The organism is Streptomyces sp. NPDC059851, assembly GCF_042732005.1.
Lineage (GTDB): Bacteria > Actinomycetota > Actinomycetes > Streptomycetales > Streptomycetaceae > Streptomyces.
Genome location: NZ_JBHWJJ010000004.1, coordinates 54,683 through 110,633, shown reverse-complemented (window position 1 = coordinate 110,633; position 55,951 = coordinate 54,683). Strand labels below are relative to the sequence as shown.

General features: G+C 73.5%; 50 protein-coding genes. 28 read left to right on the top strand and 22 right to left on the bottom strand.

The features are described from left to right. Nucleotides 1–173: 173 nt before the first annotated feature. Complete coding sequence (locus ACFV7Q_RS02270) at nucleotides 174–3,002, top strand: LuxR C-terminal-related transcriptional regulator (RefSeq protein ID WP_385422658.1); 2,829 nt, start codon at nucleotides 174–176, stop codon at nucleotides 3,000–3,002. A 151-nt stretch (nucleotides 3,003–3,153) separates the two neighbouring features. Beyond that, nucleotides 3,154–3,351, top strand: a complete 198-nt coding sequence (locus ACFV7Q_RS02265; protein WP_385422656.1) for a hypothetical protein — start codon at nucleotides 3,154–3,156, stop codon at nucleotides 3,349–3,351. Between the two features lie 60 nt (nucleotides 3,352–3,411). Here the strand turns inward: ACFV7Q_RS02265 and ACFV7Q_RS02260 are convergent, their stop codons facing one another. The 5 genes from ACFV7Q_RS02260 to ACFV7Q_RS02240 all read right to left on the bottom strand — a co-directional run bounded on the left by ACFV7Q_RS02260 (nucleotide 3,412) and on the right by ACFV7Q_RS02240 (nucleotide 9,796). Beyond that, complete coding sequence (locus ACFV7Q_RS02260) at nucleotides 3,412–4,776, bottom strand: hypothetical protein (protein ID WP_385422654.1); 1,365 nt, start codon at nucleotides 4,774–4,776, stop codon at nucleotides 3,412–3,414. Nucleotides 4,777–4,857: 81 nt separating this feature from the next. Then, entirely contained in the window at nucleotides 4,858–7,203 is a 2,346-nt protein-coding gene (locus tag ACFV7Q_RS02255; protein WP_385422652.1) for a bifunctional polysaccharide deacetylase/glycosyltransferase family 2 protein, read from the bottom strand. A 68-nt stretch (nucleotides 7,204–7,271) separates the two neighbouring features. Beyond that, a complete protein-coding gene (locus tag ACFV7Q_RS02250) occupies nucleotides 7,272–7,838 on the bottom strand; it encodes a hypothetical protein (RefSeq protein ID WP_385422650.1) in 567 nt (188 codons plus the stop codon). Nucleotides 7,839–8,005: 167 nt separating this feature from the next. Next, nucleotides 8,006–8,749, bottom strand: coding sequence for a carbonic anhydrase (locus ACFV7Q_RS02245; RefSeq protein ID WP_385422648.1), 744 nt, complete (start codon nucleotides 8,747–8,749; stop codon nucleotides 8,006–8,008). A gap of 144 nt (nucleotides 8,750–8,893) precedes the next feature. Then, nucleotides 8,894–9,796, bottom strand: a complete 903-nt coding sequence (locus tag ACFV7Q_RS02240; RefSeq protein WP_385422646.1) for a PaaX family transcriptional regulator C-terminal domain-containing protein — start codon at nucleotides 9,794–9,796, stop codon at nucleotides 8,894–8,896. 245 nt (nucleotides 9,797–10,041) lie between these two features. Here ACFV7Q_RS02240 and ACFV7Q_RS02235 point away from each other — a divergent pair, with 245 nt between their 5' ends. Beyond that, nucleotides 10,042–11,271, top strand: a complete 1,230-nt coding sequence (locus ACFV7Q_RS02235; protein ID WP_385422644.1) for a DUF418 domain-containing protein — start codon at nucleotides 10,042–10,044, stop codon at nucleotides 11,269–11,271. Nucleotides 11,272–11,457: 186 nt separating this feature from the next. On the opposite strand, the gene ACFV7Q_RS02230 is transcribed toward ACFV7Q_RS02235, so the two are convergent. The 3 genes from ACFV7Q_RS02230 to ACFV7Q_RS02220 form a co-directional block, all read right to left on the bottom strand. Next, nucleotides 11,458–14,352, bottom strand: coding sequence for an ATP-binding protein (locus tag ACFV7Q_RS02230; protein ID WP_385422642.1), 2,895 nt, complete (start codon nucleotides 14,350–14,352; stop codon nucleotides 11,458–11,460). Between the two features lie 244 nt (nucleotides 14,353–14,596). After that, nucleotides 14,597–15,952 carry a cytochrome P450 gene (locus tag ACFV7Q_RS02225; RefSeq protein WP_385422640.1) on the bottom strand — a complete coding sequence of 452 codons (1,356 nt, stop codon included), beginning with the start codon at nucleotides 15,950–15,952 and terminating at the stop codon, nucleotides 14,597–14,599. Between the two features lie 15 nt (nucleotides 15,953–15,967). Then, a complete protein-coding gene (locus ACFV7Q_RS02220) occupies nucleotides 15,968–17,005 on the bottom strand; it encodes a terpene synthase family protein (protein ID WP_385422637.1) in 1,038 nt (345 codons plus the stop codon). A 423-nt stretch (nucleotides 17,006–17,428) separates the two neighbouring features. Here ACFV7Q_RS02220 and ACFV7Q_RS02215 point away from each other — a divergent pair, with 423 nt between their 5' ends. Next, complete coding sequence (locus ACFV7Q_RS02215; protein ID WP_385422635.1) at nucleotides 17,429–17,839, top strand: hypothetical protein; 411 nt, start codon at nucleotides 17,429–17,431, stop codon at nucleotides 17,837–17,839. A gap of 121 nt (nucleotides 17,840–17,960) precedes the next feature. Further along, complete coding sequence (locus ACFV7Q_RS02210; RefSeq protein ID WP_385422633.1) at nucleotides 17,961–19,019, top strand: M4 family metallopeptidase; 1,059 nt, start codon at nucleotides 17,961–17,963, stop codon at nucleotides 19,017–19,019. Between the two features lie 95 nt (nucleotides 19,020–19,114). On the opposite strand, the gene ACFV7Q_RS02205 is transcribed toward ACFV7Q_RS02210, so the two are convergent. Then, a complete protein-coding gene (locus tag ACFV7Q_RS02205) occupies nucleotides 19,115–20,392 on the bottom strand; it encodes an Nramp family divalent metal transporter (protein WP_385422631.1) in 1,278 nt (425 codons plus the stop codon). Nucleotides 20,393–20,487: 95 nt separating this feature from the next. Further along, nucleotides 20,488–20,937 carry a hypothetical protein gene (locus ACFV7Q_RS02200; RefSeq protein WP_385422629.1) on the bottom strand — a complete coding sequence of 150 codons (450 nt, stop codon included), beginning with the start codon at nucleotides 20,935–20,937 and terminating at the stop codon, nucleotides 20,488–20,490. A gap of 200 nt (nucleotides 20,938–21,137) precedes the next feature. Between ACFV7Q_RS02200 and ACFV7Q_RS02195 the strand changes: the two genes are divergently transcribed. After that, entirely contained in the window at nucleotides 21,138–22,112 is a 975-nt protein-coding gene (locus ACFV7Q_RS02195) for a GlxA family transcriptional regulator (protein ID WP_385422627.1), read from the top strand. A 115-nt stretch (nucleotides 22,113–22,227) separates the two neighbouring features. Next, nucleotides 22,228–22,908 (top strand): M15 family metallopeptidase, encoded by a 681-nt coding sequence (locus ACFV7Q_RS02190; protein ID WP_385422625.1) that lies wholly within the window; start codon nucleotides 22,228–22,230, stop codon nucleotides 22,906–22,908. A 69-nt stretch (nucleotides 22,909–22,977) separates the two neighbouring features. Here the strand turns inward: ACFV7Q_RS02190 and ACFV7Q_RS02185 are convergent, their stop codons facing one another. Beyond that, nucleotides 22,978–23,214, bottom strand: coding sequence for a hypothetical protein (locus tag ACFV7Q_RS02185; protein WP_385422623.1), 237 nt, complete (start codon nucleotides 23,212–23,214; stop codon nucleotides 22,978–22,980). A 311-nt stretch (nucleotides 23,215–23,525) separates the two neighbouring features. Here ACFV7Q_RS02185 and ACFV7Q_RS02180 point away from each other — a divergent pair, with 311 nt between their 5' ends. After that, on the top strand, nucleotides 23,526–24,686 hold the full coding sequence (locus ACFV7Q_RS02180) for an alkaline phosphatase PhoX (protein ID WP_385422621.1): 1,161 nt from the start codon (nucleotides 23,526–23,528) through the stop codon (nucleotides 24,684–24,686). 285 nt (nucleotides 24,687–24,971) lie between these two features. Beyond that, nucleotides 24,972–25,289, top strand: a complete 318-nt coding sequence (locus tag ACFV7Q_RS02175) for a PRC-barrel domain containing protein (protein ID WP_385422619.1) — start codon at nucleotides 24,972–24,974, stop codon at nucleotides 25,287–25,289. 43 nt (nucleotides 25,290–25,332) lie between these two features. Here ACFV7Q_RS02175 and ACFV7Q_RS02170 read toward each other — a convergent pair whose 3' ends face one another. After that, a complete protein-coding gene (locus tag ACFV7Q_RS02170; protein WP_385422617.1) occupies nucleotides 25,333–26,037 on the bottom strand; it encodes a DsbA family protein in 705 nt (234 codons plus the stop codon). Between the two features lie 91 nt (nucleotides 26,038–26,128). Continuing rightward, nucleotides 26,129–27,631 carry an FAD-dependent monooxygenase gene (locus tag ACFV7Q_RS02165; protein ID WP_385422615.1) on the bottom strand — a complete coding sequence of 501 codons (1,503 nt, stop codon included), beginning with the start codon at nucleotides 27,629–27,631 and terminating at the stop codon, nucleotides 26,129–26,131. A gap of 182 nt (nucleotides 27,632–27,813) precedes the next feature. Here ACFV7Q_RS02165 and ACFV7Q_RS02160 point away from each other — a divergent pair, with 182 nt between their 5' ends. Continuing rightward, entirely contained in the window at nucleotides 27,814–28,503 is a 690-nt protein-coding gene (locus tag ACFV7Q_RS02160; RefSeq protein WP_385422613.1) for a TetR/AcrR family transcriptional regulator C-terminal domain-containing protein, read from the top strand. A 396-nt stretch (nucleotides 28,504–28,899) separates the two neighbouring features. On the opposite strand, the gene ACFV7Q_RS02155 is transcribed toward ACFV7Q_RS02160, so the two are convergent. After that, complete coding sequence (locus ACFV7Q_RS02155) at nucleotides 28,900–31,548, bottom strand: SpoIIE family protein phosphatase (protein WP_385422678.1); 2,649 nt, start codon at nucleotides 31,546–31,548, stop codon at nucleotides 28,900–28,902. 151 nt (nucleotides 31,549–31,699) lie between these two features. Further along, nucleotides 31,700–32,101 (bottom strand): DUF1992 domain-containing protein, encoded by a 402-nt coding sequence (locus ACFV7Q_RS02150; protein WP_385422611.1) that lies wholly within the window; start codon nucleotides 32,099–32,101, stop codon nucleotides 31,700–31,702. A gap of 186 nt (nucleotides 32,102–32,287) precedes the next feature. Between ACFV7Q_RS02150 and ACFV7Q_RS02145 the strand changes: the two genes are divergently transcribed. Both ACFV7Q_RS02145 and ACFV7Q_RS02140 read left to right on the top strand, forming a co-directional pair. After that, on the top strand, nucleotides 32,288–33,634 hold the full coding sequence (locus tag ACFV7Q_RS02145) for an MFS transporter (protein WP_385422609.1): 1,347 nt from the start codon (nucleotides 32,288–32,290) through the stop codon (nucleotides 33,632–33,634). An 88-nt stretch (nucleotides 33,635–33,722) separates the two neighbouring features. Then, complete coding sequence (locus ACFV7Q_RS02140) at nucleotides 33,723–34,226, top strand: ATP-binding protein (protein WP_385422607.1); 504 nt, start codon at nucleotides 33,723–33,725, stop codon at nucleotides 34,224–34,226. A gap of 82 nt (nucleotides 34,227–34,308) precedes the next feature. Here the strand turns inward: ACFV7Q_RS02140 and ACFV7Q_RS02135 are convergent, their stop codons facing one another. Beyond that, complete coding sequence (locus ACFV7Q_RS02135; RefSeq protein WP_385422605.1) at nucleotides 34,309–35,130, bottom strand: SigB/SigF/SigG family RNA polymerase sigma factor; 822 nt, start codon at nucleotides 35,128–35,130, stop codon at nucleotides 34,309–34,311. Between the two features lie 206 nt (nucleotides 35,131–35,336). After that, complete coding sequence (locus ACFV7Q_RS02130) at nucleotides 35,337–36,395, bottom strand: AI-2E family transporter (RefSeq protein WP_385422603.1); 1,059 nt, start codon at nucleotides 36,393–36,395, stop codon at nucleotides 35,337–35,339. A 432-nt stretch (nucleotides 36,396–36,827) separates the two neighbouring features. On the opposite strand from ACFV7Q_RS02130, the gene ACFV7Q_RS02125 reads away from it, so the two are divergent. The 4 genes from ACFV7Q_RS02125 (at nucleotide 36,828) to ACFV7Q_RS02110 (ending at nucleotide 40,801) form a co-directional block, all read left to right on the top strand. Next, complete coding sequence (locus tag ACFV7Q_RS02125) at nucleotides 36,828–37,439, top strand: type 1 glutamine amidotransferase domain-containing protein (protein WP_385422601.1); 612 nt, start codon at nucleotides 36,828–36,830, stop codon at nucleotides 37,437–37,439. Beyond that, on the top strand, nucleotides 37,420–38,514 hold the full coding sequence (locus ACFV7Q_RS02120) for a glutamate--cysteine ligase (RefSeq protein ID WP_385422599.1): 1,095 nt from the start codon (nucleotides 37,420–37,422) through the stop codon (nucleotides 38,512–38,514). Before ACFV7Q_RS02125 ends, ACFV7Q_RS02120 begins: the two co-directional genes overlap by 20 nt. Before the next feature lie 213 nt (nucleotides 38,515–38,727). After that, nucleotides 38,728–40,422, top strand: a complete 1,695-nt coding sequence (ctaD, locus tag ACFV7Q_RS02115; protein WP_385422597.1) for a cytochrome c oxidase subunit I — start codon at nucleotides 38,728–38,730, stop codon at nucleotides 40,420–40,422. Next, nucleotides 40,412–40,801 carry a cytochrome c oxidase subunit 4 gene (locus ACFV7Q_RS02110; RefSeq protein ID WP_385422595.1) on the top strand — a complete coding sequence of 130 codons (390 nt, stop codon included), beginning with the start codon at nucleotides 40,412–40,414 and terminating at the stop codon, nucleotides 40,799–40,801. The genes ctaD and ACFV7Q_RS02110 overlap by 11 nt, the downstream gene beginning before the upstream one ends. A 45-nt stretch (nucleotides 40,802–40,846) precedes the next feature. Here the strand turns inward: ACFV7Q_RS02110 and ACFV7Q_RS02105 are convergent, their stop codons facing one another. Continuing rightward, complete coding sequence (locus tag ACFV7Q_RS02105; RefSeq protein WP_385422593.1) at nucleotides 40,847–42,544, bottom strand: cytochrome bc complex cytochrome b subunit; 1,698 nt, start codon at nucleotides 42,542–42,544, stop codon at nucleotides 40,847–40,849. A gap of 258 nt (nucleotides 42,545–42,802) precedes the next feature. Between ACFV7Q_RS02105 and ACFV7Q_RS02100 the strand changes: the two genes are divergently transcribed. Both ACFV7Q_RS02100 and ACFV7Q_RS02095 read left to right on the top strand, forming a co-directional pair. Beyond that, a complete protein-coding gene (locus ACFV7Q_RS02100; protein ID WP_385422591.1) occupies nucleotides 42,803–43,600 on the top strand; it encodes a VOC family protein in 798 nt (265 codons plus the stop codon). A gap of 55 nt (nucleotides 43,601–43,655) precedes the next feature. Then, complete coding sequence (locus ACFV7Q_RS02095; protein WP_385422590.1) at nucleotides 43,656–44,564, top strand: tellurite resistance/C4-dicarboxylate transporter family protein; 909 nt, start codon at nucleotides 43,656–43,658, stop codon at nucleotides 44,562–44,564. Here ACFV7Q_RS02095 and ACFV7Q_RS02090 read toward each other — a convergent pair. After that, entirely contained in the window at nucleotides 44,542–45,315 is a 774-nt protein-coding gene (locus ACFV7Q_RS02090; protein WP_385422588.1) for a YoaK family protein, read from the bottom strand. The two genes, ACFV7Q_RS02095 and ACFV7Q_RS02090, sit on opposite strands and share 23 nt — an antisense overlap. Here ACFV7Q_RS02090 and ACFV7Q_RS02085 point away from each other — a divergent pair. The 4 genes from ACFV7Q_RS02085 (at nucleotide 45,314) to ACFV7Q_RS02070 (ending at nucleotide 48,407) form a co-directional block, all read left to right on the top strand. Further along, nucleotides 45,314–45,748: a VOC family protein gene (locus ACFV7Q_RS02085; RefSeq protein WP_385422586.1), complete on the top strand. Its 435-nt coding sequence runs from the start codon at nucleotides 45,314–45,316 to the stop codon at nucleotides 45,746–45,748. The genes ACFV7Q_RS02090 and ACFV7Q_RS02085 overlap by 2 nt on opposite strands. A 118-nt stretch (nucleotides 45,749–45,866) precedes the next feature. Continuing rightward, on the top strand, nucleotides 45,867–47,081 hold the full coding sequence (locus ACFV7Q_RS02080) for an RNA ligase (RefSeq protein ID WP_385422584.1): 1,215 nt from the start codon (nucleotides 45,867–45,869) through the stop codon (nucleotides 47,079–47,081). A gap of 3 nt (nucleotides 47,082–47,084) precedes the next feature. After that, complete coding sequence (locus ACFV7Q_RS02075) at nucleotides 47,085–48,026, top strand: AAA family ATPase (protein ID WP_385422583.1); 942 nt, start codon at nucleotides 47,085–47,087, stop codon at nucleotides 48,024–48,026. A gap of 21 nt (nucleotides 48,027–48,047) precedes the next feature. Beyond that, a complete protein-coding gene (locus ACFV7Q_RS02070; protein ID WP_385422581.1) occupies nucleotides 48,048–48,407 on the top strand; it encodes an NTP pyrophosphohydrolase in 360 nt (119 codons plus the stop codon). Between the two features lie 24 nt (nucleotides 48,408–48,431). Here ACFV7Q_RS02070 and ACFV7Q_RS02065 read toward each other — a convergent pair whose 3' ends face one another. After that, a complete protein-coding gene (locus tag ACFV7Q_RS02065) occupies nucleotides 48,432–49,076 on the bottom strand; it encodes a hypothetical protein (protein ID WP_385422579.1) in 645 nt (214 codons plus the stop codon). Nucleotides 49,077–49,331: 255 nt separating this feature from the next. Between ACFV7Q_RS02065 and ACFV7Q_RS02060 the strand changes: the two genes are divergently transcribed. From ACFV7Q_RS02060 to ACFV7Q_RS02040, 5 genes are all read left to right on the top strand, one after another. Beyond that, nucleotides 49,332–49,706, top strand: coding sequence for a YbjQ family protein (locus ACFV7Q_RS02060; RefSeq protein WP_385422577.1), 375 nt, complete (start codon nucleotides 49,332–49,334; stop codon nucleotides 49,704–49,706). A 68-nt stretch (nucleotides 49,707–49,774) separates the two neighbouring features. Then, entirely contained in the window at nucleotides 49,775–51,361 is a 1,587-nt protein-coding gene (locus tag ACFV7Q_RS02055; protein WP_385422575.1) for a glycosyltransferase family 2 protein, read from the top strand. Between the two features lie 146 nt (nucleotides 51,362–51,507). Continuing rightward, nucleotides 51,508–51,981, top strand: coding sequence for an LAETG motif-containing sortase-dependent surface protein (locus ACFV7Q_RS02050; protein WP_385422573.1), 474 nt, complete (start codon nucleotides 51,508–51,510; stop codon nucleotides 51,979–51,981). A gap of 8 nt (nucleotides 51,982–51,989) precedes the next feature. Beyond that, nucleotides 51,990–52,709 carry an RNA polymerase sigma factor gene (locus ACFV7Q_RS02045; protein WP_385422571.1) on the top strand — a complete coding sequence of 240 codons (720 nt, stop codon included), beginning with the start codon at nucleotides 51,990–51,992 and terminating at the stop codon, nucleotides 52,707–52,709. Beyond that, nucleotides 52,706–53,257, top strand: coding sequence for a hypothetical protein (locus ACFV7Q_RS02040; protein WP_385422569.1), 552 nt, complete (start codon nucleotides 52,706–52,708; stop codon nucleotides 53,255–53,257). Before ACFV7Q_RS02045 ends, ACFV7Q_RS02040 begins: the two co-directional genes overlap by 4 nt. 25 nt (nucleotides 53,258–53,282) lie before the next feature. On the opposite strand, the gene ACFV7Q_RS02035 is transcribed toward ACFV7Q_RS02040, so the two are convergent. Further along, nucleotides 53,283–53,996 (bottom strand): ribonuclease H, encoded by a 714-nt coding sequence (locus ACFV7Q_RS02035; protein ID WP_385422567.1) that lies wholly within the window; start codon nucleotides 53,994–53,996, stop codon nucleotides 53,283–53,285. A 7-nt stretch (nucleotides 53,997–54,003) separates the two neighbouring features. Beyond that, on the bottom strand, nucleotides 54,004–54,483 hold the full coding sequence (locus tag ACFV7Q_RS02030; protein WP_385422565.1) for a MarR family winged helix-turn-helix transcriptional regulator: 480 nt from the start codon (nucleotides 54,481–54,483) through the stop codon (nucleotides 54,004–54,006). A gap of 198 nt (nucleotides 54,484–54,681) precedes the next feature. Between ACFV7Q_RS02030 and ACFV7Q_RS02025 the strand changes: the two genes are divergently transcribed. Further along, the gene (locus tag ACFV7Q_RS02025; RefSeq protein ID WP_385422563.1) at nucleotides 54,682–55,905 is read left to right on the top strand and encodes an MFS transporter; all 1,224 of its coding nucleotides are present in this window, start codon (nucleotides 54,682–54,684) and stop codon (nucleotides 55,903–55,905) included. Nucleotides 55,906–55,951: the final 46 nt, after the last annotated feature.

Sequence of the window (55,951 nt, the reverse complement as noted above, 5' to 3'; positions counted from 1 at the left end):
GGCCGCACGATCCCCGACTCCCACTGGACGTCGGGGTGCAGCCCGGCGAAGAGCGCGGCGGCCCGCGCACCACCCGGCGCAGGTGATCCGAAAGGTGCCCCGCCGACCTGCGACGTACGATCATGCCGAAAGGGATCCGCACGCGCGGCCGCCCCGTCCTCCTGGTGATAGGCATGGGTGAGACAGCAGCCTCCCGCTCCACCCCCCGCAAAACGGCAGCACGGGAGCCCCGTGGCACCCGCGCCTTCGGTGTACCGGTGCTGCCCACCCGCTTCGCGATCCCGTCCGTCCCGCACACCTTCGTCCGCAGGCCCCGCCTCACGCAGCGCCTGGCCGACGGCGTCGACCGCCCCCTCGTCCTGGTGAACGGCCCCGCCGGCGCGGGCAAGACCCTGCTGGTCGCCGACTGGCTCGCCCGGAAACCCCTCCCGTGGCCGGTCGCTTGGCTGACCACCGAGGCCGACGACAACGCCCCGGGCATGTTCTGGGCCTACGTCCTGGAGGCCCTGCGCCACCACGGGCTGCCCCTGCCCGACGAGGTCGGCACCCCGGCCCGCGCCGAGGAGGTCGACCACGCCCTGCTCGTACGCTTCGCCGCGTACCTGAGCGGGCTCCGCGACCCCGTCCTGCTCGTCCTGGACGAGTTCGACCGCGTCACCTCCCCGCTGGTCGCCGAGCAGGTCGAGTTCGTCCTCCAACACTCCCGACCCGCGCTGCGCCTGGTCCTCATCAGCCGTACGGAGCCGCTGCTGCCGCTGCACCGGTACCGGGCCGGCGACGAGATGACCGACATCCGCGGCGCGGACCTGGCCTTCGACCAGGACGAGACGGCCGCCCTCCTGGACCGCCACGGCCTGGACGGCGGCGCCGGGGCGGCACGGCTGCTGACCGAGCGCACGGAAGGCTGGGCCGCCGGGGTGCGGCTGTGCGCCCTGGCCATGCACGAGACCGACGACCCGGCCCGCTTCCTGAAGGAGTTCGAGGCCGGCCGCAGCACCATCGCCGACTACCTGCTCGGCGAGGTCCTGGCCACGCAACCCTTCGAAACCCAGGACCTGCTGCTGCGCACGTGCATCTTGGAACAGACCCACCCCGACCTGGCCGACGCCCTGACCGGCCGCGATGACGGCGCGGCCGTCCTGGCCTCGCTGGAGCGGGCGAACGCCTTCGTCACTGCCGTCGGCCACTCCTGGTACCGGCACCATCCCCTGTTCGCCGAGATCCTGCGGGTCCACCTGCGGTCCGGGCAGCCCGGGCTGGAGCGGGAGCTGCACCGTACGGCGGCCCGCTGGCTGTGTGGTGCCGGGCAGCTCGTGAACGCCCTGCCGCACGCCGCCGCGGCGGGCGACTGGGAGTTCGCCGCCTCGCAGTTCGTCGGCCGTCTCGCCCTCGGCGGGCTGTTCACCGGGCTCGACGCGGACCGGCTGGGTGAGGTGTTCTCCGGGATGGCCCCCGGCACGCCGGGCCCCGCCCCCGAACTGGTCCGCGCCGCACTCGCCTTCGCCCGGTACGACGTCACGGGTGGCCTGGCGCGGCTGCGCGCGGCCGAGGAACGGCCGGCACGGGACCCGAAGGACCCGGACAACACGCAGGAGTCACCCGCGGTGCGGCTGACCCGCGCGTTCCTGCGCGTGGTGGCGGGCAGGCTGCTCGGCTCGGCCGCCATGGCCGAGGCGGCCGCCGCGGACGCCGCGGAGGCGACCCCGGAGGTGCCGTCCGAGCACCTCGCACAACATCCCGAACTGTCCGCCCTGCTGCTGACCGGCCTCGGGTCCGCGCGGCTGTGGGCCGGGCACCTCGACACCGCGGCGGAGGCGCTGTCCGCCGCCGTCGAGGTCTCCGGAGGCCCGGAGCTGGCCTCCCCGCGGCACGAGGCCCTGGCCCGGCTCGCCCTGATCGACCTCCTGCACGGAAGGCTCGGCCGGGCCGGGGCCCGCGCCGGTGAGGCGGCCGCCGAGGCGACGCGGAACGGCCTGCTGCCGGCCCACTGCAGCGGGGCGGCCGACCTGGTGCCGGCCGCCGTCGCCATCGAGCAGGACGACCGGGCGGCCGCGGCCGCGGCTCTGCAGCGGGCCGCGGAGTCCGCCGGCGCCCGCGACGACCCCCTCGTCTCCGCCGGTCTCACCCTCTGGGGCGCCCGCCTGCTGCTGGCCGGGGGAGACCCGCCGGCAGCCCTGGACCTGCTGGCCGGAGCCGCCGCCCGCCGGACGGTGGCGGAGCGCTCCCCGTGGGTGGACGCCCACCTCGCCCTGGCCGCATCAGCCGCGCACCTGGCCCTGGGGGATCCGAAGGCCGCGTTGGAGGCCCTCGGGGATCCGTCCCGGTACCCCGTCGCTGCGGTCGCCGACGGTGATGCGGCCGGCGGGGCCGCCGACGCCCGGACCGGGGCCTTCTGGGCCCCGGAGTACGCCGTCGCCGCCGCCCGCGCCCGGATCGCGGGCGGCGAGGGCGCGCGGGCGATCGAGGTCCTGGACCCCCTCGCCACGGGCAACGCCGCCGGTCCCGCCGTGACCGTACGCGCCCTGCTGGCGCGCGCCGAGGCCGCGGACCGCCTGGGCGACACGACGGCGGCACGGCGCCTGGTCGTACGCGCCCTCGGCCTGGCCCGGCCCGAGCGGCTGCGCCGCCCGTTCCTCGACGCCGGACCGTGGCTGCGCCGGGCCCTGCACGCCCGCCCGGTTCCCGGCCACGACTGGCTCGGGCCCGGCTTCGCCGGCACCGGCGCCGGTGCGGGTGCCGGGTCTGGTGCCGGTGCCGGGTCCGGAGCCCCGTCCGCGGAGCCCGCCGCGGCGGAGGCGGTCCTCGTGGTCGAACCGCTCAGCGAACGCGAGCACGACGTCCTCGTCTGCGCCGCGCAGATGCTGTCCACGGAGGAGATCGCCACCGAGCTGAACCTCTCCGTCAACACGGTCAAGACCCACCTCAAGAGCATCTACCGCAAGCTCTCCGCGACCCGCCGCGGCGAAGCGGTCCGGCGGGCCCGCGAGCTGCAGCTGCTCTGAGCCCGGCCGCACCCCGCACCCCGCACCACGCACGCGCGCGCCGCGGACGCCGGGCGCCGGGCGTGCTCACCTCCCCCGGGTGATGCCCGTACGCCGCTGCGCGCCCAGCATGGAGGGAACGAGCCTGCCCGTTAGGGAGAAGAGTGCGCTCATGCGATACGAGATCCGCATCGACGGACAGATGTCGGAGACGCTCAGCGGGGCCTTTCCCGAGCTGAAGAACTTCGTCATCACCGACGAGACGGTCCTGTTCGGCCCCGTCACCGACGAGGCCCACCTGTACGGCCTGCTCGCCCGCTTCCAGGCCCTGGGCCTGCACGTGGTGGAGATGCGCCGGCTCCCGGAGTGACCGGGAACCCGCGGGCCGGCACCGCCCTTCCGCCCGGAGCGGGTGGTGCCGGCGAGCAGGTCACCCGCCGGGCGGGGGCGGCCCCGTCGGCCGATCAGCGGCCGCACCTGCGCCCGTGCCCGTCTCCCTGCCCCCGTTGACGCGGCCGCTCGCGGCGAACAGGGCGATCAGGGCGAGTAGCCCGAGCAGGATGAGCACCAGCAGCAGGATGGTCAGCACCGTCGGGTGGTTCCACAGCGCGAAGACCAGGACCACGACGAGCATGGCGCCCAGCGTGACCCAGCGGCGGTTGGTCTCGACCCAGGTCCCGGCCCTGCCCGTGCGGATCCGGTGCCGGTCCGCCCACACCGCGGCGGAGTCGGCCGTGCGGTCGGATCCGGCCCGCACGGCCTGCGGCAGCCGGCCGGGGCCGATCAGATAGGCGCCGAGGGCCACGACGACGCCCAGGGCGATCGTGGTGCGCAGGCTGACCCGCAGGAAGCGCACGATCGTGTCGAAGATCGCCGCGGCCGCGGCCGGGGACTGCACCTGCGCGGGCAGGTGGTCGAGGTAGTAGCGCCGGCCGACGACCAGGCCGATGGCCACGACCAGGCAGGCGAAGGCCGCGCCCAGCGCCGTCCACGCGAGTGCGCGGCGCCGGTGCCGGGCCAGGAGCACCCCGCCCGCGCCGAGCAGCACGGTGAAGACGGGCAGCCAGATCCCGAGTACGTCCAGCAGGCGGGCGGCATTGCGGATCTTGCCCAGTTCCTCTGAGTGGAACAGCACCATCTGCTTGTCCACTTCCGGGATCTTGCTCGCCGGGGACAGTCCGGCGTTCACGAGGGCTTCCTTGATCTGCTCCACCAGCGTGCCGATGTTCAGGGTGATCGTGCCGTCGGAGACGCCGACCGCGCCGCGTCCCTGGCCGGTGAGCGCGTGCACGACGGCCGCGTGCCCGACCCGGTTCGCGCCCGTCCAGACGTCGGCGAACTGGTCGCTCTCCACGAAGCGGGTGGCCACCTTGGTGACGGCCCCGTCGATGGCGGAGTCCACCTGCGGGGCCAACCCCCGTACCGCGTCGGCGGCCCGGGGCGGCAGGCCCTGCGACTCCAGCCAGTCGGCCACGTCGTCGGTGACCGCCCGGGCGTCGACGCGGACGGCGACGGCCTCGGTCGCCCGGTGGACCGCGGCGTCCTGGACGGCCTCGTTCTTGGCGAGGGGGGCCATCGTGGCCACGTACCGGTCGGTGTCGAGCACGACGTCGTGCACCCAGACGGTGAGCACCGAGACGGGCACCAGGATGCAGGTCAGGACGAGGACGATCGCTGACACCGTGCTCTGCACGATGCGGCCCGCCGGCGATCCGCGCGCCGCGCCGTTCGCCTCGCGCGCCGCACTCCCCGGGCGCGGCGGTTCCGGAACGGACGGTTCGTTCGGAGAGGACATGGCGGCTCCAGGGCAGAGGGGTGCTCTGCTCCCATTGGCGCCCGACCGGAAGCCCCCGGCACGCTGGTGCGTCCGTCCGGGTCAGCGGTGGGCGCCGCCCGGCCCGTCCGAGGGCCAAATGGGGTGCTGCGGCGTCTGCGCGTACGGGTGCGGGCCCCACGCGGGGTCCGTGTCCCAGCCGCCGTCCGGCCCGTACGCGTACGCCGGCCCCGGAGCCGGATGCGGTGCGGGCCCCGGGGAGGGCCCCGGGGAGGGCTCCGGGGCGGACTCCGGTGCGAGCGGGGCCGCGTCCGCCGGTGTGACCGGGACCTGGAGGCTGCCGTAGCGCTCCATCCGCTGCCAGCGCAGCCGGGAGCCCGCGACGGCGGTGAACACGGACTGGATGACGACCAGGTACATGAGCTGGCGGTAGACGAACTGCTGGAGGGGCAGGCTCCACAGCGGTCCCGGTCGCTCGCCGTCGAGGCGGAAGGCGTAGAGGCCCATCAGCACCTGGAGGACCAGGAACGCCGTCCACAGCCCCAGGATGCGGACGGGATCGAGGAACACCAGGCCGTAGACGGCGAACACGTCCACGACCGGAGCGAGGAGCGGCAGCAGGACCTGGAACGTCAGCAGGTACAGCAGGCCGCGGCGGCCCAGTTTGCCCGCCTGCCCCCGCTGGGTGAGGGCGCCGCGGTGCTTCCACATCGCCTGGAGGGTTCCGTAGCACCAGCGGTAGCGCTGCTTCCACAGCGCGCCGAGCGAGGCGGGTGCCTCGGTCCAGGCCTTGGCGCGCTCCTCGTAGACCACCCGCCAGCCGTCCCGGCACAGTGCCATGGTCAGGTCGGTGTCCTCGGCCAGGGTGATGTCGCTGACGCCGCCCACCCGCAGCAGCGCCTCGCGGCGGAACGCGCCGACGGCACCGGGCACGGTGGGCATGCATTCGGCGAGGTCGAACAGGCGCCGGTCGAGGTTGAAGCCGACGACGTACTCGATGTGCTGCCAGCGGCCGAGCAGCCCGCCCCGGTTGACCACCTTGGCGTTGCCGGAGACGGCGCCGACGCGGCGGTTCGCGAACGGCTGGACGATCATGCGGACGGCATCCGGCTCGAAGACGGTGTCGCCGTCGACCATGACGAGCAGGTCGCAGGAGGCCGCGGCGATGCCCGTGTTGAGGGCGGCGGGCTTGCCCGCGTTCTGCTGCCGGATGACCCGGACACCGGGCAGCCGCAGGGCCTCGACGATGTCGGCCGTGCCGTCCGTGGATCCGTCGTCGACGACGATGACCTCGACGGGGTGGTCGGAGGCCAGCAGGGAGCGGACCGCGGCCTCGATGCCGGCGCTCTCGTTGTAGGCGGGGACGATGACGCTCACCGGCTCGGTGACGGGAGGGCCCCAGGGCTGGCGGCGCATCCGTACGTGGCGCCGGGCCGCGACGAAGACGGCGACCGCGCGCAGCAGGCTGACCGCGCCCGCGCCCCACAGCAGCCACGAAAGGCCTTCGAGGATCCAGTCGCTGGTACGGATCGCGGTGATCAGGGCGAGCCCCTGCCACCGGTCCGCCGTCGCGGCGGGCCGGACCGCGTCGGGCAGGGCGACGGCGTCGCCGACGGTGGCGAAGGTCCACCCGGACGCCTTCAGCCGCGGCACCAGCTGCTCCAGTGCCCCGACCGTTTGCGCGCGGTCCCCGCCGGCGTCGTGCAGCAGCAGGATCTGCCCGTTGGTGTCCTTCGGTGTGGCGTCGGCGACGATCCGCTCGACGCCCGGACGGCGCCAGTCCTCGCTGTCCAGCGTCGTCAGGACGGTCAGGTAGCCCTCCTGCCCCGCCTGTACGACGGCGTCCCAGTCGGCGTCGCCGAGCGCCTTGGCCGTGGAGGAGTACGGCGGCCGCAGCAGCGGAGTGGTGACCCCGGTGGCGCCGGCGATGACGAGCTGGGTTTCGCGCAGCTCCAGGGAGCGCCGCCAGGCGGACGCCGCGCCCAGGTCGGTGTGGGTGAAGCTGTGCAGGCCGATCTGGTGGCCCTCGTCGACGATCCGGCGGGCGAGAGCGGGGTTCTCGGCGACCTTGGTGCCGACGGTGAAGAACGTGGCACGGACGCCGTTGCGGCGCAACACGTCGAGGATCTTCGGCGTCCAGACGGGGTCGGGGCCGTCGTCGAAGGTCAGCGCGATGGTGCGGGGCCCCGGGCCGGCGGTGCGGCCGGCCGCCCCCTCGATCACCGGGCCGCCGGAGCGGATCTGCTCCGGCACGGACGCCGCCGAACCCCGGTCGCGGGGCTCCGCGTCCGGCCTGGAGTCGAACAGGTGCTGGGTGTAGCCCTGCAGGAGCAGCGCTGCCGACAGCGTCAGCACGAGGGTGGTCAGCAGCAGCCAGTGGGTGCGCAGGGGAACGTTGCGTACGGTGCTGTGCCGGCCGCGGGCCCGACGGCGACGGTTCTTCGACAAGGGGAGGGGTCCTGACTGCTGTGCGGCGCGGTGCCTGCGGGGGTACCTGGCGTCTGGGTGTGCTGCGCTCAGGGGCGGGCGGTGGGCTTGCCCCCGCCCTGGCCGGGCGGGTCGGTCCTGCCACGGCCCTGCCCGCCGCCGGGCACCGACGGGGCGGCGCTTCCCGGCTCCGTGGCGGCCTTCGTCGGGCCCGGCCCCGTACCGGGCGCCGGACCGTCGGTCCCGGCGGAGGCGGGCGGCACGCTGCTCCGCGCGCCGGCCGGGGCCGGGCGGGGGCTGCCGCCGGGGGCACTGCGGGTGGGGCCGGGCGTACCGGCCGTCGGGCCGCCGGGCGTGGGGGAGTGCGGGGCCTGCGCGGAGGGGAGCAGCGGTGACTCGATCGTGGGGCCGCCCAGCAGGGTACTGACGAGCAGCACGACGTATGCGGCGGCGGGTACCACCAGCACGTAGCCCCAGCGGCGCACCCGGAGCTGTCTGCGCCCGGAGGCGTCCACGAAGACCGGGCGGTCCTCGTGGGCGGCTGCCGCCGCCGGGGCCGCCGCTTCCCCGTCCTCGTCCCCCTCCGCGTACGCGTACGCGTCGGGGAGGAAGAGCTCGATGGTGTCGTCGTCCGGGACGCCGGATGGTCGGTGCATCGGGTGGGGCCTCGGGGGTCGCTGGTGGGGGTGTCCGTCTCATGCCCTTCAGCGTTGGAGACGGCTCCTGCGTCACTGCCCGGGGGGAATCCCTACCCAAAGGGCGCCGACCGGGACGACTCGGTCGTCACCCCCGGGCGCCGTCGGACGTGGTCGAGGCGGCCCGGTCAATCGAGGCGGGTCACGCCCTGGCTGCTGAGCTCGTACCGGGCTCCGACCACGGCCAGGCGGCCCGAGGCGACCCGGGGCACGAGGTCGGGTTCGGCGGCCAGGCTCGCCCGCACCCGGCGCACGTTCGCGGTGACGGCCGCGTCGACCCGGGAGTGCCGGGGCAGGGCGGGATCCACCGCGGGGCGGATCTGGTCGGCCAGGTAGCGGATGTGTGCCGGCAGCCGGGCATGGGTAGCGTCCGCGTCCACCGCGGCCGCGACCGCCCCGCACCCCTGGTGGCCCAGGACGACGACCAGCGGAACGTCCAGCTCCAGCACGCCGTACGCGATGCTGCCCAGAACGGCCTCGTCCAGGACCTGGCCCGCCGAGCGCACCGTCAGCAGATTGCCCAACCCCTGGTCGAACACCAGCTCCGGCGGCACCCGCGAGTCGACGCAGCCCAGGACCACGGCGAACGGATGCTGCCCGCCCATCAGGACCCGCCGTACGCTGCGGCTCTCGTCCGGGTGGCGCTCGTGGAGCGTGCGCCAGCGCAGGTTCCCCGCCGCGAGCTCTCGCCATGCGGGCCCGGGCCCGGCGGGCCGCGGTCCGCCCACGCCGGTCTGCGGGCGCGTCCCCGATGCCGTGGACGCGACGCAGAGCAGCCCGGTCCCCAGGAGGGCGGCGCCGCCCAGACCGGCCCGCACCAGCGTGCGCCGTGCGACCGGGGGCACCGGCCCGCCGTCGTTGTCGACACTCATGTGTGCTGAAGCTAGACGCCGCGGCCCCGGCGGTCGGGCCGCCACCTTGGACGCGACACTCCCTTGGGCAAGATTTGGCCGATCCACGGCCGACCGGGACCCAGGGCGCCCCGGTCGGCCGGCGCCCGTCGGCCCGCCGTCGTGTCAGGCCCCGCCGGGCTCCCCCGCCGCGCTGCCGGCCACGCCCTCGTAGAGCCGGAACAGCCGGAGCCGCCCGGGATCCGCCGTGTCCCCGGCCGCGAGCGCGTCCCAGCACTGCGCGGCAAGCGCCCGTGCCCGGGCGCCCGGCCAGGGCTGCGGGAGCAGCTCGGGCGGCAGCAGCGGGTCGGGTTCCATCGCGGTGGTGAAGGCCGTCGCCAGTTCGATCGCGTACGTCAGCCGCTCGATCCCGGTCGGCCGGTCCGGCCCGGACAGCCTGGCCAGCCGCGCCGCGGCGAGCGCGGCCAGCGCCTCGTGCCGCTCCGCGACCGCCCGGAGCGGCCAGAGCAGGGCAGCCAGTCCGGCCGGATCCTCCTCCTCTCCGACCCGCAGATCGCGGCTGGTGAGGCGGGTGAGGGAGGAGAGGACGCCGAGCCCGCCGGCATGGGCCTCGACGATCTCCCCGATCGCGTTGGCGCTGACGTACAGCCCGCCCTGGAGCGGGGCCGCACCGAGGTGGAGCAGCGCGTCCCGCAGGGCGTCGCGGGCCTGTCGGGAGGCCTCGGGGATGGCGAAGGCGAACAGGTGCCAGGTCCCGTCCCAGGGGGCGAGCCCCCTGTCCTGCCGGTAGGCGTGGCGGACGTACTCCACGTCGGGCGCGATGGACCCCGTCGCGTCGGCGGTGGCGCGCAGCCGGGCCTTGCGGCCCCGCCCCTCCTGGGTGAACCGGCCCTCGCCGACGAGCCGTTTGACGCACAGCCGGACCTGCTGGTCCGTCATGCCGAGGGCTTCGGCGACGGCGTACAGCTCACCGGCGTCGACCGTGCCGTCCTCGCGGACGAGGGCGTGCACGAGGGTCCGGGTCCCGATCCCGGGCGCGGCCGGCTCCGCCGCGGATCCGCTCGTCATCGCTACTGCTCCAAGGTGTCGCCGGGACCGCCGCCGCCGGGGTGCCCCGGGACGTGCGGTGCATCGTAGCCACTGCGCCGGAGCCCCGGGGCCCTGGGCGTGCGGGCCCCGTTCCCCGCGCATCGCGGTGGACGACGACCGTCGTGTCGTGGTCCCTCCTCGCTCGCACTTCCCGAACAAACATAGTACGGTCGAAATCTAAACGAGCGTTTCGATAGCGATAGTTTTGGGGGCCTGGGGTTCGGATGACATTGACACGCACGACGCGCCGCCGCCGCGCGGCCGAGCCGCCCCGGTCCGCCGCGGCCGCACGCCGCCTCGCCGACGTCGACGCCCTGCGCGGCTTCGCCCTCTGCGGCATCCTCCTGGTCAACATCGCCTTCATGGCCTCGGCCTACCAAGGCAGCAGCCCCGCCTTCGGATCCGCGGGGGACATGACCGTCCGCTTCCTCACCTCGGTCTTCTTCGAAGCCAAGTTCTACCTGCTCTTCTCCTTCCTCTTCGGTTACAGCTTCACCCTCCAACTGGCCTCCGCCGACCGCGCCGGCGCCGCCTTCCGGCCCCGCATCCTGCGGCGCTCGGCGGGCCTGTTCGTGCTCGGGCTCTGCCACGCCGTCTTCCTCTTCCCCGGCGACATCCTCACCACGTACGCCGTGCTGGGGCTGCTCCTGCTCGCCGTGCACCGGATCGGGCCGCGCACCGCGGTCAGGGCCGCCGTCGTCCTGTTCGCCGTGCTCGCAGTCGGCTACCTGCTGCTCGCCGCCCTGGTCCACGCGGCCGGCGGGGCCGCCGTCGACACCGCGGCAGCCGTGGAGGAGGGCCGCCGGGCCGCCGAGGCGCTGCACGGAGATGCCCGCTCCGTGATCGGCTACCACCTGGGAATGCTGCCCGAGGCGGCGTTCATGCTGGCGTTCTTCCAGGCACCGGCCTCCTTCGCCGCGTTCCTGCTGGGCCTGGCGGCGGGCAAGCGACGGATGCTGGCGCACCACACCCGCTGCACGCCCTACCTGCGCCGCCTCCAGTGGACGGGTTTCACGGTCGGCCTCGCCGGCGCTCTCGTCTGGGCGCACGCAAACCTGGGGGACGGGGACGGCGCGTACCAGCTGGCCGCGGTCGGCGTGAACCTCGCCACCGCCCCGCTACTCGCCGCCGCCTACGGCGCCACCGTCCTGCGGATCCTCGCCGGACCGCGCGGTCGGCGCCTGGCGGCGGTCCTGGCCCCGGCGGGCCGGATGACGCTGACCAACTACCTCACCCAATCGCTGGTGCTGGCCTTCGTGTTCACCGGCTACGGTGCCGCCCTGACGGGTCGGGTCGCGCCCGCGTACGTCACCCTGATCGCCCTGTCCCTGTTCGCGGTCCAGGTGGTGTTCAGCCGCTGGTGGCTGACCCGCCACCCGTACGGGCCCGTGGAGTGGGTGCTGCGCGCGGTCACCCTGGCCCGGCGCCCGCGTTGGAAGGTGGGGGCGGCCTGACGTCCCGCAGCTTCCGGGGCCGGCCGCCACCCCGCCGGAGCCGCCCCCGGGGACCCCGGTGCCGCCGCATGCAGCACCCGCCCCCCTCAGCCCGTGCCGGACGGAGGGCCCTTCCCGCCCGGGCAGCGGAACACCCCCGCCCGGAACCGTGGGCGGGGGTGTTCGGGGGAGCTGACCGGCCGGCCGTCACACGCCGAGCGCCCGGCGGAGTCCGGTCCGGTCGGTGCCCAGCTTGGTGAAGACCGCGGACAGCAGCTCCGAGACCGTGGGGACCTCGATGTGCAGTTCCTTGGCGATGGCCGTGTTGTCGAGGCCGAGGGCGGCGTGCCGGGCGGCCGCGTGCTCCGCGACCGTCAGACTGTCCTGCTCGGAGGTGTGCAGCCGGCGCGGGCGCAGACCGGCCGACGCGAGCTGGGTACGGGCCCGGTCGGCGAGGGCGTCCGCCCCACAGGCGACGGCACTCTCCATGCCCCGGTAGAGCTGCTGGGCCGCCCGGTGCGGATCGCCGATGGTCTGCAGGGCCGTGCCGTGGTCGACGAGGGCGTGGGCGAACTCGTAGGCCGCCGGCGACTGTTCCAGGTGGGTGACCGCCTCTTGGAGCAGGACCGTCGCCTGTACCGGGTCCGTGGTCGACGCCGCGACGCGCAGCGCTTGCCCGATCACACTGGACGCGCCGAACGCACGGGCCCGTGCCACGGCCTCGGTCGCCGTCGCCCGGGCCAGCTCCGGGTTGTACGTCGCCTGCGCGAGCGCCAGGTCGAGCTGCCACGGGCTCCACGAGGGGTTCCGCGTACCGCGCAGGTCGAGGCGCCTGCCCGCGGCGGCCAGCTGCTGCTCGGCCTCCTCGACCCGGCCCTGGGCCAGCAGGAGCCGGCCCCACACCGCCTGCGGGTCGGGATAGACGATGGCGCGCGGGAACCCCTCCGCCAACCGGTAGGTACGGGCGACCTTCTCGGCCTGGGCGAGGTGGCCGCGGGCGAGCAGCGTCTCGATCAAGGTACCGACCGCGTACCACTGCGCCGGGATGTCGTGGCCGATGCGGTTGGCGATCTCCAGGCCGTTGCGCACGAAGTCCTCGGCCTCGGCGAGCCGCCCGCGCCGGTAGCGGACGTATCCGAGCAGCGTGTACACGAACGACAGGTGCGCGCCGCGCCAACCCTTCGCCTCGAACTCGACGATGCCCTCGTTGAACAACTCCTCGGCCCGGCCCGGCTGGTCGCAGTACATGAGGGTGACCGCGATGACGGCGGGCACCTCGAACCCGAAGTCCTGGTCGGTCCAGCTCATGCCCCCGTCGAGCGCCTGCTCGGCGAAGTCGAGGGAGGTGGCGACGGGCTCCCCGCGCATGGCGGCGTCCCAGGAGCGCAGGCCCAGGATGTGCCGCTCCGCCAGGCCGCGGCCGGCCAGCCGCTTGGCGAACTGGGCGAGCAGCCGTGACCTGGCGGGCGAGTTCTCCTCGTCGACCCGGACCGCGTTCCACTTGAACTGCTCGGCCTGCATGCGCAGCCGGGTGCGGGAACTCGTGGCGTGCCGCGCCTCGTCGGCCAGCAGCCCGGCGGCCTCAGCCAGCTGGCCCGTGTGCGCCAGTGCCTGCGCGAGCCGGTACGTGATCGACTCCCGGAGGCCCTGGGCGATCTGCGGCTCCTCCAGTGCCGTCCTGAGCTGGTTGATGGTCGTCACGGGATCGTGCAGGAGGTTCGCCGAACCGAGTTCGAACAGCACCTCGGCCCGGTCCTCCGCCTCGGGCGGTTCGCGCAGCGCACGGGCCAGATAGCGCCGCGCCGCGTCGGGCGCTCCTGCGGAGAAGCTGTCGCGCGCCGCCTGGCGCAGCTGCTGCACCACCCACGGGTCGCCCTCGGGGTGCATCTCCAGTAGGTGGCGGGCGGCCGTGGACGTGCCGTGCCCGTCGTCGATCAACGCCTGTGCTGCCATGCCGTGCATGGCGACGCGCACGCCGGGCGGGATCGACCGGTAGACGGCGGTGGCGATGAGGGGGTGGTAGAACTCCACGACCTCCTTGCGCCGCAGGCTGGTCAGGACGGTCAGGATGCGGGCGCCGCGCAACTGCTCGACGGCATCGGCGGCCTGCGCCTCCCCGAGCGCCGCGACACTACCGACGATGCCGATCGGGACGGCAGTGCCCAGCACCGCGGCGGCCCAGGCGAAACGGACGGTCGACGTCCCCAACTGCTCCAGGCGTTCGATCAGACCGCTGCCCTTGACGGCGGAGGCCAGATCACGGAGCTGCGCGATGTTGTCCTGGTGCGGCTTCAGCCCGCGGTCGCGCCCCTTCATCGCCAACTCGACGACCTCGAAGGGGTTACCACCGGTGATCGCCCAGCACTCGCGGCAGAACACGTCGTCGGCGCTCGATCCGAGGGCGTCCCTGACGATCCGCGCCACCGCGCCCGTGGTGAGCGGCGCCAGCTCGTGCGGCCGGGTCCCGCGCCGCCCCATCAGGTTGCGCAGCCCCGCCGCATCGGTGGGGATCTCGTCCGGGCGGCAGGCCACCATGATCAGCAGGTTCAGCTCCTCGGCGCGGGCCACGAACGCGGTCAACCAGGCCAGGGACTCCGCGTCCGCCCAGTGCGCGTCGTCGAGGATGAGGACGACCGGCGCGCTACGCACCGTCAGCTGGGTGACGACCCAGTCCAGGCCGTCGCGCACACCCTGCGGGTCCGGTGCCGTCGGGCCCTTCCTGACCGCGGTCAGGCCGAGTGCCGGGGCGACGATGGCGTACCAGTTGCCGAGGGCGCCACGCCGCTCCTGCTCCGCCATGGCGGCGAACGTCGGCTGGATGAGCTGCCGCATCACGTGGAACGGTACCTGCCGCTCCTGTTCGCCGCCGCGCGCGAACAGCACGGTGCAGCCGTGGTCCACGGCGTACCGGCGGGCCTCGGCCAGCAGCGTGGTCTTGCCTATGCCGGCCGATCCCGCGAAGGTCAGCACACCTCCGCGGCGGGTGGTCGCGCCCGGACCCTGATCGGATACGCCGCGCACATCGTCCACTGCGCGTCGGATCGCCAGCAATTCGGACTCCCGCTCGAGCAGGGGCTTGTCCGCCCCTCCTCTGGGTTCCATGGCATACGACATTCCTGCCCCCTCCTGCGCGTGCGGCCGAGTGTATGGCCCTGGGGACGAGACGTTGCCGAATCACCTTGTATTCTCCGCATCCCGCCACCCGTGCGAGTGCAATGCTGTACCCTCCGCGCACTTCCTCGCGGTGGATTGATCGGGAAATGGCGGGAAGAGATCGGCAGGAGAGCGGGAAAGAACGGACCGCGCCGGGGGTCCGACGCGGTCGGGGCGGTCCGGTCGGCTCGGGTCAGCGGCGTGCGACCGGAATCATGGGCAGTTCGCTGGGCTGCGGGATCCCGGCCGGAACCTCGCGCACGGTGACCCCCGGGGCGGGAACGAGGCGCCACCGGGAGGCCACGCTCGCCACCGCGGTCAGGATCTCCGCCACCGCGAACGAGTCCCCGATGCACTTGTGCTGGCCGGCCCCGAACGGGATGTACCGGTGGGCGCGCGGGCGTTCGCCCTCCTCTTGCCGCCAGCGGTCCGGATCGAAGACCTCCGGGTCACGGAACAGTGCAGGGTCCCGGTGCAGGGCGTACGGGCTGTAGGCCAGCTCGGCCCCTTCCGGGACGGACACCCCGCCGAGGGTGAGCGGTACCAGGGCGCGCCGGGTGAACAGCAGCGGCGAGTGCAGGCGCAGCGCCTCCTGGAAGACGCGCTGCGCGTACGTCAGTCCGGGCAGGTCCGAGGGGCGGACGGGGCGGGTGCCCACCACCGCGTCGACCTCGGCGTGCAGGCGCTCCTCGACCTCCGGGTGGCGGCCGATCTCGTGGAACATCCAGGCCAGGGTGGTCGCGGAGGTCTCGGTGCCGGAGAACATGATGGCGATCACCTCGTCCCGTACCTGCTCGGGGTCCATCGTCCGGCCCGTCTCCGGGTCCGTGCTCGACAGCAGCAGCGAGAGCAGGTCGTGGCGGCCCTCCGCGTCCTGGACCCGGTACCGGTCGATCACCTCGTCGATGATCCCGCGCAGCCGCCCGGCGGCCGTGTCGAACCGGCGGTTCAGCGGAATCGGCAGCCGGTCGAGGGACTTGGGCATGACCGCGCGCAGCAGCATGCCTTCCAGGACGACGGGCAGCGAGCGGTGCACCTCGTCGACGGCGGGGCGGCTCAGTTCCCCCGAGAAGATCATCTCGGCCACCGAGGACATCGCGTAGCGGCGGGTCTCGGTGACGATCGAGACCTCGCGCCCGTCCGTCCAGGACGCGGACATCGCCTCGGCCTGCCGGCACATCGCCTCGGCGTACTCGGTGATGTGTTTCCGGTGGAACGCCGGCTGGATCATCCGCCGCTGTGCGCGGTGGAAGTCGCCGTCGGTCGTCACGATCCCGTTGCCGAACACGGGGCGCAGCCGGTCGAAGATCCGCCCCCGGCCGAACCGCTGTGCCTGCTGGACCAGTACGGAGTGGACGTGCTCAGGCGTCGTCAGGACGTGGACCGGCCAGGTGCCGATGTCGATCCGTACGACCTCGCCGTGGTCCCGCAGCGACTCCAGGAAGGCTATCGGCCGCTGCCACAGCGGCAGGGCGTGGCCGAGGAGCGGTAACCGTCCCGGGGCCACGGGGGCGCCGGCCGCGGGGCCCCCTCGTTCCACGTGTGCCACGGGCGGACCCCCTCGTCATGCCACCGATACCAGGTCCGGGCGGGTGTACGCAGACTCCAGCCCGGCTGCGAACCGTTCGTCGCTGTACCGCGTGCACTCGTAACGCTGCCACAGATCCGCGCCGATCATCCAGTCTTCATAACTGCGTACGCACCGGGCGACCGCCTCGCGCAGGGTCGGGTCGGTCCCGTCCCCCGCATCGAGGACCCGGAACAGGCGCCGCTCGCAGTCGAGGTACTCCTCTATGCGGGCGTGGATGCGGCTCTCCACGGTCCGGAGCGCGTCCGCCAGCGAGCACCGCTCCCAGGAGGCGACGAGTGAGACGAGGTTGTTGTTGTCCCCGCAGGAGTGCTCCTTCGGCAAGGAGAACACGTCGTTCTCCCACCCGATGACGTCCAGGGCGCACGTGACGACCTCGCGGAACTCGGGGAGGTCGTGGATCCGCTGCGGCAGGTCGAGGCCGAGGCCCGCCTCCACCATGTCCATCATGGGCAGCAGTTGGGAGCTGTGCCGGCGCAGCAGGACGTAGTCCTCGACCGACGGGCAGCCACCGACCTGCCTGTTGCCGGCCTCCTGGTCCAACGAGCGCAGCACGAGCCGGAAATGGGACCGGAAGCGGACCGCGGCAGGTGCGGACAGCCCGGCCAGGATCCGGTCGCACAGCTCGGTGAACCCTCGCACGAGCGGATTCCCGCGCGCCGTCGCGTCGCCGATCCGGCCCGTCCCCAGGTATTCGGTGATGGCTCCGACGACGGGCCGCCATGCGGACAGTCGGCCGTTCCGGATGAGATGGTCGTGCTGGTCGTCCAGGACGAACGACCAGGCCATCCACTCGGCGAGCAGCACGACCGTCTCGTACGGCACCTCCCCGCTCACCCGGCCCGCGAGGTGGCCGAAACCGATCCCTGCGAACTGGTCCACGGCATCGGTCACCAGTTCGTGGTGCACCACCCATGCCGTGGCCTCCGCATTGGCGCGCGCGGCGTGCGGGTGCTTCGTGTTCCCAAAAGGTAGATGGAAATCGGGAACGGTGAAATCGGTGTGCCCGGCCATTTGGTCCCCCCATGAAGAAGTCTCGTCCGTCAGTACTCGCTCACTGTGAAAGATGAGCGCTGCGACCTGGAGCGTTCCCCCTCTGGTGCGGATTTTTCATGGGGATGTGTGATGTTTGTGGGGAGGAATCGGTCGTATGTCGAACGGATCCGGCCAACTGCAAAGCAATTAACCCTCACGGGGGACTGCGATGTCAACGTGGGGCAGCGGAAAACGGTGAATTAGTCCCGAAAACTCGTGCTGTCTATTCGTACAGAATATGTGGCCGGCATAGTCGCCGACGCCCCCCGGCCGGGAGGAGTGGGTCGGGGCCGGTTGGCCGGGTTGCAGCGGGGGAGCGGGCAAGTGGTCGAAGAGCGCCTTGGGGCCGGGGGGTTCTGCCTAGACTGCGGGTGGACACGGCCGTCCGGGAGGGGTGGGAACGTGGTCGAGAACCGTCCGGCCGAACCGGACGACGGCGGTCCCGAAGCCGAAGTCCTGGGGTCTTATCTGGAAGGGGTGCGGGCCCGCCTGAGCGGGGAGCGGTTCGAAGTGCTCATCCGCGCCGTCCAGACCACCTGCGCCCTCCTGGGCGAGGGCCCCCACCGGGCCGTGTTCGAGGTGCCCGGCGGCGGCGAACTCGCGCCCGACCTGCAACGCGAGTACGTCTCCCTGCTCGCGGTGATGATCACGGGGCGGCTCGACCACCACCTGGTCCAACTCGCCGCCCCCCAGGGCGACAAGGGCTGGGCGGTCATCGAGAACACCGGCCCCCGGCAGGACGACGCCGGGCGGGCGTGGATTCAGGCGGAACTCGACGGCATCCTCCGCGCCGGCGACCCCGCATCCCCCTGACCCCTGCCCGCGACGGGCGGGGCCCCGTGCAGGAATTCGTTCCCGGGCCTGGTCAAACGGGGTGGGTGTGCGCGAGGATCTCGGCCGCACCCCGCCCCACTCCAGCACGGGAGGACGTCTCATGGCCCGCCGCACCCCCCGCGGCCTCATCGCCGCAGCCACCGCCACAGCGGCAGTCGTCGGCCTGGCCGGGCCCGCTGCGGCCCTGCCCCCGTCGACCGGCGCCGGCCCGGGGGCCGGGCTGCCCATGGCCCGGATCTTCATGGTCAACCCCGTCCAGTCCACCGGCGACCAGACGCTGACCGACGGCAAGGACGGGGCCGCCGCAGTGCCCGAGTCCGCCTACACCCTGGCCGCGCTGCGGAACCTGGACGGCAGCGGATCGCTGTCGGGCAAGTGGGCGTACGTGCGCTCGGACACCGGAGCCTCGGCCCGCCTCGCGGACGTGGGCTCCTACGACCGCACCGACGACCGGTTCGAGCAGGTCATGGCGTACTTCTGGGTCAACGAGGCGCAGGAGTACCTCCAGGGCCTGGGCTTCGGCAGCGAGCTGCCCGGCGCCAACGACCGGGCGCAGCCCGTCCGCATCAACCAGTGGGGTGCCGACAACTCCTTCTTCACCGACAAGAAGGCCGAGATCCGCCTGGGCAAGGGCGGTGTGGACGACGCCGAGGACGCCGAGGTCATCGTCCACGAGTACGGCCACGCGGTGCACCACGCCCAGGTGCCCGGGTTCGGTACCTCGCCGGAGGCGGGCGCGATCGGCGAGGCGTTCGGGGACTACCTGGCCGTCGCGGTCGGATCGCACGCCGCCGCGAAGTACGGATGGCCGCGCGGCGCCGACCCGGCGTGCGTGGCGGACTGGGACGCGGTCGCGTACACCGCCGCCCCGCACTGCCTGCGGCGCACCGACAGCGGCAAGGTGTACGCCGACCGGGTCGGCGAGGTCCACGCGGACGGGGAGATATGGTCCCGGGCGCTGGCCGACATCCGTGGGGCGCTCGGGGCGCGGACCGCCGACCGCATCATCGTGAACGCGCAGTTCGGCTTCCGACCGGACACGAGCTTCCAGGACGCTGCCCTGACGACGATCGCGACGGCTCAGCGCATGTACGGCGCGAACGCAGCGAACGCCGTGCGCGACGCGTTCAAGGCCCGGCAGATCCCCGGCGTCGTCTGACACCGGACGGGCGATGCGGCGGTGGCGCCGCCTCCGGCCTCCGGACTCCCGTGCCGGCGGTGGCGCTCGCCCGGTCCTCGGCGGCGCCGGTGCCGTCACCCGGTCAGGTCGCGCAGCTGCTGTACGCACAGCACCACGAACAGCAGCCCCGCGGCCCCCAGCATCGCGTTGCTCAACGGCCCGTTCCGCCAGGGGGCGGGCGTGCGCGCGGAGTTGAGCAGCCACAGCAGGGTCAGGGCCAGGAACGGCATGAAGAGCGCGCCGATCACCCCGTAGACGACTACGAGGCCGAAGGGCTGGTCCAGGAAGAGCAGGCTGATGGGCGGGAAGGTGAGCCAGAGCAGGTAGGCGCGGAAGGGCAGTGACTTCTCCGGGCCGGTCCCCGCAGGGACGAGGGAAGGGCGGTACTTGGCGACGAAGTCGGCGAACATCAGGCTGACGCCGTGCCAGACCCCGATGAGCGAGGTGTAGGACGTGGCGAAGAAGCCGATGAGGAACAGCTTGGCGGTCGCCGCCCCGTAGCGTTCCTCCAGGACCCCGCTCAGGTCGAGCAGCCCCTTGTCGCCCTTCGTCAGCGCCACGCCGGACGAGTACAGCAGCTCGGCCCCGACGAACAGCATGGCCACGACGAAGACGCCGGTGGTGAGGTAGGCGATGCGGTTGTCGAGCCGCATCACCCTCATCCAACCGGTGTGCGTCCAGCCCTTGGCGTTGACCCAGTAGCCGTACGCGGCCAGCGTGATCGTCCCGCCCACTCCGCCGATCAGGCCGAGCGTGTAGAACAGCGAACCGTCCGGCAGGACCGGCACGAGGCCGGCGAGCGCCGAGCCGAGGCGGGGCGTGACCCGGATCGCGAGGTAGACGGTCACCGCGAACATCACGCCCACGAGGGCGGTCATGAGCTTCTCGAAGACGGCGTACCGGTTGAACCACACGAACACCAGCCCGGACAGGCCGCACAGTACCGCCCACACCTTCAGGTCCATCAGGCCCGGGAAGAGCGCGGCCAGGGGGAGCGCGCTGGAGGACATCGCGGCGGCGCCGTACACGAACCCCCAGACGACGACGTACCCGGCGAAGTAGACGCTGGTCCAGGAACCGAGGCTGCGCCAACCGTCGAAGAGGGTGCGGCCGGTGGCGAGGTGCCAGCGGCCTGCGGCCTCGGCGAGCGAGATCTTGACCAGACAGCCGATCACCGCCGCCCACAGCAGGGTGTACCCGAACTTGCTGCCCGCAATGAGGGTGGCGACGAGGTCACCGGCGCCGACCCCGGTCGCCGCGACGACCATTCCCGGGCCGATGGTCCGCCAACTCGCCTTGCGCGGCGCATGGTTCTCGCCCGCTCCGGTGCCCTTCTGGGTGGTGTCCGCCATTGGTGGCCGCCTTCCCGTTCGCCCCATCGGTGATCCGGATCACCAAAGCGGCTCGGCGGCGCTCGCGCAAGAGGACCTCCCCGCGGCGCAGCGCGTCAGCGGCCGGTCCACGTCCACAGCAGGATGGCCGCCGCGCCGCACAGGTCGACGACGCAGCACCACTCCGACCACGCCCGGGGGACCACCCGGCCGGTGCGGTGGTGGGCGAAGTCCCATACCGCGTGGCCGAACCAGCCGGCCGCCAGCAGGTGGTACCCCGCCGTGCGGTCCAGTGCGAGCACCGTCACGGCCACCGCGGCGAAGCCCAACAGTCCGGCGACCTGGACCGGGAGCGTGCCCGGCCGGCGCAGCTCCCCGCGCAGCGCGCCGAAGGCCAGGTAGCACAGCGGCATCACGGCCAGGAGCCCCGCGAGGAGTGCCGGGGGCGGTGTGCCGTCGACGAAGGTGGCGACCACGAGGACGAGCGCGAGCCAGGTCGGCCACCGGTGCCCGAGTCGTCGCAGTGCGCTGCTGGCGGGGGAGGGGGAAGCGGGTGCCGTCGTCATGGGGTCTCCCGGGCGGATGGGGTGGTGGGGTGAACGGGCGATGGGGTGCTCGGGCCCTGGCGTACGGACCGGGTGCCGGGTGCCGGGTGCGCGGAGCGGACCGGGTCCAGTCTGCGGGCGCAGCGGGCCGTGTGCCCTGCGCCGGCCGCGGGGACGTCCCGAAGCTTGGGGTGGCGGTCCTTCCGGCATAGGGTCGTCGCATGGGGACTCGGCGGGTGGCGGTGGTCGGCTACGACACGGCGGAACTGCTGGACATCGCCTGCGTCACCACGACGCTGGCCATGGCGAACCGCCTCGGCGACCCGTCCCGCCCGTACGACGTGGTGCTGGCCGTGCCGGGCGCCCGTCCGATCGTGTGCGGCTCCGGCCTCACCCTGCAGGGCGGGGCGTCGCTCGAACGCCTCGTCGGACCGCTCGACACCCTGATCGTCTCGGGCGGAGTGGGCTTCGAACAGGCCGCCGGCGACCAGCGGCTCGTCGGACACGTACGCCGCCTCGCCAAGGAGAGCCGGCGGGTGGCCTCGGTGTGCACGGGGGCGGCGGTACTGGCCGCCACCGGGCTGTTGGACGGCCACCGGGCCACCACGCACTGGCGGTTCGCACCGCAGCTCGCCGCCCGCCACCCCGCCGTGGCGGTCGACGCACGGCCCATCTACATCCGCGACGGCAACGTCTCCACCGCGGCGGGGATCACGAGCGCCCTCGACCTCACCCTCGCCTTCGTGGAGGAAGACCACGGCGCCGAACTGGCCCGCCAGGTCGCCCGCGATCTGGTCACCTATCTCCAACGGCCCGGCAACCAGGCACAGATGAGCCTGTTCACGGCCGTGCCGCCGCCCCGCAACGACCTGGTGCGCGGGCTCGTCGAGTACATCGCCGGTCACCCTGACGCGGACCTGGGCGCTTCGGCGCTGGCGGCGCGCGCGGGTGTGACCCCGCGCCACCTGACCCGCCTGTTCCTGGAGCACCTCGGACAGGCGCCGGGCCGCTACGTGCGCCGGGCCCGTACCGAGGCCGCGGCGCACCTCCTCGCCTCGACCGCACTACCCCTGGCGAGTGTGGCCGCGAGGTGCGGCTTCGGCTCGGCCGAGACCCTGCGCCAGGCCTTCACCGCCCACTACGGCATCCCGCCGTCGCGGTACCGGGACGCGCACCGCTCGGGCACGGCCGGCTGACCACCGCGGGACCGCCCCGGGGGAGTGGAGGGTGTGGCCCGACCATGACCTGGCGTGACCCGTGTGGCCCGCGTGGCGTGCGGGGTGGCGGGTCCGGCCCGTCTACCGTGGGCCGGTGCGCCTCGCCCCCCTCGCCGTCGCCGTGGTCGTCGTGCTCGGCGCCGCCGCCCCGTCCTGTACGCGGACCGTGTCGCTCCCGCCGCCCGGGTTGCGCGTGGAGGCCCAGACCCGGGATCTGGCCGCCCAGGTGACGGAGGTTCCGCCGGCCGCGCTGGGCGCCACGTACCGTCCCGGCTGCCCGGTCGGCCCGGACCGGCTGCGGCTGATCCGGATGAACCACTGGGGCTTCGACGGCAAGGTCCACCGGGGGGAGCTCGTCGTCCACGAACGCGTGGTGCGCCCCGTGCTGTACGTCTTCGGCGAGGCCTTCCGGGCCCGGTTCCCGATCCGCCGGATACGGCCCGTCTCGGCGTACGGCGGTGATGACGCGAAGTCGATGGCCGACGACAACACCTCTGCCTTCAACTGCCGCCGGGTGACCGGAGACGACTCCCGGCTCTCCCGGCACGCCTACGGGGACGCCGTCGACATCAACACCGTGGAGAACCCCTACGTGGACCGGTACGGCACCGCACACCCGCCTGCCGGACGGTCCTACCTGCGCCGCGACCGCACCGCTCAGGGCATGATCCGCCCGGGCGACGTCATCACCCGGGCCTTCGAGGAGGTCGGCTGGCGCTGGGGCGGTCGCTGGTCCAACCCCGACTATCAGCACTTCTCGGCGACCGGCGGCTAGCCGGGGCCGGGCCGGGGCGGGGGACCGTACCGGCCCGGGCGGTGCGCGGGCCCGTCGGCGGCCCGGGGGTCAAGCGGCCTCCACCCACGCCCGGGCGCGGGCGAGGCGCCGCAGCTCGACGAGGTCGGCGTACGAGTGGGCGGTGTCGGTCCAGTACGGATGGGCGTACAGCAGACGTAGTTCGTGGATCAGCGCGCGCCGAAGGCGGGTGCTGCCTCCTCGGTGCTGCCGGGCGAGGGCGGCGTAGGTCTGGATCACCCGGATCTGGGTGAGGAGGAGGTCATCGGGGAACTGGGTTCGCGCCATGCCTGAATTAGGCCACCTGTTCGATTTTCGAGGCAAGCGGAATCCGCCCTCCAGTGCGCTCGTACATCCGTACGGGAGATCCCTCGGGGGGGGGTGTGGCTCGGGCCCGCCGGGCGCGCCACCGTTTTCCGCCCACGTGGGTCGGGACACCTCACGTGGCCGGCGGTACGCTCCCGCCGCCCGGTTGCCCCGGGGTCCGGCAGCGGCCGTCCCCGCGACACCCGGCGTTGGCGTGGACGCAACACCCGGCGCCTAGTTTCCTCAGCGCTTCCCCCCGCTCCCCCCGCCCTCCCCTTCTCCGAGGAGTGAACGTGGAACGTCGTACCTTCCTGCGCGGCGCTGCGATAGGCGCCTCCGCCGCTGCCTTCGGCGGCACGCTCATGCGCGGCGCCGCCTACGCCGCCCCCGCCCAGCCGGGGCCCGGCCCGTACGGTGCGCTCGGCGCGGCCGACGCCAACGGGATCATGCTGCCCAGCGGCTTCACCAGCCGCGTCATCGCCCGCTCCGGCCAGACCGTCCCCGGCACCTCGTACCAGTGGCACAACGCCCCCGACGGCGGTGCGTGCTACGCCGATGGCACGGGCTGGATCTACGTGTCCAACTCGGAGATCAACCCGTCCGGCGGGGCGAGCGCGGTCCGCTTCAACTCCTCCGGCATCGTCACCTCCGCGTACCGGATCCTCTCCGGCACCCGCCAGAACTGTGCGGGCGGCAAGACGCCGTGGAACACCTGGCTCTCCTGCGAGGAGGTCAGCCTCGGCTACGTCTACGAGACCGACCCGTGGGGTGTGAACGCGGCCGTGCGACGGGCGGCGATGGGCCGGTTCAAGCACGAGGCGGCCGCGGCCGACCCGGTCCGGCAGGCGATCTACCTGACCGAAGACGAGTCGGACGGCTGCTTCTACCGCTTCCGCCCCTCCACCTGGGGCAACCTCTCCTCCGGCACCCTCCAGGTCCTGGTCGCCGGCTCCGGCACCTCGGGCTCCTTCAGCTGGCAGAACGTGCCGGACCCGGACGGCTCTCCCACCACCACCCGCAACCAGGTGTCCGGCGCCAAGCGCTTCAGCGGGGGCGAGGGGTGCCACTACGCCAACGACACGGTCTGGTTCACCACCAAGGGCGACAACCGCGTCTGGCAGCTCAACCTCACCAACAACACGTACGAGCTGGCCTACGACGACTCGCTCGTGGTCGGTGGCGGCGCCCCGCTCACCGGCGTCGACAACGTCACCGGCTCCTCGTTCGGCGACCTGTACGTCGCCGAGGACGGCGGCACCATGGAAATCTGCGTGATCACCCCGGACGACGTCGTCGCGCCGTTCCTGCGGGTCACCGGGCAGCCGTCCTCCGAAATCTGCGGTCCCGCCTTCTCGCCCGCCGGCAACCGGCTGTACTTCTCCAGCCAGCGGGGCACGAGCGGCAGCTCCTCCGGCGGCATCACGTACGAGGTGACCGGCCCCTTCCGCACCTGACGCCTCCGCCTCCTCCGCCCCGCCTCCGTCTTCCCGCCTCCGTCTTCCCGCCTCCACCGCGGCGCGGCCCCGTCGGCGTCACGACGGGGCTACGCCCCTGCGACGGCGCGCCCACCGGCACTCGGGGAGGCCGGGGATCCGGTGGCGGTCGGCCCGCGTAGGGGCGACCGTGGCGGGTAGGCGGTCGTATGGCCGCCGCTCAGGTCAGTGGCGTGTGTCCACGGGCGGGCGGAGGGTGACGGGTGACGCGGTTCGCCCCCAAGCCATCGGGAGAGGTGAGGACGTATGCCCGCTGACATGGCGGACCTCGTCGGCTACAAGGTCGAGGCCTCCGACGGGACCATCGGCAAGATCGACCGGCACAGCGAGTACGTCGGGCGGCAGTTCATGGTGGTGGACACCGGCCCGTGGATCTTCGGACGGCACGTCCTGGTGCCGGCCTCGGTCGTCGCCCGGGTGGACGACGAGAACGAGATCGTCCACCTGTCCGTCACGCGGGCCGAGGTCAAGGGCGCGCCCGAGTTCGAGCGCGGCCAGCACGCTGACGACATGGCGGCCATCCAGATCATCGAGCACTACTACTCGAAGAACAGTCACACCTGAGCGGCGCCCGGGCCGGCGCCCCGCCCCGCTCCCGGAACGACGCTCAGCGGCGCGGCGGGCGGTCCTCGGCGGATTTCAGGTACCTGCGGAGGGCGCCCCCGTCGTCCATGACGTCGCGGTCGCCCTCCTTCACGGGCCACCCGTTGACCTCCATCGATGGGGTCCCGCGCACCCAGGACCTGCCGAGGGCCTGGTCGGCGGCCTCGACGAACTGGCGGTGCCGTGCCGCGCGCACCGCGTCGTCGAAGCTCCCGTCACGTAGCCCCTCGATCGTGTCGGCCAGTCCGAGCAGACCGTCCGTGCTGAAGCCGCCGCGCCGCTTGGCCGACGCCTGGCCGTCGTAGACCGCCTGGTGCAGGTCGACGAACTTGCCCTTGTCGAGCGCCGCGCGCAGGGCGTTGACGGCCCGCTTGGACCCGGGGCCGAGGAACGAGCCCAGTGCGAACTGCAACTGGAGGTCGCCCGTTGCCGCCATCCCGAGGAGGCGGGGCCCGGTGCCGGTGGTCTCGAACTCGGCGCAGGCCGGGCAGCTCGGGTCCTCGTAGACCTTGACGACGAGCTCGGCGGACGGATCCCCGACCACGATGGTGGTGCCGTCCGAGCCCAGTGCCTGCGCCACGGGCCCGATCGGCCCGGCTTCGCGTTCGCCCTCGCCCGGCCTCCCCAGCGGCAGGCACCCGGCGGTCGCCGGCGCCAATGCGGCCGCCCCGATCGCTGCGAGTACCTGTCGTCTGGACCTGACCTGCATGTACGTCTCCTCCCCTGGTTGGAGAGGTGAGCGTACGCACTCCCGCCCAGCCTGCACGAGCCCGGGGCCGGCTCCAGCCGCCAGCCGGCGGTCAGCCGGCGGCCGGAACGGCGGTGACTGCCGGGCCCCTGACCTGGGTCACCCAGTCCGCCAGATCGGCCGCTTCGGCTGCGGAGTGCGCGGCCCAGGCGGTGTAGCCGTCGGGGCGGATCAAGAACAGGCCGCGACCGTACCCCTCGTGGGCCCCTATCCGGGCCGTGCGCAGCTGCGGCAGTGGCGGGAGGTGCTCCGGCAGGTCGGTGCCGACGGCCAGCAGGGTGAAGTGCGGCCCCCGGAACAGATCGAACAGCCGCAGCCCGTCGCGCCGGCCGTCGGGGGCGCGGTCCCCCGCGGTGAGGGCGTCCTCCGGCAGGCCGGACCGGAGCTCGCGGGACAGCGACGAGCCCCGGTGGTGGATGCCGAGCTGGCGGGTGGCGGCACCGCGGCGGGCCTCGCCGCGGTGGATGCGCGTGGACAGCCCCAGCACGGCGGCCGCCTCGGGCAGGCGCTCCTCCTCGTACGTGTCCAGCAGGGCCTCGGGGGCGCCGTCACACAGCACGGCGGCGAGCTTCCAGCCCAGGTTGTAGGCGTCCTGGACGCTGGTGTTGAGGCCCTGGCCACCAGCGGGTGAGTGGATGTGCGCCGCATCGCCGGCCAGGAAGACCAGCCCCTGCCGGAACCGGTCGGCGAGCGCCGCGTTCACCGTGAAGTCCGAAGCCCAGCGGACATCCCGCACCTCTTCGGCCCTGACATGGGTGAGCTCGGCCACCAGGGCGCGGATGTCGTCCGCGGAGAGTTCGGCCCGCACCTCGCGGTACTGGCCCACGAACTGGAATTCCTGCGTGTGGGGCAGGGGGCACAGGGCGGCGAAGCCCCGGCTGCCGTCCTCCGTGGGCGGGAAGAGGTGCCAGTTGTCGCGGTCCAGGCCGTCGACCACCACATCCGCCACGACCAGCGGGGTGGGGTCGACGCGTTCGCCCGACATCTTGATGCCGGTCAGCCGGCGGACCGTGGACCGGCCTCCGTCGGCGCCGACGAGGTAGCGCGCGCGGACCGCGGTGGCCGGGCCGCCGTCCGACGCGAGGAGGGCCTCGACACCGCCGTCGTCCTGCGTGAGAGCGGTCAGTTCCGTGCCGAACCGCACGTCGCCGCCCAGTTCCCGCAGCCGCGCCAGCAGGATCTCCTGCGTCCGCCACTGGGGGAGTATCCAAGGGCCCGTGTAAGGATCCTGCTCGGTGGGTTCCACCTCGTCGAACATGCGGTGCTCACCCAGTCGTACGCCGTCCTTCCAGGCCATTGCGACCGGGGCCGGGCCGCCCCGGCGCAGCACCTCCTCCAGTACGCCCAGGTCGTCGAAGACCTCCAGCGTCCGCGGCTGGATCCCCTTGCCGCGCGAGCCGGGAAACAGGCCCGCCGCCCGCTCCACCACCAGCGGGCGGACACCGCGCCGCGCCAGACAACAGGCCAGGGCCAGGCCGGTCGGGCCCGCCCCCACCACCAGCACGTCGGTCCCGCCGCCCGCCCCGTTCTCGATCGTCCGTGTGCTCATCGTCATCCCCGTTCGTCATCCGGGCGCACCACGCCCACCCCACACGTCCCCGCCCTCCTTAACGCCGTTAAGGAGTCGATGGCACGAGCATGCCCTTAACGTTGTTAAGCTGTCAACCCGGAACGCTCCGGACGCCGCGTGCTCCGGACGCCGCCGCGCCGTCCGCGCGACCACACGAGAGGCATGCGATGACCCCCAAGTCCGACCGCACGCCGCCCCGTGTCCCGCCGCTGAGCCGCGTGACCGTTGCCGAGGCGGCCCTGCGCCTGCTGAACGAGACGGGGCTGGAGAAGCTCACGCTGCGGGCGATCGCGGCGGAACTGGACGTGAAGGCGCCCGCGCTCTACTGGCACTTCAAGAACAAGCAAGAGCTCATCGACGAGATGGCCACCGAGATGCACCGGCGCATGGCGGCCGACCCGGCGGCCGTGCCGCCGCACGATCCCGGGGCGGACGGGCCGGCGTGGCGCGCGATGCTGCTGGCCGGCAACCGCCACCTGCGGCGCACGCTGCTCTCCTACCGTGACGGCGCCCGCGTCTTCAGCGGCTCCCGGTTCACCGGCACCGGCCACGGCGAACAGGTGGAGGCCCACCTCAGGGCCCTGCAGGACGCCGGCCTCGACCTGCCGCAGGCCGTCCGGGCCCTCGCGACGGCCTTCGTGTACACCCTGGGCTTCGTCGCGGAGGAGCAGGGTGTCCACCCCGTCCCCGGCGAGCGACGGGAGGGCTTCGACGTGGCCGAGCGCGGCGAGCGCCTGGCCGATTACCCGAGCGCGGCAGCCGCCGGGACGTACCTGTTCGAGGACTTCGACGCCCAGTTCGAGGAAGGGCTGCAGCTCATCCTCGACGGCATCGGCGCACGCTACGGCGTCAGCTGACCCCCGCACCCGGACAGCTCGGCCGCCCAGGCCGAAGACGCCCCAGCAGCGCGGCGGCCGCCCACCGCGGCCCGTCGGCCACCGGCCCGGCCCCGACGCCCGGCAGCGGCTGGGACGGGATCGCCCCGCCGCCGCGGCCGCCGAGGAGACGGCAGTGCCGAGGGCGGGGATCCCGTACGCCGAGTAGCCGTACGCCGAGTAGGCGCCGATGTGGACCGCCCGGCCGGCCAGGAGGCGCCCAGGGATGCCGAACCGATGGTGGCCCACGGCCCGCAGGTAGGCGCGGAACCCTTGCGGCCGGGCCCCGCCGTGGGGCCGCGTGTGTCGCCGTGGCCGTGGTGACCGCGAGGACGGACGGTCGGCAGGTGACGGGCAGGAGGAAGCCCGCCCCCGCCGTCACTCCTCCCCGCTGTCCGGGAGCTGCTGCTCGGACCAGATGACCTTCCCGTCCGGTGTGTACCTCGCCCCCCACCGTCGGCTGAGCTGGGCCACCAGGAAGAGGCCGCGGCCGCCCTCGTCGGTGGTCGTCGCATAGTGCAGGCGCGGTGAACTGCTGCTGCCGTCGAAGACCTCGCAGGTCAGGACCCGGTCGCGCAGGAGTCGTACGCGCACCGGCTCCGCGCCGTGCCGGATCGCGTTGGTGATGAGCTCGCTGAGCACCAGCTCCGTGCTGAACGAGAGCTCCGACAGCCCCCACTCGTCCAGCTTCTCCACCGCGACCGCGCGCAGCGTCGCGACCGCGCTCGGCTCGAACGGGACTTCCCACTCGGCGATCCGCTCCGCAGGCAACACCGACGTCCGCGCGACCAGCAGGGCCACGTCGTCGCGCGCCCGCACCGGCAGCAGTTCCTGCAGTACCGCCGCCACCGTGTCCTCCGGCTTGCGGTCGGCGTGGGCGAGCGCGGAGCGCAGCAGGTCGAGCCCCTCGTCGATGTCGCGGGCGCGGTCTTCGATCAGTCCGTCGGTGTACAGCACCAGCTGGCTGCCTTCGGCGAGCTCCAGCTCCGCCGCCTCGAAGGGGAACCCGCCGAGCCCCAGGGGCGCCCCGGCGGGCAGCTCGGGCGTCTCGACCCGGCCGTCCGGGAACACCACCGCCGGCGGTACGTGGCCGGCGCGCGCCACGGTGCAGCGCCGGGCCACGGCGTCGTAGACGGCGTACAGGCAGGTGGCTCCGAGCAGGCCGCCCTCGGCTCCGCCGCCCTCCCCGTTCTGGTCGGTGTACTGCACGAGGTCGTCGAGGCGGGCCAGCAGCTCGTCGGGCGGCAGGTCGAGGGAGGTGAAGTTCAGAACGGCGGTCCGCAGCCGGCCCATGGCCGCGGCGGCGTGCAGTCCGTGACCCACCACGTCGCCGACGACGAGCGCGACCCGGCCGCCGGGGAGCGGGATCACGTCGAACCAGTCGCCGCCCACCCCGGACTGGGCGGGCAGGTAGTAGTGGGCGACCTCGACGGCGTTCTGCTCGGGCAGGTCGCGCGGCAGCAGGCTGTGCTGGAGGGCGACGGCGAGGGCGTGCTCGCGGGTGTACCGGCGGGCGTTGTCGATGCTGACGCCGGCCCGGGCGACGAGCTCCTCGGCGAGCGAGAGGTCCTCCTCGTCGAACGGCTGCGGCTTCTCGGAGCGCCAGAAGTTGACCACGCCGAGGACGACGCCGCGGGCCTTGAGCGGGGCCGTGATCAGGGAGTGGACCCCGTAGTCCACGATGGCCCGGGCCCGCGGCGGGTCCTGCGCGTGCCAGCCGGGGGCGTCGGCCAGGTCGGCGATCACCTCGGCCCTGCCGCTGCTCAGTCCGCGCGCCTGGGGGGTGGAGGGCAGGAAGTCGATCAGCCGGCCCCGCGGGTAGAGCGGAACGTCGTCGCGGATGCCGCTCACGCCCGTGCGGCGCAGGTCGACTGCCGCGGCGGTGGGTTCGTCGCCGAGCAGGACCGGTTCTGCAAGGTCGACGGTGACGAAGTCCGCGAAGCGGGGCACGGCGACGTCGGCGAGTTCCTGGGCGGTCCGCTCCACGTCGAGGGTGGTGCCGACGCCGACCCCGGCGTCGTACAGCAGCCGCAGTCGCCTGCGGGCGGCCTCGGCCCGGGTGGTCAGGATCTGCATCTCGGTGGAGTCCCGGATGGTCACGGCCGTGCCTTCGGTCCTGCTGCCCGACGGCCGGGTCGGCCGCTGGTTGATGACCAGCAGCCGCTCCCCGGCCTCCAGCACCTCGTCGGTGGCTTCCCGGCCGGAGAGCAGCAGGTCGGCCAGGTGCCCGTCGAGTTCGGGGAGCTCGCGGATGTGCCGGCCCTCGGCGTCGGGCGGCAGGTTGAGGAGGCGTTTCGCCTCGTCGTTCGCGAGGAGCAGCTGTCCGCCGCCGTCCGTGATCAGTACCCCTTCCCGTACGGAGTGCAGCACGGCGTCGTGGTGCTCGTACATCCGGGTCATTTCGAGCGGCCCCAGGCCGTGGGTCTGGCGGCGCAGCCGCCGGCTGATCAGGGCGGCGCCCGCGGTGCCGAGGGCCAGTCCGGCCGCGCTGGTGCCGAGGATCACCGGGAGCTGCTGGTCGACGACGCTGGCCACGTTCTCAACGGTGAGCCCCGCCGACACCAGCGCCTCCACCTCGCCCTTGTCGCCCTCGGAGAAGACGGGCACCACCGCCTGGATCTCCTTGCCCAGGGGGCCCTCCACGCTCTCGGTGTGCACGCGGCCGTTCAGCGAGGGCTCGATCGTTCCGACGAAGCGTTTGCCGATGCGGTCGGGCAGCGGATGGGAGTACCGGATGCCGCTGGTGTCCATCGCGACGATGAAGTCGACCTTGGCGGCCTTGCGGGTCTGCTCCGCCAGTGGCTGGAGGGTTTTGGACGGGTCGGAGGTGCGCAGCGCCTCGCGTAGGGCGGGGGAGTGCGCGAAGGTCTGGGCGACGGCCACCGAGCGGTTGCGGGCCTCCCGGTCGACGTCGTGGCGCGACTGGAGGACGAGGGCCAGCACGGCGCCGGCGGCGAGCAGCACCACGATCGCCACCTGAAGGACGAATACCTGTCTGGCGACGCTACGCGGGCGCTTCCGGCTCAGTGACCGCACCGACGTCCCCGGCACGGGTTGCAAGGACGGGCCACGAGACCATTTGTAGCACTCTCTATGGCTGTCGGCCGGTAGTACCGGACGGGCACGTCGCCGCCGGTGCCCCGGACGCCGCCTTCACCGCCGCCGCCCCGGTATCGGCTCAGTCGGTCCGTCCCGTGCGCCAGGCCGCGAGGACCGCGTCCACGTCGAAGACGGTGAGCCGCAGCGGCGGCCCGGGCGGCGGCCTGCGCAGGGCGGCGCTGATCTTCTCGTTGATCGCGGCGAGGACGGCGCGCACCTGCCGCTCCGAGCGGGCCGAGCGCACCGCCTCCATCGCGTCCTCGGCCTCCTTGCGCAGGGCGAGGGCCGGTGGCAGCCCGGCGAATCCCTCGCGGTGCAGCTTCTCCTTCACCCACCACATCTCGTCGTACGGGGCGTCGACGGAGGCCAGTGGCTTGCCCATGCCCTCCAGCCGGTCGAAAGCGCCGCGCTCGGCGGCCTCGCGGATCTGCCGGTCCACCCAGGACTCGAAGCTGACGCCCGGTGGCTTGCGCTCGGTCACGGTTCCTCCCTCGGCTCCGACCGGCCGGCCCCGCCCCCGGCCCCAACTCCCCGGCCCGACGGCCCGCTACGGCCTCCGGCACCAGCGTAGCGCCACGCTAAGTATCTTGACGTCGAGATTGATGTCCGGGAAGCTGACCCGAAGTACCTCGATGTCGAGATACTTTCGGCGATTCCGGAGGCGGGGATGAAACGGCGGCGCGGCGGAGGACACGCGTCGGCGTGCGACGGCGGGAGGAAGGGCCTGATCGCACAGCTGCGCCGCCCGCCCGGCGGCCGCGACGCCCGGATCATGCTCTTCGGCCAGCTGCTGGACCGGACGGGCACCGGCCTCTGGGCGGCCTCGTCGGTCCTGTTCTTCACCTTCGTCGTGGGACTCGACGCCGGACGGCTGGGCCTGTTGCTCGGGGCCGGCGCCCTCGCGGGCATCGCCGGCTCACCGCTCGCCGGGCACCTCGCCGACCGCTTCCCACTGCGCCCGCTGCTCATCTCCTGCCATCTGCTGCGCCTCGCGGCACTCTGCACCCTGCTCGTGGTCAGCCGCTTCGACGTGCTGGTCCTCGTCGTCGCCCTCACCCACCTGGGGGACCGCGCGGCCAAGACGCTGGAGATGCTCTTCGCCACCCGGGTCGCCGGCGAACGGCGCGCCACCTACCAGGCCCTCTCGCGCAGCGCGGCCAATGCCGGTTATGCCGTCGGCGCGGGAATCGCCGCCCTCGGCCTCGCCGTCGGCACCAGGGAAGCGTACGAGCTGCTCATCCTCGGCAACGCGCTGTCCTTCCTGGCGGCCGCCGCGCTGGTGCGGCAAACCCGGGAGCCGCACGGCCGGGGCCGCCTGATCGCCCCGGCACCGGCCGCCGCGCCCCCGCCGCCCACCGACGGCGGGCGCAGCCCGTGGCGGGACCGCGGCTACCTCCGCTTCGTCCTGCTCGACGTCCCCCTGAACCTCGACGACGCCATCCTCAACGTCGGGCTGCCGCTCTGGCTCGTCCACCGCACCGACGCGCCGCACGCCCTCGTGCCGGCCCTCCTCGCGATCAACACCGTCCTCGTCGTCGCCCTTCAATTGACCGTGTCCGCCAAGGTCGAGGAGCCGCGCCGGGCCGCGCGCGCCGCCACCTGGTACGGGATCCTCCTGCTGGCCTGCTGCGCCGCCGTCGCCCTCGCCCCCGCCCGTGGTGCCCCGGCCGCCGCGCTCGCCCTGCTCGCCGCCGCGGTGCTGGCCACTGCAGCGGAGCTCGTGCGCTCCGTGAGCTCGTGGGAACTCGCGGTCTCACTGGCGCCCCGGCACGCGAGGGCCTCGTACCTGGGAGTGGCCGGGCTCTCCTCGTCCGTGCAGAAGGCCGTCGGACCGCTGCTGCTGACCGGTGCCGTCATGGCGGCCGGACCGGCCGGCTGGGTAGCGCTGGGCACGGCGGTCGCGGGGCTGTCCCTCGTACAGCGCAGGGCCAGCCTGCGCCGGTTGGACGCCGTCCTGCCCGTGCCCGAGGGGCACCGGCTCCAGGCGCGGGCCGACGGCGCGCCCGCCACCTGAACCGGACCGACCCGGCGAATGTTCTCGGCCCGGCAGGGTAGGCGGATTTCGGCAGGTCGCACGGCAAGGAGGAACGGGGCACCATGCCATGAGCGAGGAGATCCGCAGGCTGGCTCTCGGTAGCGCAACCGGAGGCGTCGTGGCCCGCTGCCGCCAGTTCACCGTGGACGCTCTCGCGGCCTGGCACTGGATCGCCCGATCTTCCGGGAACCACCGGGAGGCCGCCGACGGACGCTGCGGAGGCAAGGCGGACCCGGACGATCCGGACCGGGCCGGAGCCGCCGAGGACGTCCTGCTGGAGGACGTCCTGCTGATGGTCTCCGAACTGGTGAGCAACGCCTGCGTACACGCGGGCGGCCCCAGCGAACTGGTCCTGCGGGCCAGCTCCGACCGGCTCCGCGTGGAAGTCGGCGACGGGAGCCCCGAGCACCCCCGCCGCCGAACGGCCTCCGACCCCGCCCTCCCCGGCGGGCACGGCCTGCTGGTCGTGGACCGGCTCGCCCGGAACTGGGGCTGGGACCCCCGCCCCGACGGGACCGGCAAGACGGTCTGGGCGGAGGTGGCGGCACCGCTTCCGAGGCGACGGCGCTAGACGGCGCGCTGGACGGCGCGCTGGACGGACACCTCGACGACGCAGCGCTGGACGGCGGCCCGACGGAGCGGGCTGAACGCGGTCACGTGTCCTCGAGCAGGCTCGCCCGCAACATGGCCAGGGTCCGGCTGAGCAGCCGGGAAACGTGCATCTGGGACAGCCCGAGCCGTTCGCCGATCTCGGACTGGGTCAGCTCGTCCCCGAAGCGCAGCGACAGCAGCGTGCGCTCGCGCTGCGGCAGGGTGGCCAGGACCGGCTTGAGCGACTCCAGGCACTCGATGCGGTCGTACGCGGTCTCCTCCTCGCCGAGCGAGGGCCGGTCGGATCCGGGCTGCCGGTCGCCGTCCTCCCGTGCCGGGGCGTCCAGGGAGCGCGCCGAATACGCGTGCGCCGCCTTCTGCCCCTCCGCGAACTCCTCTTCGCTCACGTTCAGGTGCTCGGCGATCTCACCCTCCGTGGGTTCGCGGCCGAGGTCCTGCTCCAGGGCGTCGTGCGCCTTGGCGGCGCCTATCCGCAGTTCCTGGAGCCTCCGCGGTACCCGGACGGCCCAGCTGGTGTCGCGGAAGAACCGTTTCATTTCCCCGGTGATGGTCGGCAGGGCGAAGGTGGTGAACTCCACGCCCCGCTCCGGGTCGAACCTGTTGATGGCCTTGATCAGCCCGATCGTCCCGACCTGGACGATGTCTTCCATGGGTTCACTGCGGCCACGGAAGCGGCGGGCGGCGTACTTCACCAGGCTGAGGTTGAGTTCCACGAGGGTGTTGCGCACGTAGGAGTACTCGGCCGTACCTTCCTCAAGGGCACGCAGCCTGCGGAAAAGGGTCTCCGACAGGGCGCGGGCCTCGCCGGTGCTCACACTCAACGTGTCCTGCGGGATTCCTTCGGTGACCTCTGCGTAGCGCATATCGGCTCCTCCGACGGGTGGTCGCGCCGCACCGCCGTGCGACCCGGCCGTCTCGTGAGCTGTTCGTCAGGGATATACCCGCGCGGGACCGCGGCGAAAGCAGCCCGTCGGATCGGCCGCGGACCAGGCCCATCGGGTGGCCCGGGCCAGCTCCCGCCCGGCGCCCTCAGCTCCCGCCCGGCGCCCTCAGCTTCCGCCGGGCGCCCTCAGCTCCCGCCGGGCGCCGCCGGACCGGCCCCGCCCGCCCGCTTCCCCAGGGCCAGGCGGACCGCCCACACCACCGACACCAGGGGTACGGCCACCACGGCGCCCACCAGGCCCGCGGCGATCGTCCCCGCCGCCACCGACAGTGCCACCACGAGGGGGTGCAGCCGTACCGCCCAGCTCATCACCAACGGGTGCAGCACGTGCCCCTCCAGCTGCCCGATCAGCACGATCAGCGCGACCACGAGCGCGGCGACCAGCGGCCCCTTGGACGCCAGTGCGACGACCACCGCGACCGCCAGCGCGATCGGTGACCCGATGAGCGGGATGAACGCGAGGAAGAACTCCAGCAGCGCCAGCGGCACCGCCAGGGGGACCCCCAGGGCGTACAGCGCGACCCCGACGAGCACGGCGTTCGTGGCCGCCACCAGCACGATCCCGTGGGTGTACCCGGTGAACGCCCGCCACGCCGCCCGCCCGGCGACCTCCGCCCGGACCCGCCCACCCGGCGGCAGCTGGCGGCACAACCAGTCCCATTGCCGCTCGCCCGACGCGATGAAGAACACCGCGCAGAACAGTCCCAGCGCGCCCACGGTCAGCCCGTGCGCCACCCGGCCGGCGCTGTCCCAGGCCGTGCTGAGCAGCGAGGTGCGGTGGCTGGTGAGGTAGGAGCCGATCCGCTCGCGCAGGTCGGTCAGTGCGTCCGGGGCCAGGCCGAACGGGGCCCGGTCCAGCCATCCCTGGAGCCGGCCGAGGCCGATCCGGAACTCCGCGACCAGCGAATGCCACTGCACGGCCACCGTCTCGCCGATGCCCGCGAGCACCCCCATCAGGAGCACGGTGCTCCCGATGACGCAGCAGGCCACCGCCAGCGGGCGGGGCATCCACTGGTCGAGCAGGTCCGCGACCGGACGCAGCAGCGCGGCCCCGACCAGGCCGAGGAAGACGGCCACCGCCAACTCGTGGAACCGGCCCAGGACCGCGAAGACCGCGTACACGGCCGCGCCGAGGACCAGCAGCCGCCAGGCGTACGCCGCCGCCGTCCGCAGTGCCGGCGACACCGGGCCCGCACCGGCACCGGCGCCCGCCCCCGAGCCCCCGTCCGCCGCCGGCCGTCCGCGCCCACGTGCCGCGGCCCCGTACCGGGTGCGGGCACGGCGGCCCGCCACCCGAACGGAGGAGCGCGGGCCGTCCCCGCGCGGATCCGCCGCGTGGCGGTCCGGCCGCGCTCCGGATCGCCTGCTCATCTACGCGTGTACCGCCTCTGCTGGTGGCGAAGGGCCGTCGCCCTACGAGGTGCCACGCAGGGCCGGACGGCGCACGCACCCCTCGGCGGATTCGCCCGAAGGAGGCGGCCGGACGCCGGACGGCCGGCTTCCCGGAGTTCCGCCGACGCACATCCCTGCCATGCTTGAGGTGAGTCCTACCGGGCAGACGCGGAACCCACCTGGGGACCGGTCGGCCCGGGCCCCGGACCGAAGGAAGTGAGCCTGGTGCGCATCGCCTTTCTGACGGCGCCCGCGGGCGTCGAGGAGATCGAGCTCATCGAGCCGTGGAAAGCCGTGCTCGACGCCGGCTGGGAACCGCGGCTGGTCTCCACGAAGCCGGGGGAGGTCCGCGCCTTCCGGCATCTGGAGAAGGCCGGCCGCCACCACGTCGACGACGTGCTCGGCGACGACGCGGCCGCTGCCGCGGACGGCTTCGACGCGCTCGTCCTGCCCGGCGGCCTGGCCAACCCGGACGCCCTGCGCCTGCACGAGGGGGCCGTCCGGTTCGTCCGGCGGTTCTTCGAGGCGGCCAAACCGGTCGCGGCGATCTGCCACGCGCCCTGGACCCTGGTCGAGGCCGACGTCGTACGGGGCCGCACGCTGACCTCGTGGCCGAGCCTGGCGACCGACATCCGCAACGCCGGTGGCACCTGGGTGGACGAGGAGGTCCGCGTCTGCCGCGCCGCCCCCGCCACCCTGGTCACCAGCCGAAAACCGGCGGACCTGGATGCCTTCTGCGGGGCACTCGTCAAGGAGTTCGACAGGGAGTTCGACACGGGGTTCGGCTCGGGTACTTCGGCGAGGAGCACGGCGGGACATGACCACGGTCGGGGTTGAGGAAGAGTACGTACTGCTGGACCCCGCCACCCACCTCCCGGTGGCTTGCGCCGAGGAGGTACGGGCCCGGGCGGGCCTGGGTACTTGGGTGGACGAGGGCGAGGTGCAGCACGAGCTGCTCCAGGCACAGGTGGAGGTCGCCACTCCGGTCTGCACGGACCTGGAGGAGGTCGGCGGCCACCTGCTGCGGCTGCGGCACGCGGTGGCGGCGGCCGCCGAGGAGGAGGGCTGCGTGGTCGCCAAGACGGCCACGGTGCCGCTCCGGGCCGGCGTGCCGGTGCCGGTCACCCGCGAGACGCGGTACCTGAAGATGCGCGAGGAGGCCGGCCGGCTGGTCGACGAACAACTGATCAACGGGATGCACGTGCACGTCGCGATCCCCGACCGGGACACCGGCGTGGCGGCCATGAACCGGCTGCGGGTCTGGCTGCCCACCCTGCTCGCGATGTCCGCGAACTCCCCCATGTGGGACGGGCGCGACACCGGCTTCGCGAGCTGGCGCACCATCGTCTTCGGCCGCTGGCCGGTCAGCGGCCTGCCACCGCTCTTCGACTCGCTCGCCGACTACGAGCAGCGGGTCGACGCGCTCGTGGAGTCCGGGATGATCGCCGATCGGGGCCAGCTGTACTGGCAGGCGCGGCTGTCCGAGCGCTACCCCACGATCGAGATCCGGTGCCTGGACGTGCAGCTGGAGGCCGACGACGCCGTCCTGCTCGCCGGCATCGCCCGGGGCCTGATCACCACCGCGGTCAACGAGGAGAAGGCCGGCGCGCCGCTCCCCGTCTGCGCCCCCGAACTGCTCCAGGCCTCCCTGTGGCACGCGGCCCGCTACGGGCTGAGCGGCACCCTCCTCGACCCGGGCGGGCACCGGCAGAGCGCCGGGGACGTGCTCTACATGCTGATCCAGCACATCACCCCGGCCTTGGAGGAGGCCGGGGACCTGCGGGAGGTCAGCGCCCTGCTGCACCGGCTGCTCCAGCAGGGGACCCCCGCGGACCGGCAGCGCCGTGCCTTCACCGACGGCGGGATGCGGGGCCTCACGGACCTCATCACGACCAAGGACGCCGCGGACTGACCCGGCGCCCCGTCGGCAACCCGGCCCGCCCCGTCGGCAACCCGGCTGCCCGCGTCGGCGGCCCCGCCCGCCCGTCGGCGCCCGGCAGGCCGGTCCGACCGGGCCACTTTGCGGCGCGCCGCCGCGCGGCCGCGCCCCCGCAGCCTGTAGCAGAGGGGGTACCGGTACGGCGGCCGCCGGGCCGCGGTGCGGCGGCGAGGCTCGGGAGGCCGGATGACGTCAGTGGACCCCTCACCCCACGGGGCCCCGTCCTCCGTACCCGAGGGGTACGCCCGGCCTGCGGCCGGACAGCGCACCGAACGGCGCATCGGCCAGGGCGCGGCGCTGCTGCGCTGGCTGTCGACCACCGACCACAAGGTGATCGGCAACCTCTACCTCGTGACGGCCTTCGCCTTCTTCCTGTTCGCCGGGGTCCTGGCCCTGCTCATGCGGGCCGAACTCGCCCGCCCCGGCAACCAGATCTTCTCGAACCAGCAGTACAACGAGCTGTTCACGGTGCACGGCACCGTGATGATGCTGCTGTTCGCCACCCCGACCTTCACCGGCTTCGCCAACGCGGTCATGCCGCTGCAGATCGGCGCGCCCGACGTGGCCTTCCCCCGGCTGAACGCGTTCACCTACTGGGTGTACCTCTTCGGCGGCCTGATGGTCGTGTCGGGGTTCCTCACCGAGCAAGGAGCGGCCGCGTTCGGCTGGTTCGCGTACGCCCCGCTCAACGGGGGCGTGTACTCGCCCGGTCCCGGGTCGGACCTGTGGGTGATGGGGCTGGTGGTGTCCGGTGTGAGCACCATCCTCGGCGCGGTCAACTTCATCACCACCATCGTCTGCCTGCGCGCGCCCGGGATGACCCTGTTCCGCATGCCGATCTTCACCTGGAACGTGCTGTTCACGTCGATCCTGGCGCTGCTGGCCTTTCCCGTGCTCGCCGCCGCCCTGCTGGCCCTCGAAGCGGACCGGAAGCTCGGCGCGCACGTCTTCGACGCGGCCTACGGCGGCGCCCTGCTGTGGCAGCACCTCTTCTGGTTCTTCGGTCACCCGGAGGTCTACATCGTGGCCCTGCCCTTCTTCGGGGTGGTTACCGAGATCCTGCCCGTCTTCAGCCGGAAGCCCATGTTCGGCTACGCCGCCCTGATCGGCGCCACCATCGCCATCACCGGCCTGTCCGCGACGGTGTGGGCACACCACATGTTCGCCACGGGCGCGGTGCTGCTGCCGTTCTTCGCCCTCCTGTCCTTCCTGATCGCCGTACCGACGGGGGTGAAGTTCTTCAACTGGATCGGCACCATGTGGAGAGGGTCGCTCTCCTTCGAGACCCCGATGCTGTGGTCGGTGGGCTTCCTCGTCACCTTTCTCCTCGGCGGGCTGACGGGCGTCCTCGTGGCCTCACCGCCGCTGGACTTCCATCTGACCGACAGCTACTTCGTCGTCGCCCACCTGCACTACGTCCTGTTCGGCACGATCGTCTTCGCGACCTTCGCCGGCTTCTACTTCTGGTGGCCCAAGCTCACCGGCCGGATGCTGGACGAGCGGCTCGGCCGGATCCACTTCTGGACCCTCTTCGTCGGCTTCCAGACCACCTTCCTCGTCCAACACTGGCTCGGCGAGGCCGGCATGCCCCGCCGGTACGCCGACTACCTGGCCGGGGACGGGTTCACGGTCCTCAACACGATCTCCAGCATCGGCGCTTTCCTGCTGGGGCTGTCCACCCTCCCGTTCCTCTACAACGTCTGGCGGACGCAGACCAGTGGCGCGCGGGTGACCGTGGACGACCCGTGGGGATGGGGGCGTTCGCTCGAATGGGCGACCAGCTGTCCGCCGCCCCGGCACAACTTCCACACCCTGCCGCGCATCCGCTCCGAATCCCCGGCCTTCGACCTGCACCACCCGGAGGTCACCCGTGAAAGGTGAGGCCTGGCTGTTCACCGGGACCGCCCTGTTCTTCGCGGTCACCATGGCCGTCTACGCCTGGTTCTCGGGGGAGCCGGCCGGAACCGCCGCCCTGGCCGTGTCGTTCCTCATGTCGGCCCTCATCGCAGCCTTCCTGTGGCGGCAGCACCGGCGCGGTGGCAGCCGGCCGGAGGACCGGCACACGGCCGAGGTGCGGGAAGCGGGCGGGCGGCGCGCGTTCTTCCCGGGCCGTACCTACCTCCCCGTCACGGCGGCCGCGGGCAGCGCCCTGATCGGCCTGGGTGTGGTCCAGGGGCTGTGGTTGTGCCTGATCGGGTTCGGCATCCTGCTCCCCGCGGTGGTCGGCTTCGCCTTCCGCACCCTCGACCACCCGCAGTAGCAGGGCGGGTGGCGGGCCCGGGGCCGCGGGGCGGCCCCGGGCTGCTCAGCCCCCGTCCGCGGGCGGCCGCCGGTCCGGGCCCGCCAGGGCGTCCTCGACCCGGGTCCGCTGCTCCTCGGTCACCGGATAGCGGACCCGGTCGGCGTAGTACCAGGCGGACAGCGCTGACCGCGCACGCCCCACCAGGCGCCGCAGCCGGCCCGCACCGACCGCCGGCTCCGGGCCCGCCGCCAGGGGCTGCGGCCTCTCCCGGACGAGGATCTCGTAGCGCTCGTCGGCCGACAGCGCCCGGTGCTGCGGGTGGAAGCCGCCCTCCACCCCCTGGACCACCAGCCCCGACTCGGCGCCCCCGGCCAACTCCGCGGCCTCCCGGGCCTGCAGCGCCAGGCACAGCCGCCTGGTGGTCCAGAACGCGACCGCCGGCAGCACGAAGAACGCCGCCCGCAGCGTCCAGGTCACCGCGGCGACCGGCACGTCGAAGACGAACGCCGCGATGTCCTGGCCGCCCGCGACGAGCAGCACCCCGTAGCCGGACAGGGCCCCGACCGCCAGCCCGGTGCGCACCGGCCGGTCGCGCGGCCGGTCGCACAGGTGCCGCTCGCCCGGCCCGGGCGTGATCCAGCGGTCGAAGAACGGGTACGCGTACAGCACCGCGAACAGCAGCCCCGGCAGGACCACCGCCGTGAGCAGGGGGTTCCAGTTCACCGTGTGGCCCCAGAGACGGGTCTCCACGCCCGGCATCAGCCGCAGCGACCCCTCCAGGAAGCCGATGTACCAGTCCGGCTGGGAGCCCGTGGAGACCAGGTCCGGCCGGTAGGGGCCGTACACCCAGATCGGATTGACCTGCGCGACACCCCCGAGGACCGCGACCACACCGGCCACGGCGAGCAACAGCCCGCCGGACTTGGCCACGTAGTTCGGGAAGAACGGGAGGCCGACGACGTTGCGGCCGGTCCTGCCGCGCCCGGCCCACTGGGTGTGCTTCAGTGCGAAGACCAGCAGCACGTGGACGCTGACCAGGGCGAGCAGCAGGCCCGGGACGAGCAGGACGTGCAGCGCGTACAGCCGCGGCACGATGTCGTCACCGGGGAACTCGCCGCCGAAGACCAGCATGCTCAGGTACGTGCCGACGACCGGGACCGACAGCGTGATCCCCTGGGCGATCCGCAGACCGGTGCCCGACAGCAGGTCGTCGGGGAGCGAGTAGCCGGCGAACCCCTCCAGCAGGGCCAGCAGGAAGAGGGTGACGCCGATCGTCCAGTTGAGCTCGCGCGGCCTGCGGAAGGCACCCGTGAGGAAGACCCGCAGCATGTGGACCCCGATCGCGGCGACGAACACGATCGCCGCCCAGTGGTGCATCTGGCGGACCAGCAGCCCGCCCCGCAGGTCGAAGCTGATCGTCAACGTGGAGGCGAACGCCCGGCTCATCAGCACGCCCTGCAGCGGCTCGTACGAGCCCCGGTAGACCTCCTCGGCCATCGACGGATCGAAGAAGAAGGTGAGGTACACCCCGGTCAGCAGCAGCACCACGAAGCTGTAGAGGGCGATCTCGCCCAGCAGGAACGACCAGTGGTCGGGGAAGACCTTGCGCAGCACCGAGCGGGTGAGCTCCGCCAGCGGCAACCGCGCGTCCAGCCACTCCGCCCCGCGTACCGCCGAGCGCCCCGCCCCGGTCCTGAGCCCCGCCCCCGGCTCGCGCCCCGCTCCGGCCTTCCGTCCTGTCGTCCGCGTCGACGCCGGCACCGGCTGCACCTCCTGTCGGATCCCTCGCCGTCGCAGGGAGGGGGAGGAGAGGGCCGGGCGAGCCGCCCGGAGTGGCCACAACGCTACAGAAAGTGGTCAACGCGGATCAATTCAGACACGGTGCTCCCGTCAGAGGCGCATCATGGTGGTATCAGCACCGGACGGCCGCGCGGACGGCCACTGCCGTACCGCCGTGCCCGACGTGCGGGCCGCCTCACCCGACGCGAGGATGGGCGGGACAAGGACGGAGCGTGAGTCGTGGAGATTTCTACGAGAGAGGTCTTCGGCGCCCCGTGCTGGGTGAGCCTGATGGCCCGCGACCTGCAGCGGTCACAGGATTTCTACGGCGCGGTCCTCGGCTGGAAGTTCCGGCCCACCCGCTCGGGCGACGCGTTCACGATCGCCGAGCTGGAGGGCGTCGCCGTCGCCGGCATCGGGGCCCTGGCCGGGGACCTGGCCGGCGCGCCGACCTGGACGCCGTACTTCGCCGTCGACGACGCCGACGTGGCCACGGACCGGATCCGCGAGCGCAGCGGCACGATCGCGGTCGGCCCCGTCACCTTCGCCGGCGGCGGCCGGGGCGCCGTCGCGGCCGACCGGGACGGCGCGGTCTTCGGCGTCTGGGAGGGCCGGGTCTCGGCCGAATGGCGCGTGGGCCGCGGCCGGGCACCGGCCTGGCTCGAACTGCGCACCCGTGACGCCTTCGAGTCCGCGATGTTCTACGGCGAGGTACTGGAGTGGGCCACCGGCCGCGTCGGGTGCTGCGAGGTCTCGTACGAGGACGACCAGGTGGTGCTGCGACAGGCGGGTGAGCCCGTCGCCCGGCTGAACGGCGGACTGGGCCCCGACGCCGCCTCGCACGCCCCCGAGTCCAGACCCCGCTGGCACGTCTACTTCGGCGTCGCGGACCTCGACGAGGCCATCGACGCGGCCATCGCGGCCGGCGGGACGACCCTGTCGACGATCGTCTCCTGCGCCACCGAGCGCTGGGTCACCATACGAGACCCCGAGGGGGCCATGCTCACCCTCACGGCCGCCCGGGCCCAGGACGGCTGACCCGGGTGGCCCGAGCGCGGGCGGAGCGGCTACGCTCCCTGCCCGGCCCCGCCCGATGATGGAACTGCGCCCGGCCGCGGGCGGCGCCGTCATGGCGCCCGGCATCCTCTCCGTCGGCCTGCACCTGATCGGCCGGGAGGCGCCCTCCCTGGCAGCCCTGGCCGTCGCCGGGGTGCTCCGGCTGCTCTTCGCGTCCGCCTTCGCCTGCCGGCTGATCCGCGACCGGCCGCGGTTCCGGGCCGCCGCCCACACCCCGGCGGCGCTGACCGCAGTGGCCGCCACCTGCGTGCTCGGCTCCCGGATCTCGATGCTGGGCCGCCAGACCGCTGCAGCCGTCCTGCTGGCGACCGCCACGGCACTGTGGCCCTGGCTGACCATCGGCGTCGTACGGCACTGGAAGCGGCAGATGCCCGGGGCCGTGTTCCTGGTCTGCGTGGCCACCCAGGGGCTCGCCGTCCTGGCCGCGACCCTGACCCTCGCGGGCATGGGCGACTGGCTCGCCCCGGGCGCCCTGGGCGCCTTCTGCCCCGGCCTGCTGTTCTACGGGCAGGCTTTGGCCCGGTTCGACCTGCGCGAGGTGGTGCGCGGCGCCGGCGACCACTGGGTGGCGGGCGGCGCGCTGGCCATTTCGGCCCTGGCCGCGTCGAAGCTCATCGCGGTGCCCTGGACCGACCCGTGGCACACGGCGCTGCGCTGGGCCGCCCTGGTCACCCTCACGCTGGCCCTGATCTGGTACGTGCTCCTGCTGGCCGCCGAACTGCGCAGTTGGCGGCCCCACTACGACGTCCGGCGCTGGGCGACCGTGTTCCCGCTCGGCATGACGGCCACCGCATGCCTGTCGGCGGCCGGTCCGACGGGTACGGCAGGGCTCTTCGGCCTGGGCGAGGTGCTGCTGTGGGTCGCCGTGGGCGCATGGCTGCTCACCCTCGTCGTGTTCGCCGTCACCCGTCACGGCGCCCGTTGACCGGACCTGCCGAACCGCCGTCCGGACCGTCTGTCGGTACGCCCGCCGCTCCGCCTGCCAGCGCGATCCCCGCGAGCAGGGCGATCGTCAGCGCCAGGGCGGCCCACGGGCCGTGGCGCAGCGTCAGCAGTCCGCCCGACAGCGCCCCGCAGAACAGTGCCCCGAGCGACACCAGCCGGCGCCGCGCGGCCGGACCCCACCGGTCCGCGGCCAGCCCCGTCAGCGTCCGGGTGACGACGGTGGTCGTCAGATCGGGCAAGGCCAGCCGGTGCACGACGGCGTTCTGCACACCCATGGCGAGGGCGAGCAGCCCCACCGACGGCAGCGGTCCCGCCCCGGCCGAGGACACTGCGAGCGCGCCCGCCACCAATACGGCCTGCACCGCCACCAGCGGCCCGAACAGCCGCGCGGCCGGACGGTCGCGGCGCATCCGCCCGGCCGTCGCCGCCCCGGCCGCGAAGGCGGCGAGCGCCATCAGGGAGGCGGCCGCCGACAACTGCCGGTCGCCGGCGAGCGCGAAGCCGAGCAGGGCCACGTTGCCGGTCATATTGGCCACGAACACCCGGTCGAAGCCCACGAAGCCCACCGCGTCGACCAGCCCGCTCACGAACGTCAGCCCGACCAGCAGCGGCGGCAGAGCCCCGTGCGCACCGCCCCCGCCGCCGTCCCGCGGCGGGAACAACAGCTCGGCCAGCGCCCTGAGCATCCGTTCCACGGCGTTGTCAGTGCCCCTCGGTAGGGTCGGGTCCATGGCCTACACATTCCAGGTGACCATCGACAGCGCCGACCCGCACGTCCTCGCGGACTGGTGGGCGGAAGCCCTCGGTTGGGAAGTCGAGCCGACCGACGAGGCATTCATCCGCCGGACCGTGGCGGCGGGGCACGCCGCCGAGGACGACACCACCACCCACCGCGGCAGGCTCGTCTGGAGGACCGGCGCCGCCATCCGCCATCCCGAGGGCACCGAGCGCGCGCCCCGCGTCATCTTCCAGCTCGTCCCCGAGCCGAAGACCGTGAAGAACCGCGTCCACCTCGACGTCCGCACCGGTTCCGACGACCCGGCGGCCGTGGTCGAGCGCCTCCTCGCCAAGGGCGCCACGTTCCTCCACGACGGCCGCCAGGGCCCCTTCACCTGGACCACCCTCGCCGACCCGGAGGGCAACGAACTCTGCGTGTCCACCTGAGCGCAGCCCGCGGCCGGCGCGGAACCTCGGCCTCCGCGCCCCGCGACCAGCGGTAATTCGGTACCGGGCACTCCCTCCCGCAGTCGAGAATGAGACATCTCGAAACGGGAGGGACCCCATGGGCCACAGCCAGGCCTACCTGACTCTGAACGACCTGATGCCCCGGCAGGAGCTGGCGGCAGCCATCGACGCCGGACACGTCAGCCGCAAGACGCACCCCGAACTGCCGCTGTCCATCTACACGTACACCCGGACGGCACAGTACGAGCGGGTCTGGAACCAGGTGACCGTCCGTTGCCGCGGACTGGTCGCCGACGACACCACCGGTGCCGTCGTCGCCCTGCCGCTGCCGAAGTTCTTCAACGTCGGCGAGCACGAGTCCGGACAGCCCTACGCCCCGGCCCTGCCCGACGAGCCGTTCGAGGTGTACGAGAAGGTCGACGGCAGCCTCGCGGTGGTCTTCCACTACGCGGGCGCGTGGCGGGTCGCGTCCAAGGGCTCGTTCATCAGCACGCAGGCGGTCTGGGCACAGCGCCGCCTCGACGGTCGCGACACCTCGGCCCTCGTGCCCGGCACGACCTACCTCGCCGAGATCCTGTACCCGCAGAACCGTATCGTCGTCGACTACGGTGACCGTCGCGACCTGGTGCTCCTCGCCGCATTCGGCCCCGACGGCACCGAGGTCCCCCTCGGCGAGGCCGCCGGCCACTGGGAGGGGATCGGATCGGTCGTCACCCTGTGGCCCGCCATGCCGATCGAGGAGCTCGTCGCGCTGACCGAGGCGAGCACGATGCCCGGCGGACGCCCCGCCACCGGCACCGACGCCGAAGGGTTCGTGCTGCGCTTCGCCTCCGGCGTGCGGGCGAAGGCCAAGCTTTCCGAGTACGTGCGCCTGCACAAGGTGCTGACCGGCGTCACGGAGCGGGACATCTGGCGCAGCCACGGCATCCAGCGGTTCGCCGACCTGCCCGGCAAGCAGGTCGCGCAGGCGCTGGGCTGCACCCTCGCCGAGGTCGAGGCCTCCGGCGGAAAGCCGCTGGACGCGCTGCTGGAACAGGTGCCGGACGAGTTCGACGCCTGGGTGCGCCAGGTCATCGCACGCCTGGAGGACGAGGCGGCACGGCGCGAGCAGGCCGTCGACGAGGCCTTCGCGCAGCTGGCGCACCTCGCCCCCGACCGCGGCGCCTTCGCCCGCGCCGCGAAGGAACTGCCCGACGGCGGGATCCGCGCGGCGGTGTTCCTGCGTCTCGACGACCGTCCGACCGATCTCGTCGTGTGGCGCCACGTGCGGCCGCAGGCGTCCGACCCGTTCACGACCGATGAGGAGAACTGACCCGTGTCCGCACGACCCGAAGAGCCCGTCCGACCCGTCGTCCACGTCATGACGGGGCTGCCGGCGTCGGGGAAGACCACCGCCGCACGTGCCCTCCAGACCGAGGCCGCGGGCCGGATGCGCCGCGTCAACCTCGACGACCTGCGCACCATGCTCGACATACCGGACCCCGAGCGGGGCCGCTCGTACCGCCACGAGCAGACCGTCCTGGCCGTCCAGGACGCGGCGGTCAGCGCCGCCGTCGAGGACGGCTTCGACGTCGTCGTCGACAACACCCACCTGACCTCGCACATCCCCAAGAGGCTCAAGGCCGCGGTCGCCGGCCGGGCCACCTTCGTGGTGCACGACTTCACCCACGTACCGGTGGAGGAGTGCCTGCGCCGTGACGCCGGGCGCGAACGGCCGGTGGGCGAGGAAATCATCCGGATCCTCGCCGACAAGCACACCAAGGCACGCAAGGGCGGCTGGCGGCTCACCGCCGAATGGCTGAACGACACGCCGTCCGTGCAGCCGTACGTGGCCGACCCCTCCCTGCCCCCGGCGGTGATGTGCGACATCGACGGCACACTCGCGCTCACCGGCGACCGCAACCCGTACGACTTCTCGCGCTGCGAGATCGACGAGCTGAACGAGCCGGTGCGCTTCGCGCTGGACGCCTTCCGGCGCGCCGAGGGCGACACCATCGTGCTGCTGTCCGGGCGCGGCGAGGAGCACCGCCCGCAGACCGAGGCGTGGCTCGCCCGCCACGGGGTGCCGTACGACGAGCTGTGGATGCGCCCGGCCGGCGACACGCGCCGCGACGACGTCGTGAAGGCCGAACTGTTCGACGCGCACGTGCGGCACCGGTACGCGGTGCGGGTGTCGCTGGACGACCGGGACCGGGTGGTCGCGGTCTGGCGCCGGATGGGCCTGCCCACCTGGCAGGTCAACTACGGCGACTTCTAGCCCGCCGCCCATACTGGGACCGTGAGCGTGCTGATCGTGGACGGTGCCAACGTCGTCGGGTCCGTCCCGGACGGCTGGTGGCGCGACCGGCGGGGCGCGGCCGAGCGGCTGCGCGACCGGCTGGCGGAGCGCGACCCGGTGGCGGGCGAGGAGGTCGTCCTCGTCGTCGAAGGTGCCGCCCGGGGGGTCGGGTCCGTGCCCGGAGTGCGGGTGGACTCGGCGCCCGGCAGCGGCGACGACCGGATCGTGGAGCTGGTGGCGTCCTTCGCGGACAGCGGGCGTGACTGCACCGTGGTCACGGCGGACCGGGAACTGCGGGCCCGGGTCCGGGCGTACGGAGCGCAGTGCGTGGGGCCGCGCGCCGTACGCCCGGAGGACTGACCGTAGGTCGCGGGACCGTGCGGGTCAGTCGCAGGAGCCCACCCGGTCCAGGTTCTTCACGTAGCGGGCGGAGACCCACGCCTTGTGGCTCTCCTTGCCGCTGTTCGCCCGCTTGGCGGACACGGCCGCCTCCTCGTCGGAGTCCTCCGCGAGCTCGTCGTCGACGTCTTCCTCGGCGCCTTCCTCGGGGGCCTCCTCTTCTTCGGCCTCCCCCTCGTCGAGGTCCTCCTGCCCGGCCTGCTCCTCGTCCTGGTCGACCTCCTCCTTCTCTTCCTCCTTCTTGTCGTCCTTCTCGTCCTCGTCCTTCTGGCCGTTGTGGGAGTCCTCGTGCTCCTCCACCAGCAGGCGGTACCAGATGTCGTTGCCGTCGACCCCCTGGCCGTGCACCTTGCACAGGATCGCGACCTTGCGGCCCGACCCGACCTCGCCGACGGAGCGCGAGTCGGCCGTCGGCAGGCTCCTGACCTTCAGCGAGCCGCGTGAGACGACCTTGCCGACGGTGTAGTGCCGGCCGAGGTGCTTCCCCGACGACCCGTTCTCCGGCTCGACGAGGTGGAGATCGCGCGACGACGAGCCGTTGCCGTCCGCGGCGGCAGCACCCGCACCGCCAAAGCCGAGCACCAGGCTTCCGGCGGCGAGAGCGAGGACGGTCCTGGTGGGCTTCAGCATGTGCAGGCTCCTCTGCGAAGGCATCCGCCCGGCCGCGATGCGCCGCGGTCCGGAGCGGCGACCGGACGGTCGCCAGGGACGACTATGACGAGGGCGCACCGCACCGCCCCGCCGGCTCACCGCCGTTTCGCCTGAAATGCCCAATTCGTATCGCTCTGGTGTACGTGAATTGGTGTCCGCTCCAGCCAGTGCCCTGACACCCGGTCGGCCGCCCTGCGGATGCGCGGCCCAGGGCCCGCCGCCACAGTGGGGGCCATGGGTATCGACGAGTACACCGGCGGCCCCGCGGCCCAGCAGACCGGAGTCCTGGTCGTGACGACCAACGACGCCCCCGGATACCGGGTTGACCGGGTGATCGGGGAGGTCTTCGGGCTCACCGTCCGCTCGCGCCACCTGGGCAGCCAGATCGGCGCCGGCCTGAAGTCGATGATCGGCGGCGAGCTGAAGGGCCTGACCAAGACCCTGGTCGAGACCCGCAACCAGGCCATGGAACGGCTCATCGAAGGGGCCAAGGCCCGCGGCGCGAACGCCGTGCTCATGATGCGGTTCGACGTGACCGAGGCCGCCGACGTGGGAACCGAGGTGTGCGCGTACGGCACGGCCGTCGTCCTCGTGCCGACCGACTCCTAGCAGCGCCCCGCCGCCGTGGCCGGGTCCCGGCTGCGGGAGCAGTACGCGGCGAACCCTATGCTCGGGGCATGTACCACCAGTTCGTGCCCGACGTGTCCGTGATCATCGCCGTGTACAACGCGATGCCGTACCTGACCGAATGCCTCGAATCGGTCATGGCGCAGACGCTCGGGCCCGCCCGCCTGGAGGTCATCGCGGTCGACGACGGCTCGACCGACGGCAGCGGTGCCGAACTCGACCGCTTCGCGGCACGCCACCCGCAGATCCGCGTCCTGCACCAGCCGAACTCCGGCGGCCCCGGCGGACCGCGCAACCGCGCCCTCGACCTGGCCCGCGGGCGGTACGTCTTCTTCGCCGACGCCGACGACATGCTGGGTCCCGAGGCCCTCCAGCGGCTGCTCGCCATGGCCGACACCCAGGGCAGCGACCTCGTCCTCGCCCGGCAGGTCGGCCTCGGCCGGACCGTCTCCGAGAAGGCCCACAAGCACGCCCCCGAGGCCGACCTCTACACCTCGGAGGTCTACCGTTCGCTGCACTCGGCCAAGCTGATGCGCCGCAAGACCATCGAGGACGCTCAGCTGCGCTACCCGGAGGACCTCTGGTACGGCGAGGACCAGATCTTCGTCACCTCGGTCTTCCTGGCCGCCGGGAAGATATCCGTGGTCGGCGACTACGACTGCTACTACCTGCGCCGCCGCGACGACGGCGGCAACCTCACCTCGCGCACCCGCACCGCCCACGAGACCGTCGCCCACATCGAACGCGTCATGGCGCTCGTCGCCGACCGCGTGCAGGACCCGGTGGGACGGCGCCGGATGCTCGGCCGCCACTTCCGCAGCCTGTTGCGCACCGCCCTGCGTCCGGCCGTCGCGGCCCGGCACACCGACCCCGCGTACACGGCCGAGGTCTACACGCGGGCGCGGACGCTGGTGGAGACGTACTGGACCCCCGACATGGGCGGCGAACTGCCGCGGATCGACTGGATCCGGCTCTACGCCTTCGCCTGCGGCCCCCTCCCCGCGTTCGAGCAACTGGTGGAGTACGACCCGGCACAGGAGCCGGCGCCGCGGGAGATCGTCGAGAACGGCCGCGTCTACCGCTGCTACCCCCTCTTCCGGGATCCCACCGCACGCCTGCCCGACGTGCTGTTCGACGTGACCGGTCACCTGAAGGCCCAGCACCAGCTGGCGTCGATGACCTGGCAGGGCCGCCGGGTACGGCTGACCGGGCACGCCTACATCCAGAGCCTCGGCACCGACCGCATGGACAGCCGACTCGTCCTGCGCGAGCGGGAGACGGGCCGAGAGTACGCGGTGCCCGCCGCCCCGTGCCCGGCCCCCGAGCTCGCCGAGCACGATCCGGAGCTGGACATGGCGGGGTTCCTGGCGGAGCTCGACCTGGCCACCGTGGCGGCCGGAGAGCCCCTCCCGCCGGGCCTGTGGGACTGCTTCCTGAGCGTGCGCGCGGACGGGGTGGCACGCACCGTCCGGCTGGGCCGCCGACACGCGCCCGACCTGGACCGGACCGCCCGCCGGCCCAAGGTCCTGGCCCGCGAGGCGGGAGGGGCCACCGAGCTCGCGGCCGCACCCTTCTTCACCACGTACGGCAACCTCAGCTTCGAGGTCGTCCGCCGGATCCCGCTGTCGGCGGGGTGAACCGGGGCGCTCCCGGGCCCCGTGCCGCCCGATCCGAAGTCCGCAGGAATTTTTCTGACGAGGGCGGCAACCTCGCCGGGGGTCGCGCGTCGTGCGGGGGTGAAGGGCGTCAATCCGCGTCCTCGCCCCGACCGTGGAGAACCACCGTGACCAACCCCAAGCGCGTTCTCGTGCCCGCCCGCTCCCCGCTGCTCCGTGCGGCCGCAGCCGCCGTCGTGGCCGCGGGGGCGGCGGCCGCCCTCGCCGGGCCGGCGTCCGCCGCGCCCGCGGCTTCGGCCACGCCGTCGCCCGCGCCCACCGCGACGCGGAGCGTGCCGCCGAGCGCCGTGCCCAGCACGGCTCCGAGCGCCGTGCCGAGCGCACCGCCGAGCACCGCCCCCGGCGGCCGGCCGACGCCCTCGGTCAGCGTCCCCCCGACGGCCGTGCCGAGCACCGCCCCGAGCGCCGCCCCGAGCGTGCCGCCGGGCGGGACGCCGACCGCGACCCCCTCGCCCGCCGGGAGCGAGCTCGCGCAGACCGGGTCCTCCGCGGCCACCGTCGCCCTGGGAGCCGGAGCCGCCATACTCCTGGCCGCAGGGGGCGGGACCCTGTACGCCGTCCGGCGCCGCGCCAACGGCTGAGGACCTCCGTGCTCCACCTCGCACCGCCGGTACCCCTCGCACGGCCCCTCGCGCCCGGCCTCGGCCGGGTGTGGCGGGGCCTGCGGGCGTGGGCGCTGCGCCATGACCGGCCCGCCCCCGCCGCCGCCCCCGCCCCGGCCGTCCCGCCGCCCGCCGCCGCACCGCCGTACGGGCCCGGGCTCGCGTACCGGGGCGGGCGGTCCGCGTTCGAGGGCACTTGGGCCGACCCCGGCGATCCGCCGCGGCCGACGGTCTCAGAGCTCTACCACGCCCACCGGCTGTCGATGGTCCGCCTGGCCGTCCTGCTCGTCGACGACCTGGCCACCGCCGAGGACGTGGTGCAGGACGCCTTCACGGCCCTGTACCGCCGCCACGGAGAGGACATCGCCGAGGTCGACAATGCACTGGGCTACTTGCGCACGGCCGTGGTGAACACCTCCCGGTCCGTTCTGCGCCGCAGGCGCACCGCCCGTGCCTGGACCCCGCCCGCGGTGCACGACCTGCCGTCCGCGGAGGAGCACGTGGTCCTCGACGAGGCCCACCGCGAGGTCCTGGCCGCGCTCGCCCGACTGACCCCGCGCCGCCGGCAGGTCCTGGTGCTGCGCTACTGGGCCGACCTGAGCGAAGCGGAGATCGCCGCCACCCTCGGGATCAGCCGGGGCGCGGTGAAGTCCAACGCGAGCCGCGCCCTGGACGCGCTGGAACGGATTCTGGAGGGACGCATATGACGTACGGCGAGCGCCCCGTCGGGGCCACGGGCGACCGTCCGGGCGAAAGACCGGTCGAGCGCAGGCTGCGCGCCGCCCTCGACGCCCGGGCGGCCTCGATCACCGTCCGCGGGCTGCGCCCCGCGGCTCCACCGGGGCCGCACACCAGGCGGCCGGCCCCCCTGGTGTGGCTGCGGTCGCGGCGCTGGGCGGTGCCGCTGGCGGGACTGGCCGCGGCGGCCGCAGCCGTGGCCGGGTACGCCGTCCTGGCTCCGGACGCGCCGCCCGCCCGCCCGGTGCCGCCGGCCGCGCCGCCCGACCCGGGTTCCCCCGGCCCGGGGCCGGGCCCGTCCGGCAGCCCGGCCCCGTCGGCGGTGCCGTCGCCCCCGGCCACGGGGCGGGGGACCCGGTCGACGCCGTCGCCGGGCGCTTCGGCGGGCCCGTCGGGGACGCGGTCGGCACTCCCGCCCACCCCTTCGCGGTCCGCGGCCCCGCCGGTGCCGTCGGCGACCCCGGTGCAGTCCTCGCCGTTCCGCACCCCGGGCCCCAGCGCCAGCAGTACCGGCTAGTGCTCTGCCAGAGCACCAGCCGGCCTCAGTCCGCAGTGCCGGCCGGGCCGGAGGCGGTGGCGCAGGCGAGGTGTCCCCAACGGGCGCCGACCTTGGCGATGGTCTCGCCGGAGGCATAGGGCTTCCCGCAGGGGCAGCTGCCGGGGAACTTCGCCTTGACGGAGGCGCGGCCGCGGCCGCCTGCCGCCGCCTTCTTCGCCGGGCTGCCGGAGGGCCGGCGGGCGGGGGCGGGGGCGGCGCGGCCGGGATCAGGTACGGGCAGCTCGGTGCTACCGAGCGCCGTGCCCGCGGCCTCCTGGGAGACCGCGGCGTCGCTGGCGGCCTGGTCGGCGATGGCGTTGAGCCGGTCGCCGTCGGTGCGGTGGGCGGGGACGTAGCGGAACTCCACGTCCCGCTCCGCCAGCAAGCCGTCGATGCGCTCGACGAGTTCCCGGTTGGCCACCGGCTTGCCCGCCGCGGTCTTCCACCCGTTGCGCTTCCAGGCGGGGAGCCACTGGGTGACGGCCTTCATCGCGTACTGCGAGTCCATCCGCACCTCGACGGCCGTCCCCGGGGCGAGCGCCTCCAGCAGCCGCTGCAGGGCGGTCAGTTCGCCCACGTTGTTGGTGGCCCGGCCCAGCGGGCCCGCCTCCCAGCGCTCCGGGCGGCCCTCGGCGTCGGCGATGACCCACGCCCATCCGGCCGGCCCGGGATTGCCCTTCGCCGCCCCGTCGCAGGCGGCAATGATCCGTTCAGACATCCCTCGATCATGCCCCACCGAGGGAGGCGCCCGTGCCGGGCCGTACGTTTTCCACGGCAGCCACCAGCGGGGCGAGCTCGGGCTTGAGCCTGGCCTCGTCCAGGGCCTCGCGCAGCGCGGTGTCGTTGGTCGGCCGGGCCGCTGCCAGCAGGGCCAGCCCGGCGTCGCTCACATCGGTGTAGATGCCGCGCCGGTCGGTGTCGCAGAGGTAGCGGCTGAGCAGGCCGCGGTCCTCCAGCCGGCTGACGAGCCGGGTGGTGGCGCTCTGGCTGAGGACCACCGCGTCGGCGACCTGGTTCATCCGCAGGTGGCCGCCCGGCCCGTTGTGCTGGCGGCTGAGCACGTCGAGCAGCGAGTACTCGCGGACGCTCAGTCCGTGGTCGGCCTGCAGGGCCCGTTCGATGTGCGCCTCGATCCGCCCGTGCAGCAGGGAGAGGGCGCACCAGCCCTGGGAGAGGGCGGTCAGCGCGCTGTCCGTGGCCGTCATGGGCTCCTCCTTGCGATTGCCCGGTGCGGGCCGGTTCCCCGTACGGGTACCTCCAGGATAGGCGACGTGCGAAATAGCCCGCGCTTGCAAATATCCCGCGTCTGCAATTAATGTGGACGCAGGCAATCGGCGGTCGCAACATTGTGAACGGTGCTGTCGCGCCCGCACCCCCCGCACCCATGAAGGACACCTCCCCTCATGCCTCTCGCTCTGCTCGCCCTGGCCATCGGAGCCTTCGGGATCGGCACCACCGAATTCGTGATCATGGGCCTGCTCCCCGAGGTCGCCGCCGACTACGGCGTCTCCATCCCGACCGCCGGTCACCTCGCCAGTGGATACGCCCTCGGTGTCGTCCTCGGCTCCCCGCTGATGACCGTCCTCGGCACGCGCATCCCCCGCAAGCGCATGCTGATGCTGCTCATGGGACTGTTCGTGGCCGGCAACGTGCTCTCCGCACTCGCCCCCGTCTTCGGCGCCATGCTGGCCGGACGCGTCGTCGCCTCCCTCGCCCACGGTGCCTTCTTCGGCATCGGTGCGGTCGTCGCCGCGGGGCTCGTCGCCCCCGAGAGGAAGGCCGGCGCGATCGCGATGATGTTCACCGGCCTGACGGTCGCCAACGTCGTCGGCGTCCCCCTCGGCACCCTCGTCGGCCAGACCCTCGGCTGGCGCACGACCTTCCTGGCCGTCGCCGCCCTCGGCGTCCTCGGCCTGCTCGGCATCGCCCGCCTGGTCCCCGAACTTCCCCGGCCCGAGGGCGTCCGGATCCGGCACGAGCTGGCCGCCTTCAAGAACCTCCAGGTGCTGCTCGCGATGGCCATGACCGTCCTCGGCTTCGGCGGTGTCTTCGCCGCCATCACCTACATCACGCCGATGATGACCGAGGTCGCGGGCTTCGCCGACTCCTCCGTCACCTGGGTCCTGGTCCTCTTCGGCCTCGGCATGGTCGCCGGCAACTTCGTCGGTGGACGCTTCGCCGACCGGGCGCTGATGCCGATCCTGTACGCCTCCCTGGGCGCCCTGGCCCTCGCCCTGGCCCTCTTCACGCTCACCGCCCACTCCAAGGCCGGCGCCGCCGTCACCATCTTCCTCATCGGAGCCCTCGGCTTCGCGACCGTACCGCCCCTGCAGAAGCGGGTCCTCGACCAGGCCGCCGGCGCGCCCACCCTGGCCTCCGCCGTCAACATCGGCGCCTTCAACCTCGGCAACGCGCTCGCCACCTGGCTGGGCGGGCTCGTGATCGCCGCCGGGTTCGGCTGGACCGCCCCGAACTGGGTCGGCGCCGCCATGGCCGGCTCCGCCCTGGTCCTCGCCCTCGTCTCCGGTGCGCTGGAGCGGCGTACGACTCCCCGACCGGGGCGCATCGCCGCCGCTTCCGCAGCCCGACCCGCCCCGGCGCCCGAGGCCGCTGCCGACCGCCGCTGAGCCGCCGATCCGCTGATGCACGACCCACCGCCGGACCGACCCACCG

What these genes read in the sequence shown, in the direction of transcription:
- ACFV7Q_RS02270 (WP_385422658.1), top strand. Translation starts at nt 174, where the DNA reads ATGGGTGAGACAGCAGCCTCCCGCTCCACCCCCCGCAAAACGGCAGCA.
- ACFV7Q_RS02265 (WP_385422656.1), top strand. Translation starts at nt 3,154, where the DNA reads ATGCGATACGAGATCCGCATCGACGGACAGATGTCGGAGACGCTCAGC.
- ACFV7Q_RS02260 (WP_385422654.1), bottom strand. Translation starts at nt 4,776, where the DNA reads ATGTCCTCTCCGAACGAACCGTCCGTTCCGGAACCGCCGCGCCCGGGG.
- ACFV7Q_RS02250 (WP_385422650.1), bottom strand. Translation starts at nt 7,838, where the DNA reads ATGCACCGACCATCCGGCGTCCCGGACGACGACACCATCGAGCTCTTC.
- ACFV7Q_RS02245 (WP_385422648.1), bottom strand. Translation starts at nt 8,749, where the DNA reads ATGAGTGTCGACAACGACGGCGGGCCGGTGCCCCCGGTCGCACGGCGC.
- ACFV7Q_RS02240 (WP_385422646.1), bottom strand. Translation starts at nt 9,796, where the DNA reads ATGACGAGCGGATCCGCGGCGGAGCCGGCCGCGCCCGGGATCGGGACC.
- ACFV7Q_RS02235 (WP_385422644.1), top strand. Translation starts at nt 10,042, where the DNA reads ATGACATTGACACGCACGACGCGCCGCCGCCGCGCGGCCGAGCCGCCC.
- ACFV7Q_RS02230 (WP_385422642.1), bottom strand. Translation starts at nt 14,352, where the DNA reads ATGGAACCCAGAGGAGGGGCGGACAAGCCCCTGCTCGAGCGGGAGTCC.
- ACFV7Q_RS02220 (WP_385422637.1), bottom strand. Translation starts at nt 17,005, where the DNA reads ATGGCCGGGCACACCGATTTCACCGTTCCCGATTTCCATCTACCTTTT.
- ACFV7Q_RS02210 (WP_385422633.1), top strand. Translation starts at nt 17,961, where the DNA reads ATGGCCCGCCGCACCCCCCGCGGCCTCATCGCCGCAGCCACCGCCACA.
- ACFV7Q_RS02205 (WP_385422631.1), bottom strand. Translation starts at nt 20,392, where the DNA reads ATGGCGGACACCACCCAGAAGGGCACCGGAGCGGGCGAGAACCATGCG.
- ACFV7Q_RS02200 (WP_385422629.1), bottom strand. Translation starts at nt 20,937, where the DNA reads ATGACGACGGCACCCGCTTCCCCCTCCCCCGCCAGCAGCGCACTGCGA.
- ACFV7Q_RS02195 (WP_385422627.1), top strand. Translation starts at nt 21,138, where the DNA reads ATGGGGACTCGGCGGGTGGCGGTGGTCGGCTACGACACGGCGGAACTG.
- ACFV7Q_RS02185 (WP_385422623.1), bottom strand. Translation starts at nt 23,214, where the DNA reads ATGGCGCGAACCCAGTTCCCCGATGACCTCCTCCTCACCCAGATCCGG.
- ACFV7Q_RS02175 (WP_385422619.1), top strand. Translation starts at nt 24,972, where the DNA reads ATGCCCGCTGACATGGCGGACCTCGTCGGCTACAAGGTCGAGGCCTCC.
- ACFV7Q_RS02170 (WP_385422617.1), bottom strand. Translation starts at nt 26,037, where the DNA reads ATGCAGGTCAGGTCCAGACGACAGGTACTCGCAGCGATCGGGGCGGCC.
- ACFV7Q_RS02165 (WP_385422615.1), bottom strand. Translation starts at nt 27,631, where the DNA reads ATGACGATGAGCACACGGACGATCGAGAACGGGGCGGGCGGCGGGACC.
- ACFV7Q_RS02160 (WP_385422613.1), top strand. Translation starts at nt 27,814, where the DNA reads ATGACCCCCAAGTCCGACCGCACGCCGCCCCGTGTCCCGCCGCTGAGC.
- ACFV7Q_RS02145 (WP_385422609.1), top strand. Translation starts at nt 32,288, where the DNA reads ATGAAACGGCGGCGCGGCGGAGGACACGCGTCGGCGTGCGACGGCGGG.
- ACFV7Q_RS02140 (WP_385422607.1), top strand. Translation starts at nt 33,723, where the DNA reads ATGAGCGAGGAGATCCGCAGGCTGGCTCTCGGTAGCGCAACCGGAGGC.
- ACFV7Q_RS02135 (WP_385422605.1), bottom strand. Translation starts at nt 35,130, where the DNA reads ATGCGCTACGCAGAGGTCACCGAAGGAATCCCGCAGGACACGTTGAGT.
- ACFV7Q_RS02120 (WP_385422599.1), top strand. Translation starts at nt 37,420, where the DNA reads ATGACCACGGTCGGGGTTGAGGAAGAGTACGTACTGCTGGACCCCGCC.
- ctaD (WP_385422597.1), top strand. Translation starts at nt 38,728, where the DNA reads ATGACGTCAGTGGACCCCTCACCCCACGGGGCCCCGTCCTCCGTACCC.
- ACFV7Q_RS02095 (WP_385422590.1), top strand. Translation starts at nt 43,656, where the DNA reads ATGATGGAACTGCGCCCGGCCGCGGGCGGCGCCGTCATGGCGCCCGGC.
- ACFV7Q_RS02085 (WP_385422586.1), top strand. Translation starts at nt 45,314, where the DNA reads ATGGCCTACACATTCCAGGTGACCATCGACAGCGCCGACCCGCACGTC.
- ACFV7Q_RS02090 (WP_385422588.1), bottom strand. Translation starts at nt 45,315, where the DNA reads ATGGACCCGACCCTACCGAGGGGCACTGACAACGCCGTGGAACGGATG.
- ACFV7Q_RS02080 (WP_385422584.1), top strand. Translation starts at nt 45,867, where the DNA reads ATGGGCCACAGCCAGGCCTACCTGACTCTGAACGACCTGATGCCCCGG.
- ACFV7Q_RS02065 (WP_385422579.1), bottom strand. Translation starts at nt 49,076, where the DNA reads ATGCTGAAGCCCACCAGGACCGTCCTCGCTCTCGCCGCCGGAAGCCTG.
- ACFV7Q_RS02060 (WP_385422577.1), top strand. Translation starts at nt 49,332, where the DNA reads ATGGGTATCGACGAGTACACCGGCGGCCCCGCGGCCCAGCAGACCGGA.
- ACFV7Q_RS02055 (WP_385422575.1), top strand. Translation starts at nt 49,775, where the DNA reads ATGTACCACCAGTTCGTGCCCGACGTGTCCGTGATCATCGCCGTGTAC.
- ACFV7Q_RS02040 (WP_385422569.1), top strand. Translation starts at nt 52,706, where the DNA reads ATGACGTACGGCGAGCGCCCCGTCGGGGCCACGGGCGACCGTCCGGGC.
- ACFV7Q_RS02035 (WP_385422567.1), bottom strand. Translation starts at nt 53,996, where the DNA reads ATGTCTGAACGGATCATTGCCGCCTGCGACGGGGCGGCGAAGGGCAAT.
- ACFV7Q_RS02030 (WP_385422565.1), bottom strand. Translation starts at nt 54,483, where the DNA reads ATGACGGCCACGGACAGCGCGCTGACCGCCCTCTCCCAGGGCTGGTGC.
- ACFV7Q_RS02025 (WP_385422563.1), top strand. Translation starts at nt 54,682, where the DNA reads ATGCCTCTCGCTCTGCTCGCCCTGGCCATCGGAGCCTTCGGGATCGGC.